Source organism: Candidatus Brevundimonas colombiensis (assembly GCA_029202665.1).
Classification (GTDB): domain Bacteria; phylum Pseudomonadota; class Alphaproteobacteria; order Caulobacterales; family Caulobacteraceae; genus Brevundimonas; species Brevundimonas colombiensis.
Genome location: CP119326.1, coordinates 1923590 through 1979344, shown reverse-complemented (window position 1 = coordinate 1979344; position 55755 = coordinate 1923590). Strand labels below are relative to the sequence as shown.

Here is a 55755-nt window from a genome sequence, read left to right as displayed (position 1 = left end):
GATGCGCGCGCCATTGTCGGGGTGGAAGTAGCGGGCGTCGCGGCAGAAGGCCTGGGTGAACCAGCCCGCCTGGGGCGCAACGGTCCTCAGTTCCGCCAGCACCGCCTCGGCCCGGTCGATCCACCGCTCCCGGTCCGCTTGGACATAGGTGGTCGCCAGGGCGTGGGCATAGGCGTTGACGTCGTTCGACCAGACCTGGAACCCCTGTTTCTTCAGCGCATGACCGACCCGCGCGGTGCCCGAGAACAGGTCGCAGACCCGCCCGCCGTGGGGCAGGACGCCGATGATCGCCCCCGTCACATGACCCAGCAGGGCGCGCTTGGAGCCGATGTATTTGATCATGCCGCGGTCCGAGTCATCGTCGCACCATAGCGGCTTTGCTGCAGCGCGACAGATCGCACGCAGCCGAATGGCGATCCGCGCATTGTTAAGCTGGGCCGGACGTGTCGCTCCGGTCGTCGAAAACAGCAGACCTACCGGGAATATCATTATGGCGATGACCGTCGCGGACCTTCTGGCCAAGACCTTGGCCTCGGCCGGGGTGAAACGCATCTGGGGCGTCACGGGCGACAGCCTGAACGGCCTGAACGACAGCCTGCGCCGCTTCGAACAGATCGAGTGGATGCACGTCCGCCACGAGGAGACCGCCGCCTTCGCCGCCGGGGCCGAGGCGGCCGTGACCGGCGAGCTGGCCGTCTGCGCCGGCAGCTGCGGGCCGGGCAACCTGCATCTGATCAACGGCCTGTTCGACTGTCACCGCAACCGGGTTCCGGTCCTGGCCATCGCCGCCCATATTCCGTCGTCAGAGATCGGTCTGGGCTATTTCCAGGAGACCCATCCGCAGGAGCTGTTCCGCGAATGCAGCGACTTCTGCGAGCTGGTGTCCAGTCCGGCCCAGATTCCCGGCGTCCTGGCCCGCGCCCTGAACACGGCGGTCGGCAAGGGCGGCGTGGCGGTGATCGTCCTGCCCGGCGATGTGGCCCTGGCCCGCGCGCCGGACGGCGCCTCGCCCGAATGGTCCGCCCCTGCCCGCCCCCGCATCGCCCCCGCCGTCGCCGATGTGGCGCGCGCCGCCCAGCTGCTGAACGGGGCCGAAAAGGTGGCCATCCTGGCGGGCAGCGGCTGCGCCGGCGCCCACGACCAGGTTCTGGCCCTGGCCGAGGCGCTCCAGGCCCCCGTCGTCCACGCCCTGCGCGGCAAGGAGCATGTCGAGTGGGACAATCCCTATGACGTGGGCATGACCGGTCTGATCGGCTTTTCGTCGGGCTACCACGCCCTGATGAACTGCGACGCCCTGGTCATGCTGGGGACCGACTTCCCCTATCGCAACTTCTACCCGTCCGACGCCAAGATCATCCAGATCGACCGCGACCCGTCGTCCCTGGGCAAGCGCGCCCATCTGGCGCAGGGGATCGTGGGCGACGTGGCCGAGACGGTTCCCGCCCTGATCCCGCACCTGAAGGCGGATCGCTCGCCGCGCTTCCTGGAAGCCGCCCGCAAACACTATGCCGAGGCGCGAAAGGGTCTGGACGAACTGGCCCGGCCCGCGCCGGCCGGCCGACCCATCCATCCGCAATATCTGGCCGCCGTGATCGACCGGCTGGCCGCCCAGGACGCCGTCTTCACCGCCGACGTCGGCACCCCGACCGTCTGGGCCGCCCGCTATCTGACCATGAACGGGCGGCGTCGTTTGCTGGGATCGTTCAATCACGGCTCCATGGCCAATGCGATGTTGCAGGGCATCGGCGCCCAGGCCGCCGCGCCCGACCGCCAGGTGATCTCCCTGTCCGGCGACGGCGGTTTCACCATGATGATGGGCGACTTCATCAGCCTGTCGCAACTGGGGCTGCCGCTGAAGGTCGTGGTGTTCAACAACGGTTCGCTGGGCTTCGTGGCCATGGAGATGAAGGCGTCCGGCTTCCTGGACGTCGGCACCGATCTGAAGAACCCCGACTTCGCCGCCATGGCCCAGGCCATGGGAATCAGGGCCTTCCGCGTCGAGGCGTCGGATCAGGTCGAGGATGCAATCGCCCAGGCCCTGGCCCACCCCGGTCCCGTCCTGGTCGATGTGGTCACGGCGGGCCAGGAGCTGGTCATGCCGCCCAAAATCAAGATGGAACAGGCCAAGGGCTTCAGCCTATTCATGCTCAAGGCCATCATGAACGGGCGCGGGGACGAGGTTCTGGAGCTGGCGCGCACCAATCTGTGACCGTCGGCGGGCTGCGTCTGGACTTCGGACGACGCGCGGGCGATGTCGTCTTTTCGCGGCAGAGGCGAAGGGGACGACGGCGGATGGCGAAGGATTGGACCACGGTCGGGCGACGCGGGCTTCGCCTGTCGATCCTGGCGGGCGTGCTGGTCCTGTCGGCGACGGCGCCGTCCTGGGCGCAGGATGCGGCCGAGGCGGACGGCGTGGCCCTGTCGTTCCAGGCGGCCGCGGCCCGGCTGGACGGGGTGTCCAGCGTGCGCCGCGCCGCCGACGCCAATGTCCTGGCGGCCGAGGCCCAGGCCGGCGCGGTCGCGCATCTGAACCGCCCCACCGTGTCGCTGGACGCCCAGCTGCTGCGCTATCAGAAGACGTTCGACATCGATTTGGGCGACGCCCTGGGCCAGGCCCAGGATGTCGCCGGCCAGCTGCTGCCGGGGCTGATCGGCGACCTGCCCGGCGTGCCGGGCGACGTGCTTCAGTCCATCAACGACCGGCTGCAACAGGCCCTGCCCGAGTTCTTCGCCAGCCTGCCCGGCAGTGTGCGTCTCAGGACCGCCGACACCGTCTTCCGCCCCGTCGCCACGGCGGTCGCCCCCCTCTACACCGGCGGCGCCATCCCGGCGCTGCGCGACGCGGCCGGGGCCAATGTCGAACTGGCCCGCGCCCGCCAGGCCGAGGCGGGCGACATCGAAAGCGTCAATCTGGTCCGCGCCTATTTCGGCCAGACCCTGACGCGCGAAGCCCTGACCATCGCGCGCGACACCCGCGACGGGTTCGACCTGCACCTTCGCAACGCCCAGGTGATGGAGCGCGAAGGCGTGCTCAGCGCCGGTCAGAGGCTTCAGGTCCAGGTCGCCCGCGACGCCGCCCAGCGCCAGGTCGACCGCGCCGAACTGGAGCATGATACGGCGGTCCAGAGCCTGTCGCGCCTGATGGACGTACAGGGTCGGGTGCGCCCCACCAGCCCCCTGTTCGTCAACGCCTCGCCCGCCCCGCCGGTCGACGATTTCATCGCCTCAGGGGCCGCCAACCATCCCCGCATCGCCCAGGCCCAGGCGGGCCGCGATCTGGCCGAGGCGGGCGTCGATCTGGCCCGGTCGCGGTTCAAGCCGTCCGTCTTCGCCTTCGGGACCTATAATCTGAACCCGGACCACGCCCTGCCGACCGAGCCCGACTGGGCCGTGGGCGTGGGTGCGCGCCTGACCCTGCTGTCGTCGCTGGATCGCGGCCGGATGCTGGGCGCCGCCCAGGCCAGGGCCCAGGCCGCCGAACAGGTCGAGCGCGGCGTCCGCGACGAGGTGCGCCTGCTGGTGATCCGCGCCTATAATCTGGTCGAACTGTCGCGCCGCCAGTTCCTGTCGCTGGATTCGAGCCTGGCCGCCGCGACCGAGAACCTGCGCATCCAGGACCTGTCGTTCCGCGAGGGCGAGGCGCCGGCCTCGGCGGTGATCGACGCGCGCAATCTCTTGGGAACGGCCCGGCTGCAACGCGCGGCCGCCGCCTATGAATACGAACTGTCCCTGGCCGCCCTTCTGGCCGCCAGCCATCGCAGCGGACAGTTCGCCGACTATCTCAACCGCGCCGACCGGGTGATCGCCCCATGACCGACCCTGCCCCCATGGACGTCACGCCCGCCCCGCGCCGCCGCCCGCGCCCGACGATCAGGACCGTAGCGATCGGGGTCGCCGTGCTGGCCGTCGTCGTCTTCATCGCCGTCGGCCTGTATCTCGCCGCCCGCCCGGCCGCGCCCCAGGTCCAGGGCATGGTCGAGGCCGAGACCTTCACCGTCGCCACCAAGGCCCCCGCCCGCGTCGAACGGCTGCTGGCCTCAGCCGGCGACCGGGTGGTCGAGGGCCAGGCGCTGGCGGTCCTGTCCAGCCCCGAGATAGAGGCGCGCGACCAGCAGGCCGCCGCCGTCCTGCAAGGCGCCGAGGCGGTGCAGCAGCTCAGCCGCCTGGGCGCGAGGGCCGAGGATGTGCGGTCGCTGGAATCCGTCTGGCGCGGCGCCCAGGCGGCGGCGCAACTGGCGGCCCAGACCGCCCGGCGGGCCGAGAACCTGTTCGCCGAGGGCGTCATCTCGGCCCAGCGGCGCGACGAGGCCGTCGCCGCCCGCGCCGCCTCCGCCGCCCAGTCCGAGGCCGCCCGTCAGCAGTATCTGAAGGCCGTCGCCGGAACCCGCCAACAGGACAAGGCCATCGCCGACGCCCAGGTCGCCGCCGCCCGCGCCGGCGTCAGCGAGACCCAGTCCCTGCAAACCGAAACCCGCCTGGTCGCCCCCGTCGCGGGCGAGATCGCCGAGCGTTTCGCCAATCCGGGCGAACTGGTCCTGATCGGCGTGCCGGTCTTCACCGTGGTCGATCTGAGCCACGTCTGGGTCTCGTTCAACCTGAAGGAAGACGCCTTCGCCGGGTTGAAGATCGGCCAGACCGTGCGCGGCGACATCCCCGCCCTGAACCGCAAGGCCGTGCCGTTCCGCGTCACCTTCATCAGCCCCCAGGGCGACTTCGCCACCTGGCGCGCCACGCGCCAGTCGCGCGGCTATGATGTGCGCAGCTTCGAAATCCACGCCCAGCCCGTCTCGCCTGTCGAGGGCCTGCGCCCGGGCATGAGCGTGCTGCTCGACTGGCCGGCCCGGTGACGACGCCGGCGGGCGGGCGGACCGGCCGGCGCTCGGGCGGGGTCTTCGCCCGCGCCTTTCACGCCGAGGTCGCGCATCTGGCCCGCAGCCGCTGGGACCTGATCCTGCTGATCGTCATGCCGCTGGTTCTTCTGGCGGTGATCGCGGCCATGCTGTTCCAGGGGGTGATGCGCGACGTCCCGGTCGCCGTGGTGGACCAGGACCATTCCAGCTTCAGCCGCGCCGCCATCCGCGACATGCAGGCCAGCGCGGGCATCCGCGTCGTGGCCCAGCCGACCGATCTGGAAGCCGCCTGGTCCCTGATGCGGTCGGGCCGGATCTACAGCGTCGCCTATATTCCCAAGGGGGTCGAACGGAACGCCTTTCGCCAGTCCGACGCCGTGATCGTCTATTACAACGGCGCCTTCCAGACCGTCGGGTCGCTGGCGTCCGGCGCCCAGACGCTGGCCCTGGCGAACGCCGCCGCGCCGATGATCCTGGCGCGCGCCCGCGCCGCCGGCCTGCCCGCCGCCGACCTGAAACCGCCCGCCGTCCAGGTGACGCTGCTGGGCAATCCACAGCTCAGTTTCGAACTGTTCCTGGGCGGTCTGATCGCGCCGGGCGTGCTGCATCTGCTGATGGCGTGCGCGGCGGTGATGGGCGTGGGGCGCGAGTTGCGCGGCGGCTCGCTGAAAGCCTGGTCGGCGCGGATGGATGGCCGTTTGATCGCCGCCCTGGCCGGCAAGCTGACGCCCTATGTCCTGGTCTTCACCCTGTGGGGTCTGGCCTGGATCGCCTGGCTGTGCGGCTGGCGCGGTTGGGGGATAGAGGGCAGCCTGCCGATGCTGACCGCCGGCCTGATCGCCCTGATGGCCGCGACCGCCGCCCTGTCGGCCCTGCTGATCGCCCTGACCGGGGATATGGATGTCAGCTATTCGGCCACGGCCATCTACGCCGGCGCGGCCATCGCCTTTTCCAACGGCACACTGCCGCTGAACCACGGCCCCGCCTTTTCGCAGATCTGGAGCGCCGTCCTGCCCTTCACCCACTATCTGCGGCTGCAAAGCCAGCAGATGGTTCTGGGGTCCGACCTGTCCGCCTCCCTGCCGTCCCTGCTGATCCTGTCGGGCGTCGCCGTCGGCGCCTTCGCCCTGTCCGTTCCGCTGGCGCACCGACTGGCCGGACGCGACCCCAAGCCGGAGCCCATCCGCCTGGACCTGCCGCCCCAATCTTTCGGCGGCGCGTTTCTGGGGGCCTTCGCGGGGATATTCAGGCATCGCCCGCTGTCCAGCACCCTGCTGCTGGCGGTGGTCGCCTACGCCTTCTATTATCCGCTGGCCTATGCGGGACAGACGCCGGTCAAACTGCCGCTGGCGGTCGCGGATCAGGACGATTCGCCGCTCAGCCGCCGTCTTGTGCGCGAGATCGACGCCACCCAGGCCCTGGACGCCGTGGTCGTCGTCCGCTCCCCCCACGAGGCCGAGCGGATGATGCGCAACGGCCGGGTCGACGCCGTCCTGAACATTCCCCACGACTTCCAGGCCAGCCTGATCCATGGCGACCCCAAGGGGGTGGGTCTTTATCTGAACGGCGCCTATCTGGTCCGGGCCACCGCCATGGGCAAGGCCCTGGCCGGCGCGGCGGCCGCAGCGGCCGAACACACCCTGTCGCCCCTGGCCGAGGCGACACGCCTCGCCGAACGCGCGCCAACCGTCGTCCAGCGGCCGCTCTACAACACCGCCGAAGGGTATGGCAGCTATGCTGTGCCCGCCGTCAGCGCCATCATCCTGCAACAGACGCTGCTGCTCGGCGCGGCCCTGTTCGCGGGTTTGCGACGCGAGGCCAGGTCGGCTCCGCTGGGGCTGGCCGGGTTTGCGGGCCTGTGGTCGGCCCTGACCCTGATCGGCTGCATGGCCGGTCTGTTCTATTTCGGCTTCGTCTTCTGGTTCCAGGACTATCCGCGCATGGGCGATCTGGCGGGCGTGCTGGTCGCCCTGCCGATCTTCGCGGCGGGCGTATCGGCGCTCGGCCTGGCCATCGGCAGCCTGTTCGACCGGCACGAACGCGCCATGCAGATCCTGGTCGGAACCTCGGTGCCGCTGTTCTTCCTGGGCGGCGCGGCCTGGCCCCCGTTCCTGATGCCCCAGCCCCTGGTCTGGCTGGCGAAACTGTCGCCCTCGACCTCGGCCATCCCCGCCTTCGTCAAGCTGAACGCCGCCGGCGCAACGATCCCCGAAGTCGCCCCCGAACTCCTGACCCTCGCCGCCCTCGCCCTCCTCTTCGGCGCCGTGGCCGCATATCGGCTGACACGGCGACCATCTGCATCGCGCTGAGCTGGTGCGGGCGGAGAGACAGGGACTTGGGTCATCGGGCGGCGCAGACCCTGCCGAATGAGGCGCCCCCCCGTAGCCGTTTTGACCGACCCCAGCACCTGAAGCCTGGCGTCATCCTCTTTCGCCGCGCGGACGGTCAGTGATTAAAATGAAGCCAGGAGACAACAGCCGCCCCATTCGTCCACAATAGCCACAGCGCCAGGGCGAACCCGGACAGGCCGATAATCTTCAGGCTGACGTTCAGGCCCTTGCACCACAGACTTTCTGCATGCCGGCCTGGAAAGATTTTCAACAGATCGGGCACCCCGAACACCAGGCCGGCGCCCCCGCCGATCAGCACGAACAGGAACAGCCCCATCGCCCATGGCCGGGGCGCATTCAGCCTGTTGGCATAGGCGGGATGGGCGGTGGCGCCGAAGCGGAGACGTAGGGGTTCGATCGCGCCCGCATCGATTTCGGCATAGGGACCGGGGGCGATCTCCAGACTGTAGATTTCGCCCGGTCGCCAGGGCTGCGTTGCTTCGATCTGGAAGGCGATGTCCACCTCATGATCGGGTTCGTCGATATAGGGATGGACCGAGACGGGGATGCGGCGGCCCTGGCTGTCGCGCAGCGTCACCTGCTCGGCGTCCAGCTTGCGGACATCCATCCGCTGGCGTGTGATCACCGTGATCCGCCCATAGGGGGATCCATTGTCCAGCACGGGCAAGGCGCTGCCCGCCTCAGGCGTGACATAGGTGAAGAAGGCTGACGGACGACCGTGCAGTTGCGCCCACAGCGCCTCCCACCCCGCCGCCACCGCGCGGGCGTTGGACTGAACCCCGCCTGGGGCGTCGATCAGGTGCGCGGCGCCCCAGGGATAGACCCGGCGCAATTCGCCCGCCGCCAGGAAGGACAGCAGTTTGAGCTGTTGCGTGACCTTGTTCTCATGCGCCTCGGCCATTCGCATCTGGTCGGCCAGATTGCCTGCGTTCAGGCGCGTTTCACCAAAGAAGCCCGAGGCGGCATAGACGCGCGTCAGGTCGGCGGCCGGGGTGACGGGGTTGTGGTCACGCACGAACAGACGCTGGTCGGCGATCATCAGGACGCCGTTCTCCATATCGTCGCGATGGGCTTCGCCGATCTCGGGCGCCCGGCGCTTCAGCGTGGCGTCCAGCAGTCGATCCTCGACCACATGGGCGTAGGCCCCAAGATAATAGGCCAGCCACCGTCCTCGATCGCTCTCGGCGCGCCCTGAGCGCATCAGGTCCTTGAGACCCGCGTCCAGAAAGGCCGCATGGGTCTGTTCCCCGTGCGGCTTCAGGGCGTGGCCCCAGTCGGGAAAGTCCGCGCCGGACAGCAGGGCGTCGCGATGGGCCATGAGGAAGGCCTTCAGTTCCGGGTCACGGACCTCGGCGATGGCCAGATCCGTGATGTGTCGGTGCGTCACGCCGTCCCAACTGGACGCCCGCATCGGCAGCAGCGCCAAAAGAACGGAGAGCATCAGGATCAGACGCTTCATCGCGTCACCCAGAAGAAGACGGTCAGGAACACAAACAGGCCTGACAGCGAGAGGGCTGAGACCGTGAAGACGGCGGCGCCGAAACGCCCCTCGCCGCCTGGACGCCGCGACAGGCGACGCCAGGTCCAGGCCCCGGCCGCTGCAAGCAGCAGCAGGGCGCACGCGGCGACGAGGAACGTCATCATCGGCTCAGTACCGCACGTCGAACGCCACGCCGATCACCCTGGGGTCGCCCAGCAGGGGACGGGCGTTATTGGCGTCGCGGACATAGTCGACGTCGAACAGGTTGCGGGCGAAGACCGAGGCGCTGAAGCGGCCGAAGTCGCGCCCGGCCCGGACGTTCACCAGCGTGCGGGCGTCGTTCCGCCGCGTATTGGCGGCGTCGGCGTAGCTGTGGCTTGTATAGTTGATGTTGAAGTTGGCGAATGCGCCGTCGGCGCCGCGCCACCTGCCGCCCAAGACTGCGCTCCATTGCGGGGCGTTGGGGAAGGCCTTGCCTTCCAGCCAAGCCAGGCTGTCGGGGTCGATCTTGACGCCAAGCGTGGCCGCGGCGTCTGGCAGGCTCACGTTGAAATCGGTGAACTCCGTATGGCTGTAGCCCAGGCCGCCATACAGTGAGACGGTGTCGGTCAGATCGCCGTCAAACTGGATTTCGCCGCCGTAAAGCTGGGACTTGCCGGCGTTGGCGCCGATGCTGTCGGTGTTGCGCTGAGACAGGTCGATGGTGACCTGCTGATCGGTCCAGTCCACATAATAGACGTTGGCGTTCAAGCGTGCGCGACTGTCGAAGAGTTCCGAGCGCAGATAAAGCTCATAGTTCCAGGTGTATTCCGGCCGCAGCGGCGTCACCAACTGGCGCACCACATTGACGCTGACCCCGCCGGCCCGATAGGCGCGCTGGACCACCAGACCCACGGCTGTATTGTCATTGAATTGATAGCGCAGGCCCGCCTTGGGCAGCCAGGCCTGGAAGCTCTGGTCGGCCTGGCTGGTCGCCTCGACAAAGGGGTCCAGGGCGACGTTCACGCCCGCCGCCAACTGGCCCAGTCCTGGATTGATCGCGCCAAGCACCTTCGGATCGGGCAGACCCAGCACTTCACCGGAGTTGATCACGGCGGAGGTATTGGTCTCATGATCGTAGCGCAGGCCCAGGTTCAGGGTCAGTCGGGTCGTCAGATCGAACTCGCCCTCGCCATAGACCGCGTAGTTCTCGACATCCACCGGCTGGGCGTTGAACGTGTAGAGGGGGGCGTCCGCTGAATAGAAGCTGGCCAGCAGCGGGGCGTAGGCGGCGTAGGCCGAAGGCACGCTGGATTTCACCAGCCCCTGCATACCCCGGAAAACCAGCAGGCTGAAGTTGTCCTCGCTCTCATGTTCCTTGGTGTAGTAGGCGCCGCCCAGGGCGCGCAGGCGGCCCCCGGCGTCGTATTTGGCGCGCACTTCCTGGCTGAAGATGCGGAACTGCTCATGCTGCATGTCGACGGGCGACATCGGCACGACGCCGTCTCGGATACGGTCGAAATCGTCGATGCCATAAGGGTTCTGGACCGTCAGGGTCTTGCTGGGGAAGCTGTACAGGAAGGCGCCGCCGTCACCGTCCCGCTGCTTGTAATTGTCCGAATATGAGGCGGTGGTTTCCGCCGTCAGGGTCAGCGCATCCGAAAGCCGCCATTCGGCCGTCAGGGCGCCCGCGGTGATCTTGTTTCGGTCATACTCCGGTATGTCGACATAGGTGACGCGCCGGTTGGCCGACGCCTGACCGGGCACGCCGGTCTCGAAGCCTACGCGGCCGGCCGCACCCGCCAGATAACCGTCGGATCCCAGGACGCGCGTGTCGGACGGGGCGTCGCGGCGTTCGACGTCGGCGTGACTGACGGCCAGTCTGACCGTGATGTCATCGGTCGGCTGGAACAGCAGCTTGCCCCGGATCATCAGATCATCGGCGTAACCAGCCTTATCGGTGTTCAGCACGGGGTTAGACACGAATCCGTCGAACTGGCGCTTTTCCGCAGTCAGACGGAAGGCCAGCCGGTCGTCGATCAGCGGGCCGCCCAGCGCGATGGCGTAGTCGCGGCCGTTTCCCTGCGAGGCGATCACGCGGCCCTTGGCCTGCCAGTCGAACGTGGGGTCCTGCGACTTGATGTAGATGGCGCCGGCCAGGGCGTTGCGCCCCTGAAGCGTCGACTGGGCGCCGCGCAGCACCTCGACTGACTGCACGTCCCACAACAGGTCGCCGCCGAAACGGGTGGCCTTGTCGCTCTGGCGCACATTGTCGATGTAGATCACCCCCAGGGCGCCGAAGCCCGCGCCGGTGGTGTTGTCAAAGGACACGCCCCGGATGGCGAACCGGCCGTCGGCGGCGGCGATGTTGACGTTGACCAGGCGCTCGAACACGTCGCGCCCGTTGATCATCGGCGATTCCGCGATGTCGCGCCCCCCGACATAGCCGACGCTTGTGGCGGTCTCCTGCAGGTTCCGCCCGAACTTCTCGCCTGTGACCACGATCTCGTCGACCGTCGTCGCCTCGTGTGCTGCCGGCGTCTGCTGGGCCAGGGCCTGGCCGGTCCAGCACAGGGCGATGAGCGACGTGCATGCCGCAAGCTGACGTTTCATGAAATTAACCCCCAACTGACGTCTTCCAGTCGAAAACGTGTCAGCGGCTGACTAATTTTATCTCATGACAGTCGCGTATCAGTCCTGGGATGATGCGGTGAATTTTTCCGCATAGCTTCGGGCGGCGTCATGGATGGGTCCAAGGGGCGCCCAGCCTTCGGCGGCATAGTCCGCCAGCGACCCGGTCAGTTCGCCCCTGATCCAGGCGCGCTGAATCGGGCGGATCGCGCCGAACAGGACGGCGGCGATAATTCTGGACGGCAGGCTGGGCGGGGTTTCGCGCGTCCTGTAGGCGTCCGGTCCGTCCATGGCGTAGGCGGCCAGGAGGTCGATCTTCTGCTGACGCCGTTGCTCGATCAGGCGCAGATGCTCCGAACCCTGAATCAGGCCGTAGATCAGGCTGACCCGGCCGCGATTGTCGTCATAATAGGCGGCCAGCGACTGAAACGCCGAAGCCACGGCTTCAAACGGCGTAGGGGCGGAAATAATGGTTTCGTCCAGATAGCGTTCGAACCGTTCGACATAGTCGTGGTCCGCCTGGAACAGGATCATGTCCTTGCGGGCGAAATAGCGAAACAGGGTGCGCTGGGTGACGCCGACGGCGTCCGCGATTTCCTGGGTCGTAACGGCCTCATAGCCCCGTTCGGCGAACAATCTCAGGCTGACCGAAACGATCTCATTGCGGATCCGCGTCTTGGCCCGGTCCCTCACGCCGCCAGCGGGCGAATAGTGCGTCATTCAGTCTTCTACGGCCAGTCACAGATGAAACACTCCACTCCGCCGAGCCTCCGCCAGGGTTGAGCCGTCACACACTGACCTGCGCCGTCAGGTCGCGCAACAGGGTAAGAGGTACTGACGCCTTAAGTCGACCAGACCGCCGAACGTCCGTTTCTCATCGACGCCATGCTCGACGAGCCGGCATTGAACGATCTGATCTTGAAAAAACGGTTGGGCCTTCAGCGATGCGCCAAGTCGTTGTCAATCTGCAGGCGATGTTGGGCGTCCACGAGCGGCCGCCCTGCGCCCATGATCAAGACCGGCCGTAAATCGGTGCGCGATCGCGCCTCTCGCCCATGTTGGGCGGCGTGCGTGAAGGCGCATCGGCATCTCATCAGCCGAAGATAGTGGCCGGCCAATGTCGTCCACGGCTTGCGGTGGTGCGGGCGGCCGGGGTCGAACCGGCACGGGCAATGCCCGACGGATTTTCGTACCACTTCGACTTTCGCCGCCGCCTGATGGCGTTCGTGGTCTGGACTATCCCTTCGTCGTAGCCCGAAAGCCTTAGACGCCGCCCGTCTAGTCTCTACACCTTCCCGACCGAAGTCAGGCTTGGCTCGGGATCGCCATTTGACAGGGTTCCCCGACTTTGAGCGGTTCTACGTCCGGGGTTTCCCCCAGCGCACTCAATCCTCAGCTTAAGTCCGTTGCGTCTACCAATTTCGCCACGCCCGCCAGCCGAGCGGACTTTATAGCCGCGTTCGTGTCTTCGCCAAGACGGCCCACGCTCTTTTGACCACAGAAACGCCCCTCCCAACCGGTCAGCGACATGGCATCCCGCCGGAGCCTCGGTGATTTCGGGGTCAAACGCGCCAATCGAGACGCGCCGAACCGAAGCGCGCTGGCCACGCACCTTGGTGTTCAGGGGGCATATTGGTCCGGCTCGTATCGACAGAAGCGGACCGGGTCTCCAAGCGATTTAGTGTGCGGCGGCGGGCGCAGCCGGCTTCATGGCGCGGAAATCGACGTCGGAATCGGCGATCAGCCACAGCAGGCCGGCCCAGGCGGCGACGTTCTGGCTCAGTTGAGCCGGGTCGATCTTGTCCAGGGTGTCGTTGGCGGTGTGGTGCAGGTCGAAATAGCGGGTTCCGTCCTGGGCCAGGCCGAAGAAGGGCACGCCTAGAGGTCCCATGGGACCGACATCGACGCCGCCTTCGGTCTCGACCCGATCCGAGGCCAGGACGCCGATGGGATAAAGAACGCGCGCCGCCGCCTTCTGGAAATCGGAGCCTTGGGCGCCGGCGGGCAGACGCAGGGCATAGACACGGTCGGCGCCGAAATCGCTCTCGCCGGCGATGATGTGCTTGTCCAGAGCCGCGCCTTGAGCGCGGGCATAGACGGCGCCCCCGTTGCCGGTTTCGGGCGTAGGTTGCGACACCTCTTCCGAACCGTAGAAGATGACCCGCAGGGTGCGCGCGGGGCGACGGCCGCTGTCGGCGATGGCCTTGGCGGCGGCGACGGTGATGGCGCCCCCGGCCGCGTCGTCGATGGCCCCGGTCCCCAGATCCCAGCTGTCCATGTGCGAGCCCAGAACGATGATCTCGTCGGGCCGGGTCGCGCCCGGCAGGTCGCCGATCACATTCTGGCTGTGGGTCTCATAGGTGTGGGCGCTCGAGGTCAGGCGCATCCGCACCGGCTGGCCCAGGGCGACCAGACGACTGACCTGATCGGCGTCGGGCGCGGCCAGGGCGAAGGCGGGAATGGTCGGCTTGCCATCCACATAGCGGGTGGTTCCGGTGTGGGGGATGCGGTTCTCGTCGGAGCCGACGGACCGCATGACGAAGGCCGCCGCCCCCTTGGCCCCCGCCACGCCGGGCCCGGCGCCGCGCACGCGGGTCTGGGGCCCATAGCCCGATCCATCCTGCATGGCGTGCATCTGGCCCAGATCGACATAGACGATCTTGCCGCGCACGGCCGCGTCCGGGGCGGCCTGGAGATCTTCCATGGAGACGAAGCGCACGACTTCGGCCTCGACGCCGCCGCGCGGCGTGGCGGGCGAATGGCCGAGGGCGGCCGCGACCAGGGCCTGGGCGTTGTCGCCGACGATGGCGGCCGAGCTTTCGCCCCGCTCCCATCCGACCAGCGGGAATTCCTCGATCCGCACGTTCTGGAAGCCGTTGGCGCGCAGATAGTCGGCGGCCCAGGCGGCGGCGGTCTGTTCGGACGTCGATCCCGCCGGGCGCGCGCCGAACCGGGTGGTCAGCTGGGTGACGTAGTCCAGGGCGATATTGGAGCGCATCGCCGCATCGCGCACCACGACAGCCTGCTGAACGGTCGCGGCGTCCTGGGCGTGCGCCAGGGGCGCAAAGGCGACGAGGCCCAGCGCGAACGCGCTGGCGGACATCAGACGACGGGACATGGCGACAGGCTCCTGGACGCGAAGGCCCGGAGCCTATTCAGTGTCAGCCGTTCTGGAAATAGGGTTCGACCGGCCCCTGCAATTTGACGGTCAGGGCCTTGCCCTTGCGGTCCACGCGGTTGCCCAGCGCCAGACGCACCCAGCCCTCGGACACGCAATATTCCTCGACGTTGGTCTTTTCCTCGCCCTTGAAGCGGATGCCCACGCCGCGCTGAAGCACCTCGGCGTCGTGATGGGGGCTGGACGGATCGACCGAGAGACGGTCGGGGGGCGTGTCGGTCATGATGCGGGCCTGAGGTCTCGGGAAGCCTGGGGTCTCGGAAAGGCGCGGTGATAGCGGCGCCCGGCGCGGATGCCAACCGAAAGCGTGGTCGGCGCCCGACCTACTGCACCGTCTGACGCGGCTGGGCGTTGGCGGCGTTCGAGGGCTGATAGGCCTGAGGCCCGGTCGCGGCGGGCGGCGTCGTGGCGGCGGGACGACGCGCGGGCGGGGTCGCCGGGCGCTGGGCGGGACGCGATGCGGCCGGACGCGGCGTCGGACGGGCCGCCGGGGTCGTCGCGGGGCGAACGGCCGGCGTGGCGGACGGGGCTGCGGCGGGAGCGGCGGCGGCCGGAGTCGGGGCTGGCGCGGCGGTCGGCGCGGCGGCGGGCGGGGTCGCGGCCTCGGCGGCGGCGGCGCGGGCGGCCATCTGCTGGGCCTGGAAGCGGGCGGCCAGTTTCTCGGTCAGTTCACGCGCCTGGGCAGGCGTCATCTGGGCCATGATGGCGGCCAGGGTGCGCGGACGCATGGCGGCGGCGACGGGCAGGCGCACGCGGTCCTCCAGCGTGGCCATGACGGGCGCAGCCTCCTTGGGCCGCATGGCGGAATAGACCTGGACCAGACGGTCGATCTCGGCCTTCTCACGCTCGTCCACCTGGCCCAGCATCTGCTTCATCTCGGCCTTCAGGGCGGTCATGGCCTGAATCTTGGCGTCCAGCTTCTGTTCGGCGGCGACCATCAACGGCAGGGTGGTGGCGAAGTCCTGATCGCGGGCGTCCAGGGCGGCGCGGCGCTGCGACAGGGACTGGATGATCTTCAGCTCGGCCGGCGAAATCCCGGCCTGCTGGGCCAGCTGTTCCGGCGACAGGGCGGCGCAGGTCCCCGGCAAGGCGGGTTTGGCGGCGCCGGTCACGGCGGGCGCGGCCTCCTCCGCCCAGGCCTTGGCCCCGTCGAACAGGCCCGGCGCCACGCCCACGGCGCGCACGGCGACCACCCCGCCGATGGCGATGGCGATCAGGGGCAGAAGGCGGGGGATGCGGGCCATTTAATGGGGTTCCGAACTCAGGCGGCGAACAGGTCGTCGTCGAGATTACGACGCGCGGCGTTGAGGCTTTGTTTGGCGGAATGGTTAGCGGAGCGGCCGGCCGTCAACGCCTGGACGATGGCGGCGACATTATCCCGCCCGGTCGGCGCGGCGGCGGCGGCGCGGCGGGTGGTCGCCGGGCCGGTCAGGCCCTGGATGCGCTCGGCCAGGGCCGCCATCCGCTCGGCGCGCGCCTCGTCCTCGGAGGCCGGGGCGGCGGCGGTCTGGATCGGCGCAGGGGCGCGTCGAGCCGGTTCCGCCCGCAGCGTCAGGGCCTCCTCAGCATGGCGGGGCGGCGCGGCGGCTGTCGCGGGAGCGCGGGCGATCAGGGATTCCAGCTGCGCCTTGACCTCGCGCGCCTTGATGATGCGGTCATGCAGCAGATCCGTCTCCTGGCCCGAGGCGCGCAGGGTCGCCAGGGCGTTCTCGGCTCGGCCGGCGGCGGCGTTCAGGTCCGTCACCGCCTGGGCGAAGGCCAGCTGACCGGCGCGCAGGGCCGACAGCTTGCGTTCCAGCTTGACACCGTACCCGACCGCCGCGACCAGCAGCAGCATCAGCACCGCGTCCATGATCATTCCGGCCATCAGAAGGTTCCTTCCAAACGGGCGGCGGTCTCGGGATTGACCGGCCCTTCCACGCGCACGGCGATATGCTGACCCTTGCGACCCATGCGGCCGGTGGTCAGCGGGATGACGCCGGCGCGGATCGAAACCTCCGAATCCGGCGTGGCGTTCAGCATCAGGGTGTCGCCGACCTTGAGGTTCAGCACGCTGGACAGCGGCATCTGCTGCTCATCCAGAACGGCGCGCACCTCCATTTCGGTGGTCCACATCTCGGTGGCCAAGTGGCCTTCCCAGATGTTGTCGCGGCCGAACTTCTCGCCCATGAACTGCTGCAGCAGCATCTTGCGGATCGGCTCCAGCGTCGCATAGGGCAGCAGCAATTCGATCCGCCCGCCGCGATCCTCCATATCGATCCGCAGCTTGATCAGAATGGCCGCATTGGCGGGGCGCGCGATGGCGGCGAAGCGGGGGTTGGTCTCCAGCCGGTCCAGGTTGAAATGCACCGGTGTCAGCGGCTCGAACGCCTGGCGGGCGTCGTTCAGCACCACCTCGACCATCCGCTGAACCAGCACCCGCTCGATGGTGGTGTAGGGTCGGCCCTCGATCCGCAGGGCGGCGGTGCCCCGACGGCCGCCCAGCAGCACGTCCACGATCGAATAGATCAGGTTGGAATCGACGGTCAGCAGGCCGTAGTTGTCCAACTCCTCGGCGCGGAACACCGCCAGGATCGCCGGCAGCGGGATCGAGTTCAGATAGTCGCCGAAGCGGATCGAGGAGATGTTGTCCAACGACACCTCGACGTTGTCGGAGGTGAAGTTCCGAAGCGAGGTCGTCATCAACCGGACCAGTCGGTCGAACACGATCTCCAGCATCGGCAGGCGTTCATAGGACACCAGCGCCGAGTTGATGATGGCGCGAATGCCCGAGCGTTCGCTTCCGTCGTCGTCGCCCAGGTCGAAGCCCAGCAGGCTGTCGATCTCATCCTGGTTCAGCACCCGTTCGGACAGGGCGTCGCCCGGGTCGCCCAGGCCGCCGAACGGGTCCAGTTGCGCTGCGTCGCTCATGCCTATTGCACCAGCATTTCTTCGATCAGCACGGCGTCGACCTTGCCCGGCGCGGCGATCAGATTGACGCGACGCAGGATTTCGGCGCGCAGCTGATAGGTGCCGGCCGATCCGCTCAGATCCTCGGGCCGCAGCTCGCGCACGAAGCCGGTGAACATGTCCTGCAGGCGCGGCATCTCCTCCTGAAGATGCGTCGCCACCCCGGCGTCGTGCATTTCCAAGGTCAGCTTCAGCTTCAGGAAGGTCGGTCGGCCATCGGCCGACTGAATGTTCATGACCATGTCGGGCAGGGTGTAGAAGGTCACGCCGTCCGGCCCGGCCGCAATGACGCCCAGAGACGCATCGGCCTCGCCCGTCTTGCCGCCCCCGCCGTGACCGCCGCCCTTTTCTTCCTTCTTTTCGGCCTTTTCGCCGCCGTGCTCGCCCTCAGCCTCGGCCGCAGCGCCATGCGCCTCGGCGGGCTTGGGCTTCAGCATGAAGAAGGCCGCCGCCCCGCCGCCGCCCAGCACCAGCAGCGCCACCGGTGCAATGATGAACAGCAGCGGCAGTTTCTTCTTCTTGGGCGCGGCGGCCTCGCCCTCGGCGGCGGCCTCTCCGTCCTGCACGGCAGGCAGGGCGGCGTCAGCGCTCGCGTCGCCCTTCTTCTTGCCGAACTTGAACATGCGCGCGCCCCTGAGCGTGGTCTCGTGGGGAAGATCGTCCGGGTTTGGTTAACGCCGCGTTTACAATGGGCAGGATTTGCCGGGTCGCCCGGTCTCCCATGCCGCCGAAACCCGCATTCCGGCTGGATTAACCCTGTTGGCACGGCCGTTGCGTGAGGGAGGCGCGAAGGAGCACGCCTCTCGTGGAAAACGCCGCCTATATCGGACTGTCACGGCAGATGACGCTGCGTCGCGAACTGGACATCGTGGCCAACAACGTCGCCAACGCCAACACCACCGGCTTCAAGGTCGAGCAGCTGATGGTCAGCGCCGAGGTGGGCAAGCGCGCCCGCAACGATTCGATCAAGCCCTCGGCCAGCTTCGTTCTGGACAACGGCGTGGGCCGCGACTTCGGCCAGGGGTCGATGCAGCAGACGGGTCGCAACCTGGACTTCGCCATCTCGGGCGAAGGCGCCTTCTTCACCGTGCGCGACGGGGCGAACGGCCAGGCCTTCACCCGCGACGGAGCCTTCACCATGGACCCCGAAGGCAAGCTGACCACCAAACAGGGCCAGGCGGTGCTGGGCGGCGGCGCCGAGATCGTGCTGGACCCCAACCTGGGCGCCCCCAGCGTCGGCGAGGACGGCACCATCACCCAGCAGGGCCAGGTCACGGGCCGTCTGTCGGTCGTGCGGTTCGACACCCTGGGCGTCCTCGAGAAGGGGGGCGACAGTCTCTATCGCAACCGTTCCAACATCCAGCCGATCGAGGCGACCGACGCCCAGATCCACCAGGGCGCGCTGGAATCCTCCAACGTCAATCCGCTGGTCGAGATCACCAATCTGGTCGAGATCAGCCGCGCCTACGAAAGCGTGTCGCGCATGATCGACAACACCAACGACCTCAGCCGTCGCGCCGTCGAGCGCCTCGGCAAGGCCGCGTAAAGGGAGCCTCAAAGATGCGCGCACTCCGCACCGCCGCCTCGGGCATGGCTGCTCAGCAGCTGAACGTCGAGGTCATCTCCAACAACATCGCCAACATGAACACGGTGGGCTTCAAGAAGCAGCGCGCCGAGTTCCAGGACCTGCTGTATCAGAACGTCGAACGGATGGGGGCCCAGTCCTCCAGCGCCGGCACCGTGGTTCCGACCGGCATCCAGATCGGCGCGGGCGTCAAGGCGGGCGCGGTCTATCGCGTCACCGAACAGGGCACGCCCCAGGCCACGGGCAACCCCTATGACATGGCCATCGACGGCAAGGGCTATTTCCAGATCAGCCTGCCCTCGGGCGAAAAGGCCTACACCCGCGCCGGCAACCTGCAGGTCAATCCGGAAGGCCAGATCGTCACCGACGACGGCTATCTGCTGGAACCGGCCGTCACCATCCCGTCGGACACGACCAAGCTGAGCATCTCCAAGAGCGGCCTGGTCCAGGTGACGCAGGCCGGCCAGACCGCCCCGACGACGGTGGGCCAGATCGAACTGGCCAACTTCTTCAACGAGGCGGGTCTGGAAGCCATCGGCGACAACCTGCTGCTGGAAACCGCCGCCTCGGGCCCGGCCATCGTCGGCACGCCCGGCTCGACGGGCTTCGGCCAGGTGCTGCAGAACTACACCGAGGCGTCGAACGTGGATGCGGTGTCGGAGATCAGCGCCCTGATCGTGGCCCAGCGCGCCTATGAGATGAACTCCAAGGTCATCAGCACCGCCGACCAGATGCTATCGACGGCCTCGCAAGTGAAGAGCTGAGCCATGCGCCTGACCCGCACCCTGATCCTCGCAGCCGCCGCCTGCGTCTTCTCAAACGCCGCATGGGCCGGTCCCGTCGCCCTGCGCGCCAACCCGGTCGACGACGACGGCCGCGTCACCCTGGGCGACCTGTTCGAGGGCGCCGGAGCGGCGGCCAACGTCGTGGTGGCCCAGCGCGTCGGCCCCTCGGTCGTGCTCGAGGCCGGCCAGCTTCAGAGCCAGGCCCGTCAGGCCGGTCTGGACTGGGCCAATCCCAACGGCCTGCGCCGCGTCGCCGTGCGCCGCGCCGAGGCGCCGGTCCCCGGCATGGCGGAAACCGCCTCGGCCCCCGCCGACCTTCCGCCCGCAGCCCGCGCCGCCTATCGCCCCGCCGCCGCCCAGCAGGTCATCGCCCGCAACGACATGGTGCGCGTCACCTATCAGGTCGGCGGCGTGAACCTGGCCGTCATGGGCAAGGCCATGCGCAGCGCCGGCCTGGGCGAACCCGTCGCCATCATGAACACCGCCTCCAACCGCGTCATCGACGCCGTGGCCTCCGGTCCCGGACAGGCCGTCGCCGGCCCGGCCGCCGACGCCGCACGCGCCGCCCCTCAACAGTTCGCCGCCCGCTAGGGAAACCTCGTCATGCGCAAGATCCTCCTGACCCTCGCCGCCGTCGCGCCCCTGGCCGCCTGCTCCACCGTCGCCGAGACGGTGCGCGGCCCCGAACTGGCGCCCATCGGCTATCCCGCCGCCCTGGTGCCGGTGCAGCAGACCTATCTGCCGGCGCCCGACACGGCGGCCAGCTCGAACAGCCTGTGGCGCGCCGGCGCCCGCACCTTCTTCGGCGATCAGCGGGCCCGCCACGTGGGCGACATCCTGACGGTCAAGATCGACATCGACGACCGCGCCCAGACGCAGAACTCGACCCAGCGCTCGCGCTCCAACAACATCTCGGGCGGCGTCACGCATCTGTTCGGCCTGGAAAGCAGCCTGGGCCGCGCCTTCCCTGGCGGTTTCGATCCGTCGAACATGGTCGGGATGGAGGGCGCCTCCAAGTCGGGGGGCAGCGGCACGGTCAACCGGGCCGAAAAGGTGTCGCTGACCATCGCCGCCGTCGTCACCGACGTCCTGGCCAACGGCAATCTGGTGATCCAGGGTCGCCAGGAAGTGCGCACCAACCGCGAGGTGCGCGAACTGACCGTCGCCGGCATCGTGCGGCCCGAAGACATCTCGTCCGCCAACGCCATCAACCACACGCAGATCGCCGAGGCGCGCATTTCCTACGGCGGACGCGGGGATGTCAGCCGTGTCCAGGCCCCGCCGGTGGGTCAGGCCCTGGCCGAACGCTTCAGCCCCTTCTGATCCCGCACGCCGGGTTGAACCGTCTGCGGATAACCGCGTTCCGTTCGACTGTAAGGCCTGTCGGGAGGATTTCGGCTGTCTGATCTCTTGCGGTTATGGGCGCGTGTGACGACACTGGGCCGGACGCGGCGACGCGCGTCGTCGGCGGGGGCTGACGCATGACCCTTATCGCTTCGGCCCTGATGGCCCTGGCGCTGCAGGCCGCGCCTGCGAGCGGCTGGACCTGGAGCCTGTACGAAGGCGAAGGCCCGCTGGTGCTGGCCAACGATATCCCCGACACCGCCGCATTGCGCTCCACCCTGCAATGTCAGGCCGGATCGGGCGCGGTGACCATCGCCATCTATGGCGAACCCGCCACCGCCGGTTTCGCCCGCATCACGGCGGGCGGAAACACCGCCGCCAGCGAGGCGCGGGTCGGACGCGGCGGCAAGCTGGAAACGGGGATTCCGGTCGAACACCCGGCCTTCACCGCCTTCGTCGCCGACGGCCGGATGACCATCGCGGTCGGATCGGACGTCCGAACCCTGATCGTCGAACGCCCCCATCTGGCCAAGCTGCGCCGCTTCGCCGATCATTGCGCCGGATAAGAGAGGTCGCCCATGCGTCTGTCCCGCCTGATCCCGTCCCTGATCGCCGTGTCGGCCCTGGCCGCCTGCGCCACCCATGCGCCCGCGCCGTCGATGGACACGACGGCCGCCGAAGGCGCGCCGGCCGCTACGGCGGGTCTGGACTGGTTCATGAACCGCGACGGCCCCGAGGCCAGCCTGGCCTATGGCGTGGCCAACAGCGACGAGGTGAAGCTGCACCTGCTTTGCCGGGCGGGCACGGGCGCGCTTGAGATCACGGCGGCCAGCGAGAAGCCCGCGCGTGAAATCCATCTGGAATCCGGCGGCGACACCGAACGCTACGCCGCGACGTCGGAACCGGCGGTCGTCCATGAGGGCGAACTGCTGACCGCCCGCGCCAAGACCAGGGATCCGGTCTTCCAGCGCTTCCGCCGCCTGGGGTGGATCGCCGCCTGGGCCGACGACGCGCGCGAACTATATGTCGCCCATCCGGCGGCCAAGGCCGGGATCGAACAGTTCTTCGCCGTCTGCGGTTGACGTCGCGACGCGGCTCGGCTTGCACTGCGCCCTGCACTGGAGGGGCGCGAACATGAAGATGTCTCAACTGGCCTTGGCGGCCGTGATCGCGGCGGCGTCGCCGGCGATGGTCATGGCTCAGACGCCGTCTGCCCCCGCAGCCGCCCCTGCGGCCGCCCCTGCGGACGCGGCGCTGAACGCCCTGATCGCCGATTACGAGACCTATCTGAAGTCGGTCGATCCCTTCTCGGCCAGCGGCGAGGGCGATGTTGAGGCCATGGGCCGGGTTCCCGACCTGACCCGCGCCTTCGAACTGGCCCAGCGCGCGCCGCTGCAAGGGTTCGTGCGCCGTCTGGACGCCATCGACCCGGCAAGTCTTTCCCACGCAGGCGCGATCAACCACGGCTTCCTGCTCTACAGCCTGAAACGCAGCATCGAGGGGTTGGATTACGATACCGGGCGGCTGGCCTTCGACAGCGAGGGCGGGCCGGGGACGTGGGCGATTTATGTCGGCGGCGGCACGCGTCTGAACTCGGTCGCAGAGGCCGAGCGCTACATCCAGCGCATACGCGGTTTCGGCGACATCTACGCCCAGACGACCGACAATGCGCGGCGTGGACTGGACACCGGCATGATTCAGGCCCGGTCGGTCACTGAAAGCGCCATCGCCCTGGCCCGCAACGACGTGGCCATCGCACCCGACGCCGAACCGCTGTTGAAGCCTTTCGACACCCTGCCCGCGGCCGTGCCCCAGGCGGAGAGGGATAGACTGAGGGCCCAGGGCGTCGCCGCCGTGGCCTCTGTCATCATTCCGGCCCGCCACGCCTGGCTGACCTTCCTCCAGGCCGACTATCTGCCCAAGGCGCCGGTCGAACCGGGTATCGGCGCCCGGCCGGGCGGCAAGCCCCTGTATGCCTATCTGGTGCGCGGCCACACCACCACCGACCTGACGCCGGATCAGATCCACCAGATCGGTCTGGACGAGGTGGCCCGCATCCGCGCCCGGATGGAGGTGGAGATGAAGGCGGCCGGCTGGACCGGCGATTTCGCCGACTTCCTGAACTTCCTGCGCACCGACCCGCAGTTTTACGCCAAGACCCGCGAAGAGCTGCTGGAGAAGGCGTCGGAAATGGCCAAGCGTGCGGACGGCGGCTTGCCGCCCCTGTTCGCCACCCTGCCCCGCCTGCCCTATGACGTGCAGCCGGTCCCGACCCAGATCGAGGAGAACTACACCACCGGCCGCTATAACGGCGGGTCGATGCAGAACGGCGTGGCGGGCCACTACATCGTCAATACGTCCCGGCTGGATCAGCGCCCGCTGTACGAACTGCCGGCCCTAACCCTGCACGAGGCCGTTCCGGGCCACCACATCCAGATCGCCCTGCAGCAGGAGGCCGCCGGCCAGCCCTATTTCCGGCGTCAGGCCAATGTCACCGCCTTCACCGAGGGCTGGGGCCTGTATTCGGAATATCTGGGCGAGGAGATGGGCTTCTATCGCACCCCCTATGAGCGGTTCGGCCGCCTGTCCTATGAGATGTGGCGCGCCTGCCGTCTGGTGGCCGACACCGGCCTGCACTGGATGGGCTGGACCGAGGAACAGGCTCGCGCCTGTTTCCGCGACAACTCGGCCCTGGCCCCGCACAATATCGAGACCGAGCTTCAGCGCTACATCGGCTGGCCGGGCCAGGCCACGGCCTACAAGATCGGGGAAATCCGCCTGCGCGAAATCCGCCAACGCGCCGAGCGCGAACTGGGGCCCAAGTTCAACATCCGCACCTTCCACGACGCCCTGCTGGTCGAAGGGCCGCTGCCGCTGGCGCTTCTGGACCACCGCATGGACGCCTGGATCGCGGAACAGAAGGCGAAATGAAGCGCCTTCCCTTCTTCCGTTGGGAGAAGGTGGCCCGAAGGGCCGGATGAGGGTCGGACGGTGGGCCAACTCGCACCACCAGACCCTCACCCTTTCGCGCCAGGACGGCGGCTTTGCCGCCGTGCGCTCAAGCCCTCTCCCAACGGGAGAGGGTCCATGTACTCAAGCCCACTCCGGAGTCGGCAAGCCCTTCGACTTTAGGAACTCCGGATTGAACAGCTTGGACGCATAGCGCGATCCGGGATCGCACAGGCAGGTCACGATGGTCTTGCCCGGCCCGATTTCGCGCGCCAGCCGCACGGCCCCGGCGATGTTCACCCCGGCCGATCCGCCCAGCGACAGGCCCTCGTGCTTCACCAGATCGAACAGCAGGGGCAGGAACTCCGCGTCCTCGATCCGATAGGCGTGATCGGGGCGGAAGCCGTCCAGATTGCCGGTGATCCGCGCCACCCCGATGCCCTCGGTGATCGAGGACCCCTCGCCCGTCATCTCGCCCTTGTTGAACCAGTTGAACATGGCCGCCCCCGCCGGATCGGCCAGGGCGATGGTCACCTCCGGCTTCTGCTCGCGCAGATAGGCCGAAACCCCGGCGATGGTGCCGCCCGACCCGACCGCCGACACGAAGGCGTCGATCCGCCCTTCGGTCTGGGCCCAGATTTCCGGGCCGGTCGTCCGATAGTGGGCGTCGCGGTTGGCGGTGTTGTCGAACTGATTGGCCCAGATGGCCCCGGCCTCTTCGCTGTCGTTCAGCTCGGTCGCCAGCCGCCCGGAATAGTGGACGAAATGGTTCGGGCTGGAGAAGGGCGCGGCATCCACCTCGACCAGACGCGCGCCCAGCGAGCGGATGGCGGACTTCTTCTCTTCCGACTGAGTGCGGGGAATGACGATCACGACCGGGTGGCCCAGCGCCGCCCCGACCAGGGCCAGGCCGATGCCGGTGTTGCCCGCTGTCCCCTCGACGATCGTCCCGCCGGGACGCAGCCCGCCGGACGCCCGCGCCGCCTGGACGATGGACAGGGCCGCGCGGTCCTTGATCGAGCCGCCGGGGTTCATGAACTCGGCCTTGCCCAGGATTTCGCAACCCGTCTCTTCGGACAGGCGGTTCAGGCGGACCAGCGGTGTATTGCCGATCAGGTCGATGACGGTAGGCGTGACGGACACGTTGAAGCTTTCAGGCGAGGTCGGAGAGGAAGCGGATCAGGCGGCGGCCTGACGTTTGCCTAGGTGGATGCCGCACTCGACCTTGTCCATACCCGACCAGCGCCCGGCGCGTGCGTCCTCGCCGGTCTGGATCGCGCGCGTGCAGGGCCAGCAGCCGATGGAGGCATAGCCCTGTTCGACCAGCGGATGGCGCGGCAGGTCATGGGCGTCCAGCCAGGTCTCGACATCGTCGGCGTCCCAGTCGGCCAGCGGATTGATCCGCAGCACGCCGTCCAGCACCTCGAACGGCTTCAGGGCCGCCCGCGTCGCGGCCTGATAGCGTTTGCGTCCGGTGATCAGGGCGTTGAACCAGGCGGTCGCCCGCGCCAGAGGCCGCACCTTTCTCAGGTCGCAGCAGGCGTCGGCGTCGGTCCGCCACAGGTCGTCGCGCGCATCCAGCGCGGCCTTCTCGCCCGCATCCGGCGTGACCAGCCGCACGTCGCTCAGCCCCAGCGTCTTGGTCAGTTGGGTGCGATAGGACAGGGTCTGCAGGAAATGCTGTCCCGTCTCCAGAAACACCACCGGCGTTTCGGGGCGTTCCTCGGCGATGATGTGCAGCAGGGCCGCCGATTCCGCCCCGAACGAAGAGATCGTCCCGATCCGAAGGCCCAGCGCCGGGTCCAGCGCCGCCCTGACGATTTCAGGCGCCGACCGGCCCTCGACCTCACGGTTCAATCGTTCGGCCAGCGCCTCCAGATCACGGTCATTGGAGGCCGCATGGCGACGCCGCCAGATCGTCGGCGCGGCGTCCCCTGCGGGCTGATAGACAGCGCTGAAGGCCTGATCCATTCGCGCCCAGGCGGCGGCGTCCGCCCCCGGGGCCAGCTCCACCGCATCGAACCCCGACCGGCGCAGATGCCGCGCCTGATCCGGCAACAACTTGCCCGCCGCGATCAGCCGCCCGCCATAGCCCCGCTCGCGCAGCACCGCCGCCAGCGAGAAGCCGCGCCCATCGCGGAACGTGTCGAACTCGAGCACCAGCACCTCCTCTGACGCCGCCGCCGTCTCGACCTCCTCCAGCGGCGTCGTCACCGACAGGCGCAGCCCGTTCTGAATGCCTTCAAGCGTCTGCAGCATCGAGCGTCTCATAGATGGCGTCGCGGAAGGGATCGGGGCCGACGCGGCGCACCGTGTCGATGAACCGCTCGCCCTCCGTGCGGATTTTCAGATAGCGGTCCAGGGTCCGCTGAATGGCCGGCGCGACGGCGTCCGACGGCAGGCTCTTGCCCACGATGTCCCCCAGCGCCGCCTGTTCGTCGGGCGAGCCGCCGACGGTGATCTGATAATATTCCTCGCCCTTCCGGTCGACGCCCAGCACGCCGATATGGCCGACGTGGTGATGGCCGCAGGCGTTGATGCAGCCGCTCATATTGATGCGGACCGGCCCCAGCCTCTCCTGATAATCCAGATCGGCCAGACGTTCGGACAGGGCCTGGGCCACCGGGATGGAGCGGGCGTTGGCCAGACTGCAATAGTCCAGCCCCGGACAGGCGATCACATCGGTCGCCAGATCGGCGTTGGCGGTGGCCAGCCCGGCCTGCCGCAGCGCCCGCCACACCGCCGGAACATCATCCAGCTGCACATGCGGCAGGACCAGATTCTGTTCATAGGCGGCCCGGATTTCGTCGAACCCATAGCGTTCGGCCAGATCGGCGGCCACGTCCATCTGGTCCGCCGTGATGTCGCCCGGCACGCCGCCCACGGGCTTCAGCGAGATCACCACCGAGGCATAGCCCGCCTGCCGATGCCGCCGCACATTGTTGCGCGCGAACCGGGCGAAGTCGGGGTCCGCCAGCAGGGCGCGGTCGAACGGGGCGCTGGCTTTCGGCAGGTCCTCGAACGGCGGCGGGGCGAAATAGGCCTGGATGCGCGCCAGTTCGTCGCCCGGTATTTGCAGGTCTTCGCGGCGCAGGGTGGCGTAATGCTTGTCCACCTCTTCGCGGAACGCCTCGATTCCCATCGACGCGACCAGAATCTTGATCCGCGCCTTGTGGATGTTGTCGCGCCGCCCCAGCAGGTTCCAGGCCCGCAGGATGGCGGTCAAATAGGCCAGAAGGTCCGCTGCCGGCACCGCCGCCGCGATCTCCTGCGCGATATGGGGAAGACGCCCCTGTCCGCCGCCGACGAAGACACGGAAGGCCACGCCGCCATCCTCACCCTTTACGATCTGCAAGCCCACGTCATGGGTGCGGATCGCGGCCCTGTCCTTCTCGGCGCCGATCACCGCGATCTTGAACTTGCGCGGCAGGAAACTGAACTCGGGGTGGATGGTCGACCACTGACGGATGATCTCGCACCAGGGACGTGGGTCTTCGATCTCGTCGTCGGCGGCGCCTGCGAAGACGTCGGTGGTGGTGTTTCGGATGCAGTTGCCGCTGGTCTGGATGGCGTGCATCTCGACCTCGGCCAGATCGCGCAGGATGGCCGGCAGATCGCTCAGGGCGGGCCAGTTGTACTGGATGTTGCAACGGGTGGTGAAATGGCCGTAGCCCTTGTCGTAGGTCCGCGCGATCTGGCCCAGCCGCCGCAGCTGACGGCTGCTCATCACGCCATAGGGCACCGCGACCCGCAGCATATAGGCGTGAAGCTGCAGATAAACGCCGTTCATCAGCCGCAGCGGCTTGAACTCGTCCTCAGTCAGGGCGCCGGAGGCGCGGCGCGCCACCTGATCGGAGAATTCCTCGACCCGTTCGCGCACCAGCGCATGGTCGAACTCGTCATAGCGATACATCAGCCGACGCCCCCCGCAATACTGTGGCCCACCGTCGGGCCTGCCGCGCGGATGCGCTCCTTCAGCCGGTCGCGGCCCGAGGGCGTGCGCTCGGTCACCTCGAACAGATAGGGATTCACGAAGACATCGGGCCGTCCTGCGACTTCGGCCAGCACGATCTCGGCCGCCGCCTCATCCAGAACCGACGCCTGTTCGATACTGTCGACCGGCTGATTGTCCACGCCCGCATAGATGACGCGGCCGTCCGACAGGCGGTTGGCGGTGACGATCCTCATGCCGCCGCCTCCGACAGGTCCGCCTGCGTCGCGGAAAAGGACGCCGTCTCTCCGACGAACAGCAGGGCCGGTCCCGTCAGGTTCGCCCCGCGCACCATCGCGCCCAGGCCATCCAATCGCCCGGTCAGAACCCGTTCGTCCGGGCGTCCGCCATTCTCGACCACCGCCGCCGGCGTCGCACCCGACCGGCCCGCCGCCATCAGCCTGAGCGCCGTCTCCTCGGCGCGGTCCGTGCCCATATAGATGGCCAGGGTGTGGTTGGGCGCCGCCAGCCGCGACCAGTCAGCCTCGACCCCGCCCGGTCTGGCCTGCGCCGTCACGAAGGTCACCGCCTGCGCATGGTCCCGGTGCGTCAGCGGAATGCCCGCCGACGCCGCGCAGGCCAGGGCCGCCGTCACCCCCGGGACCACGAAGACCGGCACGCCCGCCGCCCGCATGGCCTCCAGCTCCTCGCCGCCGCGCCCGAAGACGAACGGATCGCCGCCCTTCAGCCGCACCACGCGATGGCCCGCCCGGGCCTCGGCGATCATAAGGGCCTCGATCTGGTCTTGCGGTACGGAATGGTCGCCGCGCGCCTTGCCGACATACAGGCGTTTGGCGTCGCGCCGCGCCCGCTCCAGCACCGCCTCCGGCACCAGACGGTCGTGAATGATGACGTCCGCGTCCTGCAACACCCGCAGCGCCTTCAGGGTCAGCAGTTCGGGATCGCCCGGCCCCGCGCCGACGATATGGACCACGCCCTGTTCCGGCGCGGCCACGTTCAACAGGCGCAGCATCTCGCGTCGCGCCTCGGCCGTGCGTCCCTCGGCCGCCAGGGTCGCGGCGGGTCCACGGAACGCCTTTTCCCAGAACCGGCGCCGCGCCATGAAGTCGGGGACGCTGGTCTTGACCGTCTCACGCAGTTCGCGCGCCATCCGCGCCACATGGGCCAGTCCGGCAGGCAGCACATTCTCGATGGCCGTGCGGATGTCGCGGGCCAGGATCGGGGCCGATCCGCCGGTCGCCACGCCCACCACCACCTCGTCACGGTCGATCAGGGCCGGGGTCTGGAAATCGCTGAGCGCGGGCTGGTCCACCACATTGACCTGCGCCCCCGCCGCCCGCGCCAGAACGCCGATGCGCTGCGCCTGATCCAGATCGCCCAGCGCGATAAACACCAGCCGCGCGCCCGCCAGATCGTCCGCATCGGGCGCCCGCAGCATCGGCGTCGGCGCCGTCTGCGGCGTCTCGATACTTTCCGGCGCGCAATCGGGCGCGAACCAGACCACCTGGGCCGGCGTGTTCAGGAACAGACGCAGCTTGGCCAGCGCAGGCTCGCCGCCGCCGATAATCACGATTTTTGCGGCCTCCAGCGGAATGGAGGCGAGAAAGACACGCATCTTGCTTCTCAAGGCCGTCAGGGCGAAAAAAGTGGCGACGGCAGGTCACGGACCTTCGACTTCATCGCCAAGAGCCGCAAACCAGATTGCCTTTGTCTCGCTGATAGGATTTCTAACGGCGATGGCCCGTCCCCTGCTCCCGCTCAACGCCCTGCGCGCCTTTGAGGCCGCCGCCAGGCACCTGAACTTCTCGCGCGCCGCCGACGAACTGTCGGTGACGCCGGGCGCCGTCAGCCAGCAAATCCGCCTGCTTGAGGATATTGTCGGCGGCCCGCTGTTCGTGCGCGAGGCGCGCGGCCTGCAACTGACCGACCTGGGCCGCTCCTCCGTGCCGCTGCTTCGCGAAGGGTTCGAGCGGCTGATGGACGCCTCGGCCCTGTTGCGCGAACCGCCGCGCCGCAAACAGGTGTCGATCAGCGTCGCGCCCGGCTTCGCCTCCAAATGGCTGATGCCGCGCATGGATGATTTCCACACCGCCCACCCGGAAATCGAGTTGTGGATTTCCGCCGACATGGAGCCCGCCGACCTGACCGAGGGCAAGGTCGACCTGGCCATCCGCTACGGCCCCGGCGACTATCCCGGCCTGACGGTGGACCGGCTGATGACCGAGACGGTCCTGCCCGTCTGCGCGCCCTCGCTGATGGACGGCGAACATCCGATCCGAAAACCCGCTGACCTGATCCGCCACACCCTGCTGCACGACATGTCCAACGACGGCGACCCCAGCCGCCCCGACTGGGCCATGTGGCTGAAGGCGCGGGGCGTGCGGCACCCCGATCCGCGTCGCGGTTCGCGCTTCAACCAGTCCAGCCTGCTGATCGAGGCCGCCATCGCCGGTCGCGGCGTGGCCCTGGCCAAACGCACCCTGGCCCAGGCCGACCTGGCGTCCGGTCGTCTGGTCGCCCCCTTCCCCGATGGCTCCGAAGCCGTCGGCTTCGCCTATTATGTCGTCCAGCCCCGCGACCGCCCCCCCTCGCCCAGCACCACCGCCTTCGTCGGCTGGCTGAAGAAACAGGCCGTGGACCACGACAATACGATGGGACAGCTCTGAAAAATGAAAGGCCGGCCGCGCGATGGCGGCCGGCCCTCAGTGGCGGTTCAGAACTGAGCGGTTTCAGGCCTTGGCGTCTGCGCCATCCGCCTCATCCGACGCCGCCGTGACCGCCACATCGTCCGCCGCAGGCCTTTCGCCCGGCGTGCGCAGGGCGCCCGTCAGGCCGTTCAGGTCTGCGCCCGACAGGCCGACCTCCGCCAGCAGTTGGTCGACCAGCGGGGCCTGGGCGCGGTAACGCAGGGCGCTGTTGACCACCTGATCCGACAGGTTCCCGCCGCCCGCGCCATTGGCCGCGCCGGCTCCAGCCGCCGCGCCGCCGTTCAGACCCTCGACCTGGACGATTTTGATCGAGTCGATGTTCTCCATCGGCTTGACGGATTCGGCGATGATCCGGTCCAGGTTCTCCAGCAGCTTCAGCTTGATCTGCAGGGCCACCTGTTCGGGCGACAGCAGGTTGGCCGCCGTGTTCAGGGCGTGCTGGCCCGCCGCCTCGACCTCGTAGTGGACGCGAGAGGCTTCGGCCGCGACACGGATGGCCTCAGCCTGGCCTTCGGCCTCGATCCGGGTCTTGTCGGCCTGACCGCGCGCCTGTTCGCGCAGGGCCTCGGCCTGATCGGAGGCGGCGACCTTTTCAGCCTCGGCGGCGACGCGGATGGCGATGGCCTCGCGCTCGGCCTCCTTGGACGCCTCGATCAGTTCGATGATCTTCTGGCGGTCGGCGGCCTCGCGGTCACGCACCGTCTTCACCTGCTCCTCGGCCTGAACAGCCAGAGCCAACGCGCGGTCCGCCTCGGCCTTGGCCTCGGACTCAGCACGGGATTTCTCGGCGACGGCGATGTTGCGGTCCTGCTCGGACAGTTCGATGGCCTTGGCCTTTTCGATGTCCTGGGTCTCGATTACGCGGGCCTTGGAGATTTCGCGCTCGGCGACTTCCTGCTCCATGGCGATGCGCTGCTGGGCCACCAGACGGTCGGCCTCGATGCGCGCCTGGTCGATCTGCTGCTGCGAGGTGATCTTGGCGCCCTCGGCCTCACGCAGTTTTTCGGCTTCCTGACGCGCCACGTCGGCGGACTGTTCTGCGCGACGGTTGGCGATCTCGCGCTCCTGCTCCAGCTGGGCGTATTCCTCGTCGCGGGCGATCTCAAGATTGCGCCGCTGGGCCTCCAGGTTCTTGGTGCGGATTTGGACCTGGGTGTCCTGTTCAATGTCGTTGCGCAGCTTCTTGCGCAGTTCGATCTCCTGCGTCAGCCGCGTCAGACCCTCGGCGTCAAAGGCGTTCGATGGGTTGAAATGCTCCATCGCCGTCTGGTCGAGACCCGTCAGCGAGACAGTCTCCAGCTCCAGGCCGTTCTTCAGCAGGTCTTCGGACGACACCTGCTGCACCTTCTGGACGAAATGGGTGCGCTGCTCATGCAGTTCGGTCATGGTCAGTTCGGCCGCGACCGAGCGCAGGGCGTCCACGAACTTGCCTTCAACCAGTTCCTTCAACTCCATCGGGTTCATGGTGCGCAGGCCCAGGGTCTGGGCGGCCGAGGCGATGGCGTCGGCGCTGGGCTGAACCCGCACATAGAACTCGGCCAGCACGTCGACGCGCATCCGGTCCTTGGTGATCAGAGCCTGTTCGTTGGACCGCTGAACCGCCAGACGCAGGGTGTTCATATTGACCGAAATGGTCTCATGCAGCACCGGCAGGACCAGGGCGCCGCCGTTCATCACCACCTTCTCGCCGCCGAAGCCGGTGCGCACGAAAGCGGTTTCCTTGGAAGCGCGCTTATACAGACGCGCAAAGATCAGCCCCAGGATCAGCAGGGCGACCAGCCCCACGCCGGCGATGATGGCGATCTCGATCAACGAATTCATTTAACAGCCCCTGATGAGAAAAGTCGTTCAGACCGTCGCGTCGCGAAGCGAGGCGCTGGTGTTGTGGATGGCGAAATATTTGGCGCCCGCATATCGGACCAGCAGCACGCTGGCGCCTTGCGCGAACTGGTCGGCCAGATTGTCCGGCTCGACCATGACATAGTGGACCTGCCCGTGCTGATCGCGCACCCGCGCCTGCGCGGCGTTACCGTGGCTGGCGTCGCCGGTGACGATGACGGCGACCCGTCCGACCAGACTGTCGCGCGACACCGCCGTCGTCTCATCGCGCGGCATGATGCGGGCGACGACACGGCCGAAGACCCGCGTGACCGGCAGGGCCACGGCAAAGGCGGCGGGCGCCATCAGGAACCACGGCCCCGTTCGGCCCAGCACCGCCTGCACAATCTGCTGTCCGACCAGCCCGGTCAGGCCGAAGCCGAACAGGAAGACCACGATCAGCATCAGCAGCGGCAGGCGTCCGACATTGATCCAGGACAGCAGGGACGGCGTCTCGACATTGAGGTCGCCGTCCATCCCATCCAGCCCCTCGCCCAGCGCCAGACCTCCGCCCAGACCGACCGCCTCGGCCGCGCCGATCAGCAGCATCAGGACCAGGGCCGCAACGAAAGGCACATTGTCGGGCGAAAGCAGGAAGCTCCACATCGACGCGGTCAGCCCTGATCGCTGGTGCGCGCCTTGACGGCGGCCAGACGTTCTTCAACCCGGTTGCGCCGCGCCAGATTATCCAGCTCCGCCAGCTTGGCGCCCTGATCGCGATCCACGCCGCCAAGACCCGGCGCCCCCTCGCGCGCCATCAGACGATCAAAGGCGCCGGTCGCATTCTCGACCCGTCGGGTGACGCTGGGAGCGCCGTCCGGGCTGGCCGGGGCGCCGGCTTCCTGTGCGCTGCGGGCGCGGGCCAACAGCATGGACTGGAACGCCTCCTCCATCTCGCGGCGCTTGGCCTGCAGGGCGGCGACATAGCCTTCCAACTCGACCTCGCGCTTGGCGGCGTCGGCGACCGTGGCTTCCAGCACAGGAATCTGCGCCTCCACATCCAGCTGATGTTCGACGGCGGCGCGGGCCAGGTCTTCGCGGCCTTCGCGCAGGGCCAGTTCGGTCTGGCCGGACAGTTCTTCGTGACGGCTGCTCTGTTCGGTCAACCGCTTGTTGGCCAGATGCTTGCTGGCGATGGTGCGGCCCAGTTCGGCGCGGACATCGTCCACCGCCTTGTCAATCTCTCGCAGGGTCTGCTGGATGACCGCATCCGGCATCGCGCCCTCGATGGCGTCTATCAACGCATGCGCGCTGCCAGAGACGATGCGGCCGACGCGTGCGCCCAGGGTGTCCGCCATGATCCTATCCTTCCGTTAGCGCGCGGCCTGAGCCGCAGAAACAATCCGCATCAAGTCCGACAGGCCAGCCAGCCTGTGCGTGATCACAGCGGGGTCGTAGGCCGGCGCCGTCGGCGTAACCGCCCAGCGCAGCAGTTGCTCGGTCATCCGCGCGGCGCAATCCACCAGACGCGCCTCATGCCGGGCCAGATCGCCGGTCGCGGCCCCCGGTCGAGGCGTCGCCAGCGCCAAGGCCAAAAATTCTTCCGCCGTCGTCATCAGGCCGACCGCGACCTCGGAATGGCAATCCAGATCCTGTTCGATGACCCGGACGGACCGCACCGCCGCCGCCAGATGTTCGTGACTGATCGCCAGCGCGACGGGAAAGGAATCAACCGGCTCGGCGCGATGCCGGGCCTGACGGATCAGGCCGCGAATCTTGTCGCTGGCCGTGACGGCGCCTTCGATCTCTAGCTCCGCCAGAAAGCTGGTGTCGTCCTCCGACAATCGGACGCTGAGGGGCGTGGTAAGAGAAGCCATGCGCAAGATGTATCACAACGTAATACGTTCGTAAACACGTAACGACGATCAGCAACGACCGTGCGACAAGACGCCGCAATCGTCAATCGGCAAAAATCATAGTCTTCAGGTTGTAATCGCCGTCCGATCCTCGGCGCCAACACGCAGATAGCGCCCGCCACGTCGGCGGAAACGCAGGCGCAAGGACGCACCCGTATCAGGCGGCGTCTTGTCGTGTGACGTGTTTCAGGCTTGTCGCAACCGCCGGGGCGGCTGGCGCTCAGGCGCGCGCGGCCCTCGTGGCCTCGACGCCCAGGGCGGTCAGGGAGGCGGCGGCGATATGTTCGGCGTTCAGCCCGGCCTTGGCGTACATGACCGTAGGCGAATCCTGGTCCTGGAAGATGTCCGGCAGGTTCAGGGTGCGGACCTTCAGGCCGCGATCCAGCGCGCCCTTTTCGGCCAGAAGCTGCAGCACGAAGGCGCCGAAGCCGCCCATGGCGCCCTCCTCCACCGTGATGAGGGCCTCGTGTTCGCGCGCCAGACGCAGGATCAGATCGGCGTCCAGCGGCTTGGCGAAACGGGCGTCGGCCACGGTCGCGGACACGCCCTTGGCCGCCAGCAGGTCCGCCGCCTTCAGCGATTCCTGCAAACGCGTGCCCAGCGACAGGATGGCGACCGAGGTTCCCTCGCGCACGATCCGGCCCTTGCCGATCTCCAGCGGGGCGGCCAGTTCGAGGATGTCCACGCCCACCCCGTCGCCGCGCGGATAGCGGAAGGCGCTGGGGCGGTCGTCGATGGCCAGGGACGTCGAGATCATCGCCGCCAGCTCCGCCTCGTCCGAGGCGGCCATCAGCACCATGCCGGGCAGCGCGCCCATGAAGCCGATGTCGAACGATCCCGCATGGGTCGAACCATCGGCCCCGACCAGACCGGCCCGGTCCATCGCGAACCGCACCGGCAGCGACTGGATGGCCACGTCATGGACCACCTGGTCGTAGCCCCGTTGCAGGAAGGTCGAATAGATGGCGCAGACGGGCTTCATCCCGTCCGCCGCCAGACCGGCCGCAAATGTCACGGCGTGCTGTTCGGCGATGCCGACGTCGAAGGTCCGCTCGGGGAAGGCCTGGCCGAACAGGTCCAGACCCGTGCCCGAGGGCATGGCGGCGGTGATGGCCACCACCGTCGGATCGACCTTGGCGTGTTTGATCAGTTCGGTCCCGAACACCTTGGTGTAGCTGGGGGCGTTCGACACGGCCTTGGCCTGTTTGCCCGACACCACGTCGAACTTGACCACCGCATGGAGTTTGTCGGCGCTCGACTCGGCGGGCGCATAGCCCTTGCCCTTCTGAGTCACGACGTGGACCAGCACGGGCCGGTCCTCGATGGCCGCCGCCTTCTTCAGAATCGGCACCAGATTGTCCATGTCGTGCCCGTCGATGGGCCCGACGTAATAGAAGCCCAACTCCTCGAAGAAGGTGCCGCCCGTCACCATGCCGCGCGCATATTCCTCGGCCTTCTTGGCCGCCTTGCGGAAGGGTCGCGGCAGATGCTGAGCCACGGATTTCCCCAGCCGCCGCACGTTCTGATAGGCCCCGCCCGACACCAGCCCGGCCAGATAGGCGCTCATCCCGCCGACCGGCGGGGCGATCGACATGTCGTTGTCGTTCAGAATGACCATCAGCTGGCCGCTTGTGGCCTCGGCCGCGTTGTTCATCGCCTCATAGGCCATGCCCGCCGACATGGAGCCATCGCCGATAACGGCCACGACCCGGTTCTTCTCGCCCTTCTGGTCGCGCGCGGCGGAGAAGCCCAGGGCGGCGCTGATCGAGGTCGAGGCGTGGGCGGCGCCGAACGGATCGTATTCGCTTTCGCTGCGCTTGGTGAAACCGGACAGGCCGCCGCCCTGACGCAGGGTGCGGATGCGGTCGCGACGCCCGGTCAGGATCTTGTGCGGATAGCACTGATGACCGACGTCCCAGATCAGGATGTCCTTGGGCGTCTCGAACACATGGTGCAGCGCCGTGGTCAACTCGACCACCCCAAGACCCGCGCCCAGATGCCCGCCGGTGACCGACACGGCGTCGATGGTCTCGACCCGCACCTCGTCGGCCAGCTGTTTCAGCTGGGCGATGTCGAAGTTCCGCATATCTGCGGGAATCTTGACGGTGTCGAGCAGGGGGGTGTCAGGCATCAGGCGGAACCTTGAAGGTCTTCTTGTCGTAACCCGTCGAAACAGGTCAGGTTTCCTATCAGGACCGGCGCTTTAGCACAAAGTCCACGCTGGCTCTGAGGATTTCGGCCTCTTCGCCGAACGGCTCCAGATGCGAGCGGGCCTGATGGGCCAGGTGCGCGACCCTGTGCCGCGCCGCCTCCAGCCCCAGCAAGGTGACGAAGTTGGTCTTGCCCAGGGCTGCGTCCTTGCCGCCCGCCGCCTTGCCCATCTCCTCGGCCGAACCTTCGGCGTCCAGAAGATCGTCGACGATCTGATAGGCCAGGCCGACGTCGTGGGCGAAGCTGATCAGGGCGTGGCGATGCAGGGCCGAGGCGTCGGCGACGATCAGCGGGATTTCGAACGCATAGGCGAACAGGGCGCCGGTCTTCAGCCGCTGCATCCGCGCCACCCCGCCCAGATCGTCGCGCACGCCCAGAAGGTCGATCATCTGACCGCCCGCCATGCCCCGCGCGCCGGAGGCCAGCGACAGCCGCGCCGCCAGTTCGCAGCGCACGGCCGCGTCCTCATGCGTGTCTTCATGCAGGATGATGTCGAAGGCGGCGGTTTGCAGGGCGTCGCCGGCCAGCACCGCCGTCGCCTCGTCATAGGCGCGGTGGACGGTGGGGCGGCCGCGCCGCATGTCGTCGTCGTCCATGCACGGCAGGTCGTCATGCACCAGACTATAGGCGTGGACGCATTCCAGCGCGCAGGCGGCCCGCAGCACCGAGCGTTCGTCGATGTCGAACAGCCGCGCCGCCTCCAGCGCGAAGAAGGGCCGCAGCCGCTTGCCCGGCCCGAGGGCCGCATAGCGCATGGCCTCGGTCAGGCGCGATTCCGGCCCCTCGGCGCGCGGCAGCAGTTCGTCCAGCGCGACCGTGACCAGGTCCGCGACCTCGCCCACGCGGTCGATCACCGCCTGTTCGGGGGAATTGGCGGCGATGACGCGGGTCAAGACGACCGACCGCCCTTCGCCGCCGCGAGACGATGAAGGATCATTCGAACGAGGCCGCCTCGATGCCCTTGGCCTGGCCGTCGGGACCGACGACGATCTTTTCGACGCGCAGCTGGGCGGCCTTCAGCCGCGCCTCGCAATGCGCCTTCAGCCGCGCGCCCTCTTCGTACAGGGCGATGGATTCCTCCAGCGGGGCCTGACCGGATTCCAGGCGGGACACGATGGTCTCCAGCCGTTGCAGGGCGTCTTCGAAGCTGAGATCGGCGGGGATGGCGGGGACGGCGTCGGTCATGGCGCGGACCCTAGAGGGGGTCGACGCGCGCTTCAACGTCAGAAGCGGCTATCGCTTCTCGTAGCGACGCTGGGACCAGTATTTGAAGCCCTGGTTGTGGACCAGTTTCCAGCCGTCGCTCTTCAGGGCGCGACCGACCATATGGTTGAAATAGCCGTGGGCGAAGACCAGCACGTCCTGGCCGCTTTCGGCGCGCGCGATCAGCTTTTGCGCCGCCTGCTCGGCGCGGGCCTCAGCCTGGGCCCGGGTTTCCTGGCCGTCGTGATGGTCGAAGGCATGCCACCAGAAGCGCGACACCACGCCCCACCATTTCGGCGACAGCTTGATCCATTCCGGCACCGGCGGCGGCGGCAGGGGCGCCTCGATGAACATGACGTCCGACATGATCTCGCGCCCCGCCGCAACGGCGGCGGCGGTCTCCTGGGCGCGCTGGCGGGTGGAGGCGTAGATGGCGCCCGCGCCCTGGACCGTGGCGACCAGTTCGGCGGGAGGCGTCTGGCCGGCCAGAAGGCCGCCGATCTCGTATCTGGCCCACCAGTCGCCGTACTGTCGCGCCGTGATCAGGCATTTGCGCGACAGGGCCGGCTCGCCGTGGCGGGTCAGGATGATCGCGCCGGGGCGGGTCGCCACCAAGGCGCCGACAGAGGGTGCGGCGGGGGGTGGAACCACGGACGGCTCAGTCGAATCGAGGGACAGGGCGGGGACAGACATGACGAGCGGACGGACCTTTGGCATCAAGGCTTTAACGTCCTGAGTCCTCCCCTGGCGCGGCGACGCGTGCGACCGACGAACGGCCTGATCCTTCAAGGTGGTAGCCCCCCTCGCGCGCCGACACAACCTCGACCAACAGCCGCGCCGCGCGATCGCGCTGGACGGCCCCCGCCCCTTGCCGTCTAACGACGGCCATGACCGCGCCCGTGATCCGCCCCGCCCGCCTGGAAGACGCCGCCGCCCTGGGCTCCCTGGGCCGCCAGACCTTCGTCGACACCTTTGTCACCGGCTTCCGCATCCCCTATCCGCCCGTCGATCTGAAGGCCTTTCTCGACGCCAGTTTCGACCTGGAGCCGACACGGAAGAAGCTGGCGGAACCGGGCTGCGCCTGGTGGGTGGCCGAACGCGACGGCGAACTGCTGGCCCTCGCCAACGCCGGTCCCAACGGCCTGCCCCACCCGGACGCCCGGACGGGCGATCTGGAGCTGCGCCGTCTCTATGTCGCCAGGGCGGCGCAGGGCCTGGGCCTGGGCACGGCGCTGCTGAACCTGGCGCTGGACTGGATGCAGGCGAACACCGCCGGCCCGCTGTGGATCGGCGTCTGGAGCGGAAACGAAAAGGCCCAGCGCCTCTACGCCGCCCACGGCTTCGCAAAGGTCGGCGAATACGACTACCCGGTCGGCGCCTGGCGCGACCGCGAGTTCATCTTGCGGCGCGGCTGATCAGGGTTCACCCTGCCCCCATGCTCCTGCCCTTCTTCTCCGCCCTGCGCGACGCCAAGGTTCCGGTGTCGATGAAGGAATGGCTCCATCTGATGGAGGCCATGGACCGCGATGTCGCCGGGCGTCAGGTCGAGGCTTTTTACCACCTGTCGCGCGCCGTTCTGGTCAAGGACGAGAAACACTACGACCGCTTCGATCAGGTGTTCGGCACGGTGTTCAAGGGCGTCGAGACGGTGGGCGCGGGCGAGGACCTGACCACGGACATCCCTGAGGACTGGCTGCGGCTGCTGAACGAGAAATATCTGTCCGACGAGGAAAAGGCCCAGATCGAGGCGCTGGGCGGGTTCGACAAGCTGATGGAGACGCTGAAACAGCGTCTGGAGGAGCAGAAGGAGCGCCATTCGGGCGGCTCCAAATGGATCGGCACGGGCGGAACCAGCCCGTTCGGCCACGGCGGCTATAATCCCGAGGGCGTGCGGATCGGCGGGCCGGGCAAGCATGGCCGCGCGGTCAAGGTCTGGGAGAAGCGCGAGTTCAGGAATCTGGACGACACGGTCGAACTGGGCACCCGCAACATCAAGGTCGCCCTGCGCCGCCTGCGCCGTTTCGCGCGTCAGGGGGCGGCGGACGAACTGGACATCGACGGCACCATCGACGGCACGGCGCGTCAGGGCTGGCTGGATATCCAGATGCGCCCCGAGCGGCGCAATACGATCAAGGTGTTGCTGTTCCTGGACATCGGCGGCTCGATGGACGGCCACATCAAGATGGTCGAGGAGCTGTTCTCGGCGGCTCGGACCGAGTTCAAGAACCTGGAGTTCTTCTACTTCCACAACTGCCTGTATGAAGGCGTCTGGAAGGACAACCGCCGCCGCCACACCGAGCGCATCCCGACGTGGGAGGTGCTGAACAAATATCCCGGCGACTGGCGCGCCATCTTCGTCGGGGATGCGACCATGTCGCCCTATGAGGTCACCATGCCCGGCGGCTCGGTCGAGCACTGGAACGAGGAAGCCGGGGCCGTCTGGATGAAGCGCGCCCGCCAGCAGTGGGACAAGTCCGTCTGGCTGAACCCCGTCGCCGAACGCTACTGGAGCTATACCGCCTCGGTCAGCCTGCTGAACGAGATCATGGATCACCGCATGTATCCGCTGACGCTGGACGGACTGGACAAGGCGATGCGCGCCCTGACAAGGTGAGGCCCCGCCCGGCGCGAACGGCCCGGCCGCTGCACCAGGGGTTCGACCGATGATCGCCGCCGCCTTCGCCATCCTGCTTCTGCAACAGACCGCGCCGATGGTGGTGTGGGACGCGCCCACAGCCGCCGAGACGGCCGCGCCTCCTGTCCCCGCCGCCTCGCATTCCGTGCCGGCCTGGGGCCTGGCCGATCCGTTCGGGTTCGAGCGGGCGCGGTGCAGCCCCCTGGTCCGCGGCGACACGCCCATGCAGACCTGCCAGGCGCAGGTCCGCGCTCAGTTGGCCCTGGCTATGGGGCCGGACCTGCCGGAGGCGTTGCGGCCGGTCGGCATGGCCGGCGACTGCCAGATGATGCAGGCATCCGGCGGCGGCTCCACCTATGCGGTACAGTGCGGCCCGCAGTCGCGGGCTGCCAATGCGCCCTCCGGTCTTCGGGAAACAGACTGTCGTCCACGCCCGACGCAGGGCGGCTTCAGCTCGGAATGTCGTCCAGTCGATGGAGGAGACGAGAAGGGCCTGTCTGTGACCCTTTGGGGCGACAAGAACGACTGAGGCAAACAAAACGCCGCCCGCTTTCGCGGACGGCGTTTCGCGCATTCAGTGAAGATGTGTGGCGTTCAGCCCTTGTCGCGAAGGCTGTCCTTGACGCCGCCGACGGCGTTCTGGACCTTGCCCTCGACCTGATCGGCCTTGCCTTCAGCTTGAAGTTTGGTGTCGCCGGTCACCTTGCCGGCGGCTTCCTTTATTTTGCCGCCGATGTTCTTGGCGGCGCCTTCGATACGGTCATGATCGGCCATGGTCGGTCTCCTGCTCCGGCGTCGCCCTTGCGGCGTCGCGCGTTGATCCGAAAACGGGATCTTGCAGCCCTGGTTCCGTAAGGCTCAGCTTGCGCGACGCAGCCACACCGCCACGGCCCAGGCGTGCGAATCGTGCCGCAGTCTGGACAGGGCGAAGGTCGGGTCCAGCCAGACCAGGGTGTGATCGTCTTCGCATTTGGCGGATGCATCTTCCGCCACGACGCGCGCGGTCCAGAAGCCGCCGACGTTGTTCAACGGCTCACGTGTAGAGCGTATGAAATACTGGCCCGCCTCGGCTATGCGATTCAGGGGCGCGATCGTCAGGCCGGTCTCCTCGACGAACTCACGCCGCAGAGCCTCGACCTCGGTCTCTTCCACATCCACCCCGCCGCCCGGCAGGTCGAAATAGGCGCCGGTGGTCCGTTCCACGCGCACGCAGGCGATGAGGCCGTCACGTTCAACCACGCCGAAGGCGACGGCCCTGTGGCGATAGTCGGTTGCGGGTTTTCGAACGCCGAACTGAAGCATGAGGAAACGCCGAGCCCTAGAGATCGAAGGCCAGCCGGGCCCGCACGCCCTTGTGCGCGCCGTCGAACTCCACCGCCGACCGCAAGCCCGACGCCATGGCCGAGATGATCTTGGCCCCCAGTCCGGTTCCCTTTGGCGCGCCATCGCCCATGCCCGGACCGTCGTCCTCGACCGTCAGGACGACGCGATGGTCGCCTTCGCGGTCCAGATGGATGCGGATTTCCCCCGCCTGGCCCGGGGCATAGGCGTATTTCACCGCGTTGGTGACCAGTTCGGTCACGATCACGCCGATAGACACGGCCTGGTCCGTGGTCACCGACAAGGGCGTGGCCTCAAGCCGCAGACGCGGCGAGCCCTCGTCCGGTCCGATGGACTTGGACAGTTCGTCCATCAGGCCTTCCAGATATTCGTGCATGGCCACCCGGCTCATGTCGCCGGAGGTGTAGAGGCGGCGATGGACGTGGGCCACGGCCTCGATCCGGGCCTGCGACTCCCTCAGCGCGTCCTTGGCCCCCTGGTCGGCGATATGGCGCATCTGCAGCGACATGAAGCTGGAGACCAGTTGCAACGAGTTGCCGACGCGGTGGTTGACCTCGCGCAGCATGGCCTCGGCCCGGTCGCGGGCGAGACGGATTTCTTCCTGCGCCAGATCGTTCTCGCGTTGCAGGCGGCGTCGCAACAGGGCGTCGTCCAGGGCCGCGCGCAACAGCGAGGTGAAATCCTCCGACACGTCCTTGATGACATAATCGGCCGCGCCGGCGCGAAGCGCCGCCACCGCGATCCGGCCTTCCTGGGCGCCGGTGACATAGACGACCGGCGGCGGCGCGTTCAGCGCCAGGATGTCGGGCAGGACGTCCAGTCCGTCGCGCGACGGCATATAGTGATCCAGGGCGCAGACGTCGTATTCGTGCAGACGCAGCAGTTCCAGCCCGGTGTCGCCGTCGGGCGCGCAGGTGACGGCGTAGCCGTGACGCGCCAGCTCCTTCTCGACCAACCGGGACAGGCCCCTGTCGTCGTCGATGTAAAGCAGGCGAATGGGCTGATCGGCCTCGATCACTCGATCTCCGGGGCCTGGATCACCGACAGGAACAGTCCCAGTTGGCGGATCGCGCCAGCGAAGGATTCATAGTCGACCGGCTTGGTGATATAGACGTTGCAGCCCAGGTCGTAGCAGCGCTGAATCTCGACCTTGTCGTCGGTGGTGGTCAAAACCACGACGGGCGCGCGGCGCAGCCGTTCGTTGCCCTTAACCTTTTCAAGAATGTCGGTTCCCGACATATCCGGCAGGTTGAGATCCAGCAGGATCAGCAATGGGCCGTTGGCCAATATCTCATCGCTGAATAGATAATCCAGCGCCGCGCCGCCTTCATCGAAATGTTTGATTTCGTTATTGATGTTCGCGCGACGAATATTCTTTTCGATCAGTTTGGCATGACCGTGGTCGTCTTCGACCATGATGATTTTGACGGGATGCGTCACAACGCGACTCCAGGTTCGGCTACGATCAGTCGTTTGGGGAATTTCAGCAGGAAAGTCGAGCCTTTGCCCAGTTCGGATTCCACGTCGATGACACCGCCCAGACGACGAACGCTGTTGCGGACGAAGGCCAGGCCAAGGCCCTCGCCCGAGCGGTCCTGTTTGCCGGAGCGACGGAACAACTCGAAAATCCGCTCATGATCGCGCGGCGCGATGCCCCGACCATTGTCGGCGATGCGATAGACGACCCAACCGCCGGGTACGTCTTCGCCCGAAATCACGATCTGGCCCGGCCGGCCATGGTCCAGATATTTGACCGCATTGTCGATCAGGTTGCCGACGATCTGCTCCATTGAAATCCGGTCGCTGTCGATTTCGGGCAAGGGCTGAACCTCGATGCGCGCACCTGAGGCCTCGGTCTGGTGGTGGACGCTCTTGGCGATATTCTCGGCCATCGCCGTCATGTCCAGCGTCTCGGGCAGCAGGTTGCGCCGGCCCTCGCGCGACAGCTTCAGGATGGCGTTGATCAGACGATCCATCTTCTCGGTCGAGGCGCGGATGAAGCCGATGGCCTCGGGCATGTCCTCGCGCACGGCGGTGACGACCTCGGCATCGACGGATCGCGTCTTCTCGGCGTCGATGATGGCCCGATCCACGATCTTTCCGGCCTGTTCCAGTTCCGAGGTGTAGCCCATGACGTTGACCAATGGGGCGCGCAGGTCGTGGCTGACGATGTAGGCGAAGCGCTGGATTTCCTCGTTAGCGCGCATCAGGTCGCCGGTCCGCTCCTTGACCTTGTCCTCCAGGCTGGCGTTGGCCGCGTCCAGCGTCGCGCGGGCCTTCTGAATCTCGTTGACGTAGCGTCGCACCATCCAGGCCGACAGCAGCGCCAGGATCACCACCAACAGGCCGGTGATCGCATTCATCACCACCGTCAGGGCGCCGAACCGTTCCGACCGAACGGTGCGTTCGGCGATGCGGCGGGACTTGATGGCGTCGAAGTCGTCCACCGCAGCCCGCAGTTCGTCCATGTAGCGCTTGCCTTCGCCGGACCGAACCGACTGGATCGATTGACCGATGCGACCCTGCTGCGCCAGCGTCAGGGTGTGGTCCATTTCCGCCCACTTGCGGTCGGCCAGCCGATGGATGCGGTCGATGGGTGCCTTCAGCGTCGGGTCGCGCGCGGCGCCGTCATCCAGAAAGGCGACGGCTGGCGCGATTTCGGACTGCGCCCTGCGATAGGGCTCCAGAAAGTCGCTGCGGCCGGTCAGCAGAAAGCCGCGCTGGGCGGTTTCGGCGTTCAGCATGGCGATCAGGGTGGTGCGCGAGGCCCGGCGCATCTGCTGGGCGTGCTCGATCGTGTCGTTCACCGTCGCCGTGCGCTGGATCATCACGAAGGTGGTCACATTGACCACGATCAGCAGCGCGAACGCCAGGATCAGCATGGCCGAGATCGAACGCGCCAGAGACGGCGTGCGCGCGAAATCTCTGAATCGTAACAGGCGGCGGTGCGACGTCGAGATCATGGTGCAGCTTTAGCCTCGCAGACTGAACGATCAAACGTTATTCTGGGATCTGCAACGAAATGAGTGATTTACTCCGATTTCATGGGCCCTATCGCCAACGGAAAGTCTTCTCCAACGTCGATCGGCGAGCAGACATATGGATTTCCACCGCAGAAAGGCGCAGCATCTTGAGGATGCACCACTTCTCTCGGAGATTGATAGATGTCGAAGAATGGTTTGATGGCGTTGGCGGCCTTTATTGCAGCTTCTGCGGTTGCAACAGTCTCCTTTGGACAGGCAGCGCACACTCCTCCGGCAATGCCAGGCCAAGCGACTGCACCCGAACCGGTGATAATGGGTCTCGACGATGTGCGCAGCTTTGATCAGTTAGTTCGGGAGCACAACCTCGGTCTGCGCCGCGAAGCTGGAATGCGCCGAGCCCAAGTCCGAAGAGCGCAACGGCTCGGAAACATGATCGAAGAGGGCCGTTGTCAAGACGCTTACCGATCCGCAGTCAGAGAGCGGGATATTGAGATGGCCCAAAAGATCGCCGACATGTGTCGCAAGGAACCCTAGAGCTCAGACCTGTCCCAAGGTGCGCAACCGCGCCTTGGGGTGGATTTCGTTCTGGCTCATGACCACCGTCTGCCCCCGGAAGCGCTCGATGATGGAGCGGACATAGGGGCGCGTCATCGGGCCGGTCAGCAGCACCGGGTTTTCGCCCGTCATGGCGATGCGCTCGAAGGTGTCGCGCACGGCACGGATGAAGTCCTGAAGGCGCGACGGGGCCATGGCCAGTTGCTTGTCCTCACCATTGCCGATCAGACTTTCGGCGAAGGCGGCCTCCCATTCGGGCGACAGGGTGACGATGGGCAGCGCGCCCTCCCCATCCTTGTTCTGCCAGCAAAGCTGGCGGCCCAAGCGTGCGCGGACGTGCTCGACCAGGGTGGTGACGGACGAACTGTGCGGGGCTGCCTCGGCCAGGCCCTCCAGAATGGCGGGCAGGTCGCGGATCGACACCTTTTCGCGCAACAGCGCCTGCAGGACCCGTTGAAGGGTCGTGACCGTGACCACGCTGGGCACCAGTTCCTCGACCAGCTTCTTCTCTTCGGTCCCCAGTTCCTTGAGCAGCTTCTGCACCTCGCCGTAGGACAGCAGGTCCGCCATGTTCTCCTTGAGGATCTCGGTCAGATGCGTGGTCAGCACGGTCGAGGGATCCACCAAGGTATAGCCCCGGAACGTCGCCTCTTCGCGCAATCCTTCCTCGATCCAGGTGGCGGGCAGGCCGAAGGCGGGTTCGCGCATATGTTCGCCGGGCAGTTCGACCTGACGTCCCGACGGGTCCATCGCCATCAGGTGGCCCAGCCGCACCTCGCCCGCCCCGCTCTCCATCTCCTTGATGCGGATGGCGTAGCCCTGGGTCGGCAGGCGCATATTGTCCAGGATACGGACCTGCGGAATGACGAAGCCGTATTCCTGGGCCAGCGACCGGCGCAGGGCCCGGATCTGGTCGGTCAGGCGGCGCCCCTCCAGGTCGTTGATCAGGCTGAGCAGCGAATAGCCCAGTTCGATCTTGACCTCATCGATGGTCAGGATGTTGGCGATCGGTTCTTCCACATCCTCCTTGGGCTTGGCGGCGGCCTCTGCGGCGGTGCGCTCGGCCTCGGTCGGTTGAGGCTTCAGTCGGCTGCGACCCAGCCGCCAGGCCATGAAGCCCGAACCGATGGCCAGGGCGGCGAAGGGGATCAGGGGCATTCCGGGGATCAGGCCGATCAGGCCCGCCGCGCCGGACACCACGCCCAGCGACACCGGATTGGTGGCCAGTTGCGTCACCAGCGCCTTGTCCGCCGTGCCCTCCACGCCCGCCTTGGACACCAGGAAGCCGGCGGCGATGGAGATGATGATGGCCGGAACCTGCGTCACCAGACCGTCGCCGATGGTCAGCTGGACATAGGTGTTGGCCGCGTCCGTTAGGGCCATCTTGTGCTGCAGCGTCCCGATCAGGATGCCGCCGATCACATTGATGAAGGTGATGATCAGACCCGCCACGGCGTCGCCGCGCACGAACTTGGACGCGCCGTCCATGGCGCCGAAGAAGGTGGATTCCTGCTCCAGTTCCTTGCGGCGAACCTTGGCCTGGTCCTCGGTGATCAGCCCCGACGACAGATCGGCGTCGATAGCCATCTGTTTGCCGGGCATGGAGTCCAGGGTGAAGCGGGCGGACACTTCCGCGATCCGGGTCGAGCCCTTGGTGATGACCACGAAGTTCACCACCAGGATGATGGCGAAGATGATCACCCCGATGATGAAATTGCCCCCCATCATCAGCTGGCCGAAGGCGTTGATCACCTGACCGGCCGCGTCGTGCCCCTCCTGCCCGTGGGTCAGGATCAGGCGGGTCGAGGCCAGGTTCAGGCCCAGCCGGAACAGGGTCGAGACCAGCAGCACCGTGGGGAAGATGGCGAAGTCCAGCGGCCGCTTCATCATCACGGCCGTCATCAGGATCAGCACGGACGACACCAGCGAGATCGCCAGCAGCAGGTCCAGAAGCATCTTCGGAACCGGCAGGATCAGCAGCATGATCACGCCGATCACGCCGACCGCCATCAGCACTTCGCCGCGATTGACCCAGCTCAGGACATCGCGCCCGGTGGGGCGCGCCATGCCGTCCTTCATCATGAGGGGCGTATCAGTCACGACCCAGCGCCTTGAAGACGCGGCGGGTCGCCTCGGCGATCACGGCGTCGCGCTGATCGTCGTTCGCCTGGGTCGCGCCGGTGAAATAGGTCGCCAGGACGACGGGCGATCCCGACACGGGAAAGGCCACGCCGATGTCGTTGGCGGTTCCGTTCGCGCCCGTGCCGGTCTTGTGCGCCACGGTCCAGCCCTGCGGCGCGCCGGCCTTGATCCGGTTGGGGCCGGTCGGCGAGGCGGTCAGCCAGCTCTGGATCATCTGGTCGTGCTCGGGCGTCAGCCGATCGCCAAACGCCAGCTCGCGAATATTGGCCAGGGTCTGATCCGGCAGACAGGTGTCGCGCGGGTCGTCAGGCAGGGCGGTGTTCAGGTCCGGCTCCAGGCGCGAAATCACGGTCGTGGTGTCGCCGAAGGTCGGCCACCACGCACGCCATACGGCGATTCCACCCATTTCGCGGATCAGGATATTGGCGGCTGGATTGTCGCTGACCTCCACGGCCGCCTGCATCAGTTGGCGGATGGTGAGGGTGCGGCCGATGGCCTTTTCCGTCACCGGCGCATGGGGGATCATGTCTCGGCGGACCACCGGCACGGCGCGATCCAGCTGTTCCTCATCGCGCTGCACCCGCTCCATGACCGCGACAGCCAGGAAAGCCTTGAAGGTCGAGCAGAAGGAAAACCGCTCCTGCCCGCGCCAGGACACCCGACGCTGAGTGCCGATGTCCAGGCCCGTAACGCCCAGACGACCGCCGTGGCGCGCTTCCAGGTCGTCCAGCAGAAACTCGGGTTGATCGTCCTCGGTCTTTGGCTCTTCGCGCTTCGGATAGCAGCCGACAAGCGACAGCGCGCCCGCGCCGCCGATCAACGTCCTGCGATCAAAGCCCCGGCCCATTCGTCAGGCCGCATAGCCCGAGGCGGAGACCCCGCTCTGGGGCGCCGGGATGGCCGCGCCCTCGTCGGCGTATTCGTTCAGCTTGTTGCGCAGGGTGCGGATCGAGATGCCCAGGATGTTGGCCGCATGGGTGCGGTTGCCCAGACAATGGGTCAGGGTGTCCAGGATCAGCGTCTTCTCCATCGCCGCCACCGTCTGGCCGACAAAGCTGCGGGTCACGGCGTCGGCGGCCTGGGCGGCGCGGGCGGCCACGCCGGCTTGCGGCGCCTCATAGGTCTGGCCCGCCATCAAGGCCGCGCCCATGCCCCCCAGCGGCTGGCCGTCCGGCAGGCGGATGGCGTCCACGTCGATCTCGAGCCCGACCGCCAGCAGCACGGCCCGGTGCATGGCGTTTTCCAGCTCGCGCACGTTGCCGGGCCACCGATGGGCGACGATGGCCTGGCGCGCGGCGGCCGACATGGGGCGGACCGGCACGCCGTTGGCGGCGGCGTATTTCCTGATGAAGTGATCGGCCAGCACGCCGATGTCGCCGGGCCGTTCGCGCAAGCTGGGCAGGCGCAGGTTCACCACGTTCAGCCGGTACAGCAGGTCTTCGCGGAACACGCCCTCGGCCACCGCCTTGGCCAGGTCGCGGTTGGAGGTGGCGATGATGCGGATGTTGACCGGCACGGGCTTGGAACCGCCGACGCGGTCGATCACCCGTTCCTGGATCGCGCGCAGCAGCTTGGCCTGAAGCCGCGCGTCCATTTCCGAGATTTCGTCGAGCAGCAGGGTGCCGCCGTCCGCCTCCTCGAACTTGCCGATCCGGCGGGCCACCGCGCCGGTGAAGGCGCCCTTCTCGTGGCCGAACAGTTCGGATTCCAGCAGATTGTCGGGAATGGCGGCGCAGTTGACGCTGATGAAGGGGCGTTCCTTGCGGCGCGAGTTCTCGTGCAGGTAACGCGCCATCACCTCCTTGCCGACGCCGCTTTCGCCGGTGATCAGGATCGAGGCTTCCGATCGCGCGACCTGATCGGCCAGTTGCAGCACGGCCTTCATCGACGGATCGGCCGAAATCATCGGCTTTTCGTCGTCCGCCACCGCCGACAGGACGGCGGCGATCAGTTCGGCGTCGGGGGGAAGCGGAATGAACTCCTTGGCCCCGGCCTTGATGGCCGCCGCCGCCTCTCGCGCATCAGCGTCGACGCCGAAGGCCACCACCGGAATGGTGATCCGCTCGGCCTCGTTGGCGGCGATCAGGGCGGCGATGTCCAACTGATAGTCGACCATCAGCAGGTCGGCGCCCTGCCCTCGCCGCAGCTGTTCGGTCGCCTGGTCGGCGCGCTCGACGTGATTGACCTTGGCGCCGTGCGCCATGGCCATCTTCACCGCCGAAGCGAGCTGCCCGCTCAGTCTGCCTACCACCAGAAGACGCATCGTTCTTCTCCTCTAATCTCTAAATATCGGTCGCCGCCACTCCGCTGCGCAACGCCTGCGCGGCATCGTTTCAGGCGCCCGAGTCCTCGGTCTTGATGATTTCCGTCATGGTCACGCCCAGCCGGTCGTCGACGACGACGACCTCCCCGCGCGCGATCAGGCGGTTGTTGACGAAGATGTCGATGGCCTCGCCGACCTTGCGGTCCAGCTCCAGCACCGACCCCTTGTTCAGCTTCAACAACTGGGCCACCGACATATGCGACTTGCCCAGCACGGCCGAGATATTAACCGGCACGTCAAAGACCGTGGCCAGATCGGCGGCCGTCTTGTCGCCGGCGTCATCCACAGGCGGCAGGTCGGAATGGGCGGAGAATTCTTCCAGGGCCAGATCGTCGGACGCCATCAGAACATGCTCCTGTCGGTGGGAAGGGTTTCGGCGTGTCCGGCCTCGGCCGCCAGGGCCGCCGTCAGAGCCTCGGCCACGCGTTTGGCTGACATCTGCGGGTCGTGGTCGGCGCGACCGTCCGCCCATTCCAGCTGGAAGGCGGCGGGGTGCAGGCCGGGTTCGTCGCGGAAGGCGACCGCGCCGGTGAAGCCGCTGTCGGCGCAGGCCTGTTCGATCAGGCCGCGCGCGACCTCGTCCAGACCCGAGGCGCGAACCACCAGGCGGGGCGAGGCGTCGATCTCCTGCGCCAGCACCTCCAGCGCGGCCTTCAGCGGGGCCTCGGGGAACCGATCAAGGGCGGCGCCGGCGATGGCGCGGGCCGCCGCCAGGGCCAGGTCGGCCGACTGTTCACGGTGTGCCTGGGCCGCCGCCCGCAGCGTCGGCATCGCCGCGACCACCGCCTGGGCGATATTGGTCAGGGCCAGGGCGCGGATGTTTTCGACCTCGCTCAACGCCTGCTGACGCGCCTCCAGCCGCCCCTGCGCCACCAGGGCGTCCACCTCGGCGGGCAGATAGGCGCGCTTGGTCGGCGTCCAGGCGCTGGGGCGCACGACGGAGCCGTCCGCGTTGAACTCGGTGTCGAAGGCGAAAGGGCGGCGATCTGGGGCGGACGCGGTCATGTCAGTAGATCAATTCGTCCTCGGCGCCCTGACCGGCCAGCATGATGTCGCCCTTGGCCGCCAGGTCCTTGGCGACCTGGACCATGGCCATCTGGGCCGTGTCCACGTCCTTCAGGCGCACAGGGCCCATGGATTCCATGTCCTCGCGCATGATCTTTGAAGCGCGCTCGGACATGTTGGAGAAGAACATCTCGCGCAGGCCCTCCGAAGCGCCCTTCAGCGCTAGACCCAGTGAATCCTTGTCCACGCCGCGCAGCAGGGTCTGCACCCCGCCGGGATCCAGTTTGGACAGGTCCTCGAACACAAACATCAGGGCGCGGATACGCTCGGCCGACTCGCGATTGCGCTCTTCCAGGGCTCCGATAAACCGGGCCTCGGTCTGGCGGTCGAAACTGTTGAAGATGTCGGCCATCATCTCGTGGCTGTCGCGCTTGGAGGTGCGGGCCAGGTTCGACATGAACTCGGTGCGCAGCGTGGCCTCGATCTTGTCCAGGATTTCGCGCTGCACCGGCTCCATGCGCAGCATCCGCTGCACGCATTCCAGGGCGAAGTCCTCGGGCAGACTGGTCAGGACGCGCGCCGCATGGTCGGTGCGGACCTTGGACAGGATCACCGCCACGGTCTGGGGGTATTCGTTCTTCAGGTAGTTGGCGAGCACCGCCTCGTTCACATTGCCCAGCTTGTCCCACATGGTGCGACCGGCCGGACCGCGGATTTCCTCCATCAGCCCGTCGACGCGCTCCTTGGGCAGGAAGGCGCTGAGCAGGCGCTGCGTCTGCTCGTAGCTGCCCATGACCGAGCCTGAACCCGACAGGCCCGACACGAACTCGATCAACAGCGCCTCGACCGCCTCGGCCGTGACATTGCCCAGGGTCGCCATGGCCTGGGAGATTTCCTTGACCTCGTCGTCGTCCAGTCGCTCCCACAGGGCGGTGTGCTCCTCGCCCAGCGCCAGCAGGATGACGGCCGCCTTCTCGGGCCCCGTCAGCTTGTTTGGGTCCTCGACCGAAGCCTTCTTGTTGATAAGCTTGGCCATCAGCCTTCAGCCACCCAACTGCGAAGGATGCCGGCGGCGTCATCGGGATGCGATTGGACGAAATCCGCGACCTTCTTGACCGAGGAGGCCTTCACCTGCCCCTCGATGCGGGCGATGTCGATCTTCTGCTCCATTTCGCTGGGCGACGGCAGTTGAACCATTTGCGGCTGACCGTCCGGCCCGATGACCGTCGTCGTCACGGCCGTAACCGGCACGCCGGCCTGCGCCGTCAACGCCGGCAGGTTCGTTCCGCCCGCCGCCGTCTTCAGCAGCGGCCGCAAGACGAAGAAGATCAGCAGGACGCCGGTGATCAGCAGCACCAGCAGTTCGACGCCGCGCATGATGTCGTTCTTGGAGAAGTCGAACATCGACGAGGCGCCGTCCAGACCGCCGGCGATGCCGGTGTCGTGGTTGAAACGGACGTTGATGACCTCGATCTTGTCGCCCCGGCTTTCGTCGATTCCGGCGGCGGCGGCGACCAGCGACTTGATCTGATTGATCTCCTCAGCCGAGCGCGGGGCATAGGTCGCCTCGCCCTTGCCATCCTTGGCGGGCGTCCACTTGCCGTCCACGGCGACGGCGACAGCCAGCTTCCTGACCTCGCCCGGCTCCTTGGTCGTGGTCGTGGTGGTGTTGGAGATTTCGTAGTTGGTGGTCTCGGCGTTCTGGGCGTTGGTCGACCCGGCCGGACTGGTGGCCGGCGCGGCGCCGCCGGGGATGTTGTTGGTCGCCGTCACCCCGCCGTCGGGCTGGGCCGTTGTGTCGCTGGATTGGGAGCCGTTCGTTGTGGTCGAACGCACCACCTGACCGTCGGGATCGAACTTCTGCTCCTGGGTGGTCGAGCGGCTGTGATCGATGTCGGCCGTCACCTGGACGCGCGCGGCGCCCACGCCGACCACGCCCTCGACGATGTCCTTGATGCGCGACTGCAGCTGGGCCTCGGTATTGCCCTTGGCCTCCTCGGCCGAGGCTGAGGTGAAGCCGTCTTCGCCGCCCGCCGCCAGGGTGCGGTTGTTCTGGTCCGCCACGGTGACGCGGTCGGGCTTCAGGTTCGGCACGGACGAGGCCACCAGATTGCGGATCGCCCGCACCTGATCGCCGCTCAGATCGCGCCCGCCCACGCCCACCAGAACGGCGGCGGTCGGCTCTCCGGCGGCCGAGGTGAACATTTCGCGGCGGGGCATGGTGATGTGGACGCGGGCGGCGGTGATGCCGCGCATGGACATGATGGTGCGCGACAGCTCGCCCTGCAGCGCGCGCTGCTCGTTCAGCTGCTGCTGGAACTCGGTCTGGCCCAGGACCGACTGGTTGTCGAACAACTCGTAGCCGACCGAACCCGACGTGACCAACCCCTTGCCCGCGACCAGCATCCGGGCCGTGCCCACCTCGTCGCGATTGACCATGATGGTCGAGCCGTCGCCCTTGGACGAATATTTGATGTTGGCCTGATCCAGGGCGGCCGTGATCTCGCCGGCTTCGCGCAGGTCAAGGTTGGAATAGAGCAGCGCGTCGGGCGCCTGGCCCATGCGCAGCATGACGGCGACCAGCACGGCGGCCACGCCGGCGGCGACGCCGAGGACCGCCGCCAGGCGGCCAATCCCGAACTTCTGCAACGCCGCCGTAAAGCCGCCCACGCGATCCCGCCCCATACTCGCGGGAGATGCCTACGCCCCGCTAGGCAGAAAATGCCGCCTGGATGGTAAACGTCGCGTTAAGAGTGGGGGCGGGCGCGGTCAGGCCGCGCCTCCAGTTGAGGCAAAACCGCCGGCGCGCCGGACGGCAGGGGCGCCTTCGGATCGCGCATCCAGGCGGCGATGTCGCGATAGACGATCTCCGCATCCAGATCGCGGTCCAGCAGATGCCAGCTGTGCGGATACCACGCGGTCTGCAGCGTCCCGCCTTGCGCCTGGGCGCGCCGAAGGGCCGCGCGCATCTGGTCGCGCTTCACCACCTCGTCGTTGGCCCCGTACATCAGGATGGCGTCGCCGCGAATGCGGCCCAGGTTCTGCGCCGAGGTCTCCATCAGATCGACCAGGCCGTAGATGGTGTCGAACCGCGTCGCCAATATGCTGCGGGGGTCGCGGCCGTTTCGCACCAGTTCCAGCGTATTGGACGAGGCGTGGATTCCCCGGGTGATGAAGGACGGCGGCTCCAGCGCGACATCGCCCAGCGCCCGCGCGGCCAGGGTGATCGCGGCGCTGTTGAACACCCCTTGCGAAGACCAGCCCCAGACGCCGGGCGACAACAGCACCACTCGGTCCGCATCGGGCGGATTATCGGAAGCGAAGGCGGCGGCCGCGACCGAACCGCCCATGCTTTCGCCGACCACGGCGATGACGGCGCCGGGATAGCGGGCGCGGGCCATGGCCACGGCCTCGCGCACGTCATCGGTCATCCGCTGCTGGCCCGCCCAGACGCCCCGCCCCGGCGCGCCGCCGAAGCCGCGCTGGTCATAGGCCCAGGTCTCGATCCCCTGCTCGGCCCACCACGGTCCGGCCAGACGGAAGCTGGAGCCGTGATCGTTCATGCCGTGCAGAGCCACGATCACCGCCCAGGGCGCGCGGTCCTTCGGTCCCCATTGCAACAGCGGCAGGCTGGCGCCGTCGGACATGATCAGGGCCTTGTCCTCGACATGCGGTCCGACAAATCCCGGCGGCGGCGTCAGCGGCGGCTGGACATAGGGCGTGGCGCACGCAGACAGGGCCAGGGCGGCCGCCAGCGGGATCAGCCTGGAAACCCTCGACGCCATTCGACCCACGCCTCGCCTCACGAAAGAACCCGATCCCCGCGCTCGGCGGGACCAGCGAAAGTCAGAATCCCACGCACCCGTTCCCGCAGATAAGGCACGACCTCATCCTCAAACCACGGATTCTTTCTCAGCCATGCCGTATTGCGCCACGACGGATGCGGCAGGACCAGCAGATCCGGCGCATAGTCGCGCCATGCTCGCACCGTCTCGGTCATATTGCGTTTGACGCGGTCGCCCAGCGCCCAGGCCTGGGCATAGCCTCCGACCAGCAGGGTCAGCTCCATGCGCGGCAGGGCCTGCATCAACTGCGGCCGCCACAGATCCGCGCATCGCGTCGGCGGCGGATAGTCGCCGCCTTTCGGGGCCGTTCCCGGATAGCAGAAGGCCTGGGCCGCCACCCCGATGCGGTGGTCGGCGTAGAAGGTCGCGTAATCCACCCCCATCCAGTCGCGCAGCCGGTCGCCGGACGGATCGGTGAACGGCTGGCCGCTCTCATGCACCCGCCGCCCCGGCGCCTGGCCGCAGATCAGTAGCCGTGTCTCGGGAAACACCCGCACCACCGGGCGCGGGGTGTGCGCCAGCACGCCGGCGCAGGCGCGGCAGGCGCGGATGTCGGCCAGGATCTCGTCGAGATTTCCCATTACCCGCTCGTCCCCGCGAAGGCGGGGACCCCCATTTCCGAGCGGTTCGGCTTCGCCGATTTCAGCGATATCGATCCCAAACGCCATGCCTCATGAAAAGACTGGGTCCCCGCCTTCGCGGGGATGAGCGGGAAGTCTAGTCCTCAATCTCGTCGTTCGCCGCAGGCGGACGGCGGCTCAACGCCAGGGCGACCTCTTCCGGCGTGGCCTGACGCAGGCGCGTGACCCCCTTGAAGTCGTCGGGATCGACGGCCTTGCCCTTCTTGGTGATGGTCAGCTTGCCCTGGCGCATCAGGCCAAGGGCGGCGGCCCGCACCTTGGGCAGCATGCGTTGCCACTGTTCGGGCTGTAGCGCCTTGGCCACTTCTGCGGGCTCGATGCTCTTGCCCGGCTCCAGCGAGGCGATTTTATTCAGGATTGCGGTTTCGATCGGATCGCTCATTGCGCCTATATGC

Annotated in this window: 55 protein-coding genes (1 of these 55 running past the window's edge); 16 read left to right on the top strand and 39 right to left on the bottom strand. The window is 67.5% G+C overall.

The window, feature by feature from the left end; genetic code table 11:
* Positions 1-342: the start of a DNA adenine methylase gene (locus P0Y50_09470; GenBank protein WEK38779.1), read on the bottom strand. It extends 699 nt beyond the left edge of the window; the window shows 342 of its 1041 coding nt (coding positions 1-342); its start codon is at positions 340-342; the stop codon falls past the left edge of the window.
* 148 nt (positions 343-490) lie between these two features.
* Here P0Y50_09470 and poxB point away from each other — a divergent pair, with 148 nt between their 5' ends.
* From poxB to P0Y50_09450, 4 genes are all read left to right on the top strand, one after another.
* Entirely contained in the window at positions 491-2209 is a 1719-nt protein-coding gene (gene poxB, locus P0Y50_09465; GenBank protein WEK38778.1) for a ubiquinone-dependent pyruvate dehydrogenase, read from the top strand.
* A gap of 83 nt (positions 2210-2292) precedes the next feature.
* A complete protein-coding gene (locus P0Y50_09460) occupies positions 2293-3813 on the top strand; it encodes a TolC family protein (protein WEK38777.1) in 1521 nt (506 codons plus the stop codon).
* Complete coding sequence (locus tag P0Y50_09455; GenBank protein WEK38776.1) at positions 3810-4847, top strand: efflux RND transporter periplasmic adaptor subunit; 1038 nt, start codon at positions 3810-3812, stop codon at positions 4845-4847. Before P0Y50_09460 ends, P0Y50_09455 begins: the two co-directional genes overlap by 4 nt.
* Positions 4844-7159, top strand: a complete 2316-nt coding sequence (locus P0Y50_09450; protein ID WEK38775.1) for an ABC transporter permease — start codon at positions 4844-4846, stop codon at positions 7157-7159. Before P0Y50_09455 ends, P0Y50_09450 begins: the two co-directional genes overlap by 4 nt.
* Positions 7160-7295: 136 nt before the next feature.
* Here P0Y50_09450 and P0Y50_09445 read toward each other — a convergent pair whose 3' ends face one another.
* From P0Y50_09445 to P0Y50_09400, 10 genes are all read right to left on the bottom strand, one after another.
* Positions 7296-8660 (bottom strand): zinc dependent phospholipase C family protein, encoded by a 1365-nt coding sequence (locus tag P0Y50_09445; GenBank protein ID WEK38774.1) that lies wholly within the window; start codon positions 8658-8660, stop codon positions 7296-7298.
* Positions 8657-8845 (bottom strand): hypothetical protein, encoded by a 189-nt coding sequence (locus P0Y50_09440; protein WEK38773.1) that lies wholly within the window; start codon positions 8843-8845, stop codon positions 8657-8659. Before P0Y50_09440 ends, P0Y50_09445 begins: the two co-directional genes overlap by 4 nt.
* Positions 8846-8849: 4 nt before the next feature.
* Positions 8850-11273: a TonB-dependent receptor gene (locus P0Y50_09435; protein WEK38772.1), complete on the bottom strand. Its 2424-nt coding sequence runs from the start codon at positions 11271-11273 to the stop codon at positions 8850-8852.
* Between the two features lie 78 nt (positions 11274-11351).
* Complete coding sequence (locus P0Y50_09430) at positions 11352-12011, bottom strand: TetR/AcrR family transcriptional regulator (protein ID WEK38771.1); 660 nt, start codon at positions 12009-12011, stop codon at positions 11352-11354.
* A 958-nt stretch (positions 12012-12969) separates the two neighbouring features.
* A complete protein-coding gene (locus P0Y50_09425) occupies positions 12970-14409 on the bottom strand; it encodes a M20/M25/M40 family metallo-hydrolase (GenBank protein WEK38770.1) in 1440 nt (479 codons plus the stop codon).
* 43 nt (positions 14410-14452) lie between these two features.
* Entirely contained in the window at positions 14453-14692 is a 240-nt protein-coding gene (locus tag P0Y50_09420; GenBank protein WEK38769.1) for a DUF3297 family protein, read from the bottom strand.
* Between the two features lie 100 nt (positions 14693-14792).
* Positions 14793-15713 (bottom strand): hypothetical protein, encoded by a 921-nt coding sequence (locus P0Y50_09415; GenBank protein WEK38768.1) that lies wholly within the window; start codon positions 15711-15713, stop codon positions 14793-14795.
* A gap of 17 nt (positions 15714-15730) precedes the next feature.
* Positions 15731-16336, bottom strand: a complete 606-nt coding sequence (locus P0Y50_09410; protein WEK38767.1) for a DUF6468 domain-containing protein — start codon at positions 16334-16336, stop codon at positions 15731-15733.
* A complete protein-coding gene (fliM, locus tag P0Y50_09405) occupies positions 16336-17379 on the bottom strand; it encodes a flagellar motor switch protein FliM (protein WEK38766.1) in 1044 nt (347 codons plus the stop codon). The genes P0Y50_09410 and fliM overlap by 1 nt, the downstream gene beginning before the upstream one ends.
* 2 nt (positions 17380-17381) lie before the next feature.
* Positions 17382-18041: a flagellar basal body-associated FliL family protein gene (locus P0Y50_09400; protein ID WEK38765.1), complete on the bottom strand. Its 660-nt coding sequence runs from the start codon at positions 18039-18041 to the stop codon at positions 17382-17384.
* Between the two features lie 182 nt (positions 18042-18223).
* Here P0Y50_09400 and flgF point away from each other — a divergent pair, with 182 nt between their 5' ends.
* The 7 genes from flgF (at position 18224) to P0Y50_09365 (ending at position 24063) form a co-directional block, all read left to right on the top strand.
* Positions 18224-18964: a flagellar basal-body rod protein FlgF gene (flgF, locus tag P0Y50_09395; protein WEK38764.1), complete on the top strand. Its 741-nt coding sequence runs from the start codon at positions 18224-18226 to the stop codon at positions 18962-18964.
* A gap of 14 nt (positions 18965-18978) precedes the next feature.
* Positions 18979-19767 carry a flagellar basal-body rod protein FlgG gene (flgG, locus tag P0Y50_09390; protein ID WEK38763.1) on the top strand — a complete coding sequence of 263 codons (789 nt, stop codon included), beginning with the start codon at positions 18979-18981 and terminating at the stop codon, positions 19765-19767.
* 3 nt (positions 19768-19770) lie between these two features.
* Positions 19771-20379: a flagella basal body P-ring formation protein FlgA gene (locus tag P0Y50_09385; protein WEK38762.1), complete on the top strand. Its 609-nt coding sequence runs from the start codon at positions 19771-19773 to the stop codon at positions 20377-20379.
* A gap of 12 nt (positions 20380-20391) precedes the next feature.
* Positions 20392-21111 (top strand): flagellar basal body L-ring protein FlgH, encoded by a 720-nt coding sequence (gene flgH / locus P0Y50_09380; GenBank protein ID WEK38761.1) that lies wholly within the window; start codon positions 20392-20394, stop codon positions 21109-21111.
* Between the two features lie 158 nt (positions 21112-21269).
* Positions 21270-21698, top strand: a complete 429-nt coding sequence (locus P0Y50_09375; protein ID WEK38760.1) for a hypothetical protein — start codon at positions 21270-21272, stop codon at positions 21696-21698.
* A 12-nt stretch (positions 21699-21710) separates the two neighbouring features.
* Positions 21711-22214, top strand: a complete 504-nt coding sequence (locus P0Y50_09370; protein ID WEK38759.1) for a hypothetical protein — start codon at positions 21711-21713, stop codon at positions 22212-22214.
* Positions 22215-22266: 52 nt separating this feature from the next.
* Complete coding sequence (locus P0Y50_09365; GenBank protein WEK38758.1) at positions 22267-24063, top strand: DUF885 family protein; 1797 nt, start codon at positions 22267-22269, stop codon at positions 24061-24063.
* A 162-nt stretch (positions 24064-24225) separates the two neighbouring features.
* Here P0Y50_09365 and P0Y50_09360 read toward each other — a convergent pair whose 3' ends face one another.
* From P0Y50_09360 to cysG, 5 genes are read right to left on the bottom strand one after another with little or no spacing between them, the layout of a single operon-like run.
* Positions 24226-25224: a cysteine synthase A gene (locus P0Y50_09360; protein WEK38757.1), complete on the bottom strand. Its 999-nt coding sequence runs from the start codon at positions 25222-25224 to the stop codon at positions 24226-24228.
* Between the two features lie 36 nt (positions 25225-25260).
* Positions 25261-26340 carry a phosphoadenylyl-sulfate reductase gene (locus P0Y50_09355; protein WEK38756.1) on the bottom strand — a complete coding sequence of 360 codons (1080 nt, stop codon included), beginning with the start codon at positions 26338-26340 and terminating at the stop codon, positions 25261-25263.
* A complete protein-coding gene (locus P0Y50_09350; GenBank protein ID WEK38755.1) occupies positions 26324-27994 on the bottom strand; it encodes a nitrite/sulfite reductase in 1671 nt (556 codons plus the stop codon). The genes P0Y50_09355 and P0Y50_09350 overlap by 17 nt, the downstream gene beginning before the upstream one ends.
* Positions 27994-28269, bottom strand: coding sequence for a DUF2849 domain-containing protein (locus P0Y50_09345; protein WEK38754.1), 276 nt, complete (start codon positions 28267-28269; stop codon positions 27994-27996). Before P0Y50_09345 ends, P0Y50_09350 begins: the two co-directional genes overlap by 1 nt.
* A complete protein-coding gene (gene cysG, locus P0Y50_09340) occupies positions 28266-29648 on the bottom strand; it encodes a siroheme synthase CysG (GenBank protein WEK38753.1) in 1383 nt (460 codons plus the stop codon). The genes P0Y50_09345 and cysG overlap by 4 nt, the downstream gene beginning before the upstream one ends.
* A gap of 121 nt (positions 29649-29769) precedes the next feature.
* Here cysG and gcvA point away from each other — a divergent pair, with 121 nt between their 5' ends.
* Positions 29770-30699 (top strand): transcriptional regulator GcvA, encoded by a 930-nt coding sequence (gcvA, locus tag P0Y50_09335; GenBank protein ID WEK38752.1) that lies wholly within the window; start codon positions 29770-29772, stop codon positions 30697-30699.
* A 63-nt stretch (positions 30700-30762) separates the two neighbouring features.
* Here gcvA and P0Y50_09330 read toward each other — a convergent pair whose 3' ends face one another.
* The 8 genes from P0Y50_09330 to P0Y50_09295 form a co-directional block, all read right to left on the bottom strand.
* Positions 30763-32562 carry a flotillin domain-containing protein gene (locus P0Y50_09330; protein ID WEK38751.1) on the bottom strand — a complete coding sequence of 600 codons (1800 nt, stop codon included), beginning with the start codon at positions 32560-32562 and terminating at the stop codon, positions 30763-30765.
* A 27-nt stretch (positions 32563-32589) separates the two neighbouring features.
* Positions 32590-33225 (bottom strand): YqiJ family protein, encoded by a 636-nt coding sequence (locus tag P0Y50_09325; protein ID WEK38750.1) that lies wholly within the window; start codon positions 33223-33225, stop codon positions 32590-32592.
* A gap of 8 nt (positions 33226-33233) precedes the next feature.
* Entirely contained in the window at positions 33234-33917 is a 684-nt protein-coding gene (locus tag P0Y50_09320; protein WEK38749.1) for a PspA/IM30 family protein, read from the bottom strand.
* Positions 33918-33932: 15 nt separating this feature from the next.
* A complete protein-coding gene (locus tag P0Y50_09315) occupies positions 33933-34436 on the bottom strand; it encodes a hypothetical protein (protein WEK38748.1) in 504 nt (167 codons plus the stop codon).
* Between the two features lie 259 nt (positions 34437-34695).
* Positions 34696-36609 (bottom strand): 1-deoxy-D-xylulose-5-phosphate synthase, encoded by a 1914-nt coding sequence (dxs, locus tag P0Y50_09310; GenBank protein WEK41557.1) that lies wholly within the window; start codon positions 36607-36609, stop codon positions 34696-34698.
* A gap of 55 nt (positions 36610-36664) precedes the next feature.
* A complete protein-coding gene (locus P0Y50_09305) occupies positions 36665-37540 on the bottom strand; it encodes a polyprenyl synthetase family protein (GenBank protein WEK41556.1) in 876 nt (291 codons plus the stop codon).
* 79 nt (positions 37541-37619) lie between these two features.
* Positions 37620-37871 carry an exodeoxyribonuclease VII small subunit gene (locus P0Y50_09300; GenBank protein WEK38747.1) on the bottom strand — a complete coding sequence of 84 codons (252 nt, stop codon included), beginning with the start codon at positions 37869-37871 and terminating at the stop codon, positions 37620-37622.
* 48 nt (positions 37872-37919) lie between these two features.
* Positions 37920-38582 (bottom strand): histidine phosphatase family protein, encoded by a 663-nt coding sequence (locus P0Y50_09295; GenBank protein ID WEK38746.1) that lies wholly within the window; start codon positions 38580-38582, stop codon positions 37920-37922.
* 194 nt (positions 38583-38776) lie between these two features.
* On the opposite strand from P0Y50_09295, the gene P0Y50_09290 reads away from it, so the two are divergent.
* The 3 genes from P0Y50_09290 to P0Y50_09280 are packed head-to-tail and all read left to right on the top strand — an operon-like array spanning position 38777 to position 41053.
* Positions 38777-39304, top strand: a complete 528-nt coding sequence (locus tag P0Y50_09290) for a GNAT family N-acetyltransferase (protein ID WEK38745.1) — start codon at positions 38777-38779, stop codon at positions 39302-39304.
* A gap of 20 nt (positions 39305-39324) precedes the next feature.
* Positions 39325-40503, top strand: coding sequence for a VWA domain-containing protein (locus P0Y50_09285; protein ID WEK38744.1), 1179 nt, complete (start codon positions 39325-39327; stop codon positions 40501-40503).
* A gap of 49 nt (positions 40504-40552) precedes the next feature.
* Positions 40553-41053: a hypothetical protein gene (locus P0Y50_09280; protein WEK38743.1), complete on the top strand. Its 501-nt coding sequence runs from the start codon at positions 40553-40555 to the stop codon at positions 41051-41053.
* 65 nt (positions 41054-41118) lie between these two features.
* On the opposite strand, the gene P0Y50_09275 is transcribed toward P0Y50_09280, so the two are convergent.
* The 5 genes from P0Y50_09275 to P0Y50_09255 form a co-directional block, all read right to left on the bottom strand.
* A complete protein-coding gene (locus P0Y50_09275) occupies positions 41119-41298 on the bottom strand; it encodes a CsbD family protein (GenBank protein WEK38742.1) in 180 nt (59 codons plus the stop codon).
* A gap of 84 nt (positions 41299-41382) precedes the next feature.
* Positions 41383-41826, bottom strand: a complete 444-nt coding sequence (locus P0Y50_09270; protein ID WEK38741.1) for an NUDIX domain-containing protein — start codon at positions 41824-41826, stop codon at positions 41383-41385.
* Positions 41827-41842: 16 nt separating this feature from the next.
* Positions 41843-42883 carry a histidine kinase dimerization/phosphoacceptor domain -containing protein gene (locus tag P0Y50_09265; protein ID WEK38740.1) on the bottom strand — a complete coding sequence of 347 codons (1041 nt, stop codon included), beginning with the start codon at positions 42881-42883 and terminating at the stop codon, positions 41843-41845.
* Positions 42880-43305 carry a response regulator gene (locus P0Y50_09260; GenBank protein WEK38739.1) on the bottom strand — a complete coding sequence of 142 codons (426 nt, stop codon included), beginning with the start codon at positions 43303-43305 and terminating at the stop codon, positions 42880-42882. The genes P0Y50_09265 and P0Y50_09260 overlap by 4 nt, the downstream gene beginning before the upstream one ends.
* Positions 43302-44828: a CHASE3 domain-containing protein gene (locus P0Y50_09255; GenBank protein WEK38738.1), complete on the bottom strand. Its 1527-nt coding sequence runs from the start codon at positions 44826-44828 to the stop codon at positions 43302-43304. The genes P0Y50_09260 and P0Y50_09255 overlap by 4 nt, the downstream gene beginning before the upstream one ends.
* A gap of 201 nt (positions 44829-45029) precedes the next feature.
* On the opposite strand from P0Y50_09255, the gene P0Y50_09250 reads away from it, so the two are divergent.
* Positions 45030-45383 carry a hypothetical protein gene (locus P0Y50_09250; GenBank protein WEK38737.1) on the top strand — a complete coding sequence of 118 codons (354 nt, stop codon included), beginning with the start codon at positions 45030-45032 and terminating at the stop codon, positions 45381-45383.
* Positions 45384-45386: 3 nt separating this feature from the next.
* On the opposite strand, the gene flhA is transcribed toward P0Y50_09250, so the two are convergent.
* The 10 genes from flhA to P0Y50_09200 form a co-directional block, all read right to left on the bottom strand.
* Complete coding sequence (gene flhA / locus P0Y50_09245; GenBank protein WEK41555.1) at positions 45387-47486, bottom strand: flagellar biosynthesis protein FlhA; 2100 nt, start codon at positions 47484-47486, stop codon at positions 45387-45389.
* A gap of 10 nt (positions 47487-47496) precedes the next feature.
* On the bottom strand, positions 47497-48393 hold the full coding sequence (gene bla, locus P0Y50_09240) for a class A beta-lactamase (GenBank protein WEK38736.1): 897 nt from the start codon (positions 48391-48393) through the stop codon (positions 47497-47499).
* 3 nt (positions 48394-48396) lie between these two features.
* On the bottom strand, positions 48397-49809 hold the full coding sequence (locus tag P0Y50_09235; GenBank protein ID WEK38735.1) for a sigma-54 dependent transcriptional regulator: 1413 nt from the start codon (positions 49807-49809) through the stop codon (positions 48397-48399).
* Between the two features lie 70 nt (positions 49810-49879).
* Positions 49880-50212, bottom strand: coding sequence for a flagellar motor switch protein FliN (fliN, locus tag P0Y50_09230; GenBank protein WEK38734.1), 333 nt, complete (start codon positions 50210-50212; stop codon positions 49880-49882).
* Positions 50212-50874, bottom strand: coding sequence for a flagellar assembly protein FlbE (locus P0Y50_09225; GenBank protein WEK38733.1), 663 nt, complete (start codon positions 50872-50874; stop codon positions 50212-50214). The genes fliN and P0Y50_09225 overlap by 1 nt, the downstream gene beginning before the upstream one ends.
* Before the next feature lies 1 nt (position 50875).
* Positions 50876-51910, bottom strand: coding sequence for a flagellar motor switch protein FliG (gene fliG / locus P0Y50_09220; protein ID WEK38732.1), 1035 nt, complete (start codon positions 51908-51910; stop codon positions 50876-50878).
* Entirely contained in the window at positions 51910-53559 is a 1650-nt protein-coding gene (fliF, locus tag P0Y50_09215) for a flagellar basal-body MS-ring/collar protein FliF (protein WEK38731.1), read from the bottom strand. The genes fliG and fliF overlap by 1 nt, the downstream gene beginning before the upstream one ends.
* Positions 53560-53621: 62 nt before the next feature.
* Entirely contained in the window at positions 53622-54659 is a 1038-nt protein-coding gene (locus P0Y50_09210) for an alpha/beta fold hydrolase (protein ID WEK38730.1), read from the bottom strand.
* Positions 54660-54676: 17 nt separating this feature from the next.
* On the bottom strand, positions 54677-55300 hold the full coding sequence (locus P0Y50_09205) for a uracil-DNA glycosylase family protein (GenBank protein WEK38729.1): 624 nt from the start codon (positions 55298-55300) through the stop codon (positions 54677-54679).
* A 136-nt stretch (positions 55301-55436) separates the two neighbouring features.
* A complete protein-coding gene (locus P0Y50_09200) occupies positions 55437-55742 on the bottom strand; it encodes a DUF3253 domain-containing protein (protein WEK38728.1) in 306 nt (101 codons plus the stop codon).
* Positions 55743-55755 lie beyond the last annotated feature (13 nt).

What these genes read in the sequence shown, in the direction of transcription:
- poxB (WEK38778.1), top strand. Translation starts at nt 491, where the DNA reads ATGGCGATGACCGTCGCGGACCTTCTGGCCAAGACCTTGGCCTCGGCC.
- P0Y50_09460 (WEK38777.1), top strand. Translation starts at nt 2,293, where the DNA reads ATGGCGAAGGATTGGACCACGGTCGGGCGACGCGGGCTTCGCCTGTCG.
- P0Y50_09455 (WEK38776.1), top strand. Translation starts at nt 3,810, where the DNA reads ATGACCGACCCTGCCCCCATGGACGTCACGCCCGCCCCGCGCCGCCGC.
- P0Y50_09445 (WEK38774.1), bottom strand. Translation starts at nt 8,660, where the DNA reads ATGAAGCGTCTGATCCTGATGCTCTCCGTTCTTTTGGCGCTGCTGCCG.
- P0Y50_09440 (WEK38773.1), bottom strand. Translation starts at nt 8,845, where the DNA reads ATGATGACGTTCCTCGTCGCCGCGTGCGCCCTGCTGCTGCTTGCAGCG.
- P0Y50_09435 (WEK38772.1), bottom strand. Translation starts at nt 11,273, where the DNA reads ATGAAACGTCAGCTTGCGGCATGCACGTCGCTCATCGCCCTGTGCTGG.
- P0Y50_09430 (WEK38771.1), bottom strand. Translation starts at nt 12,011, where the DNA reads ATGACGCACTATTCGCCCGCTGGCGGCGTGAGGGACCGGGCCAAGACG.
- P0Y50_09425 (WEK38770.1), bottom strand. Translation starts at nt 14,409, where the DNA reads ATGTCCCGTCGTCTGATGTCCGCCAGCGCGTTCGCGCTGGGCCTCGTC.
- P0Y50_09420 (WEK38769.1), bottom strand. Translation starts at nt 14,692, where the DNA reads ATGACCGACACGCCCCCCGACCGTCTCTCGGTCGATCCGTCCAGCCCC.
- P0Y50_09415 (WEK38768.1), bottom strand. Translation starts at nt 15,713, where the DNA reads ATGGCCCGCATCCCCCGCCTTCTGCCCCTGATCGCCATCGCCATCGGC.
- P0Y50_09410 (WEK38767.1), bottom strand. Translation starts at nt 16,336, where the DNA reads ATGGCCGGAATGATCATGGACGCGGTGCTGATGCTGCTGCTGGTCGCG.
- fliM (WEK38766.1), bottom strand. Translation starts at nt 17,379, where the DNA reads ATGAGCGACGCAGCGCAACTGGACCCGTTCGGCGGCCTGGGCGACCCG.
- P0Y50_09400 (WEK38765.1), bottom strand. Translation starts at nt 18,041, where the DNA reads ATGTTCAAGTTCGGCAAGAAGAAGGGCGACGCGAGCGCTGACGCCGCC.
- flgG (WEK38763.1), top strand. Translation starts at nt 18,979, where the DNA reads ATGCGCGCACTCCGCACCGCCGCCTCGGGCATGGCTGCTCAGCAGCTG.
- P0Y50_09385 (WEK38762.1), top strand. Translation starts at nt 19,771, where the DNA reads ATGCGCCTGACCCGCACCCTGATCCTCGCAGCCGCCGCCTGCGTCTTC.
- flgH (WEK38761.1), top strand. Translation starts at nt 20,392, where the DNA reads ATGCGCAAGATCCTCCTGACCCTCGCCGCCGTCGCGCCCCTGGCCGCC.
- P0Y50_09375 (WEK38760.1), top strand. Translation starts at nt 21,270, where the DNA reads ATGACCCTTATCGCTTCGGCCCTGATGGCCCTGGCGCTGCAGGCCGCG.
- P0Y50_09370 (WEK38759.1), top strand. Translation starts at nt 21,711, where the DNA reads ATGCGTCTGTCCCGCCTGATCCCGTCCCTGATCGCCGTGTCGGCCCTG.
- P0Y50_09365 (WEK38758.1), top strand. Translation starts at nt 22,267, where the DNA reads ATGAAGATGTCTCAACTGGCCTTGGCGGCCGTGATCGCGGCGGCGTCG.
- P0Y50_09355 (WEK38756.1), bottom strand. Translation starts at nt 26,340, where the DNA reads ATGCTGCAGACGCTTGAAGGCATTCAGAACGGGCTGCGCCTGTCGGTG.
- P0Y50_09350 (WEK38755.1), bottom strand. Translation starts at nt 27,994, where the DNA reads ATGTATCGCTATGACGAGTTCGACCATGCGCTGGTGCGCGAACGGGTC.
- P0Y50_09345 (WEK38754.1), bottom strand. Translation starts at nt 28,269, where the DNA reads ATGAGGATCGTCACCGCCAACCGCCTGTCGGACGGCCGCGTCATCTAT.
- cysG (WEK38753.1), bottom strand. Translation starts at nt 29,648, where the DNA reads ATGCGTGTCTTTCTCGCCTCCATTCCGCTGGAGGCCGCAAAAATCGTG.
- gcvA (WEK38752.1), top strand. Translation starts at nt 29,770, where the DNA reads ATGGCCCGTCCCCTGCTCCCGCTCAACGCCCTGCGCGCCTTTGAGGCC.
- P0Y50_09330 (WEK38751.1), bottom strand. Translation starts at nt 32,562, where the DNA reads ATGAATTCGTTGATCGAGATCGCCATCATCGCCGGCGTGGGGCTGGTC.
- P0Y50_09325 (WEK38750.1), bottom strand. Translation starts at nt 33,225, where the DNA reads ATGTGGAGCTTCCTGCTTTCGCCCGACAATGTGCCTTTCGTTGCGGCC.
- P0Y50_09320 (WEK38749.1), bottom strand. Translation starts at nt 33,917, where the DNA reads ATGGCGGACACCCTGGGCGCACGCGTCGGCCGCATCGTCTCTGGCAGC.
- P0Y50_09315 (WEK38748.1), bottom strand. Translation starts at nt 34,436, where the DNA reads ATGGCTTCTCTTACCACGCCCCTCAGCGTCCGATTGTCGGAGGACGAC.
- P0Y50_09300 (WEK38747.1), bottom strand. Translation starts at nt 37,871, where the DNA reads ATGACCGACGCCGTCCCCGCCATCCCCGCCGATCTCAGCTTCGAAGAC.
- P0Y50_09295 (WEK38746.1), bottom strand. Translation starts at nt 38,582, where the DNA reads ATGTCTGTCCCCGCCCTGTCCCTCGATTCGACTGAGCCGTCCGTGGTT.
- P0Y50_09290 (WEK38745.1), top strand. Translation starts at nt 38,777, where the DNA reads ATGACCGCGCCCGTGATCCGCCCCGCCCGCCTGGAAGACGCCGCCGCC.
- P0Y50_09285 (WEK38744.1), top strand. Translation starts at nt 39,325, where the DNA reads ATGCTCCTGCCCTTCTTCTCCGCCCTGCGCGACGCCAAGGTTCCGGTG.
- P0Y50_09280 (WEK38743.1), top strand. Translation starts at nt 40,553, where the DNA reads ATGATCGCCGCCGCCTTCGCCATCCTGCTTCTGCAACAGACCGCGCCG.
- P0Y50_09275 (WEK38742.1), bottom strand. Translation starts at nt 41,298, where the DNA reads ATGGCCGATCATGACCGTATCGAAGGCGCCGCCAAGAACATCGGCGGC.
- P0Y50_09270 (WEK38741.1), bottom strand. Translation starts at nt 41,826, where the DNA reads ATGCTTCAGTTCGGCGTTCGAAAACCCGCAACCGACTATCGCCACAGG.
- P0Y50_09255 (WEK38738.1), bottom strand. Translation starts at nt 44,828, where the DNA reads ATGATCTCGACGTCGCACCGCCGCCTGTTACGATTCAGAGATTTCGCG.
- P0Y50_09250 (WEK38737.1), top strand. Translation starts at nt 45,030, where the DNA reads ATGTCGAAGAATGGTTTGATGGCGTTGGCGGCCTTTATTGCAGCTTCT.
- flhA (WEK41555.1), bottom strand. Translation starts at nt 47,486, where the DNA reads ATGATGAAGGACGGCATGGCGCGCCCCACCGGGCGCGATGTCCTGAGC.
- bla (WEK38736.1), bottom strand. Translation starts at nt 48,393, where the DNA reads ATGGGCCGGGGCTTTGATCGCAGGACGTTGATCGGCGGCGCGGGCGCG.
- P0Y50_09235 (WEK38735.1), bottom strand. Translation starts at nt 49,809, where the DNA reads ATGCGTCTTCTGGTGGTAGGCAGACTGAGCGGGCAGCTCGCTTCGGCG.
- fliN (WEK38734.1), bottom strand. Translation starts at nt 50,212, where the DNA reads ATGGCGTCCGACGATCTGGCCCTGGAAGAATTCTCCGCCCATTCCGAC.
- P0Y50_09225 (WEK38733.1), bottom strand. Translation starts at nt 50,874, where the DNA reads ATGACCGCGTCCGCCCCAGATCGCCGCCCTTTCGCCTTCGACACCGAG.
- fliG (WEK38732.1), bottom strand. Translation starts at nt 51,910, where the DNA reads ATGGCCAAGCTTATCAACAAGAAGGCTTCGGTCGAGGACCCAAACAAG.
- fliF (WEK38731.1), bottom strand. Translation starts at nt 53,559, where the DNA reads ATGGGGCGGGATCGCGTGGGCGGCTTTACGGCGGCGTTGCAGAAGTTC.
- P0Y50_09210 (WEK38730.1), bottom strand. Translation starts at nt 54,659, where the DNA reads ATGGCGTCGAGGGTTTCCAGGCTGATCCCGCTGGCGGCCGCCCTGGCC.
- P0Y50_09205 (WEK38729.1), bottom strand. Translation starts at nt 55,300, where the DNA reads ATGGGAAATCTCGACGAGATCCTGGCCGACATCCGCGCCTGCCGCGCC.
- P0Y50_09200 (WEK38728.1), bottom strand. Translation starts at nt 55,742, where the DNA reads ATGAGCGATCCGATCGAAACCGCAATCCTGAATAAAATCGCCTCGCTG.